We start from the raw sequence: 51,122 nt of genomic DNA on the forward strand, positions 1-51,122 counted from the left end.
CCGGCGGCCTCGTGGCCTCCCGCATGACCGATGTGCCGGGCAGTTCCGACTACTTGTTGGAAGGGGTCGTATCTTATAGCAATGCCGCGAAAATGGCGCGCTTGGAGGTTCCGGCGGGGACGATCGAACGTCACGGCGCGGTCAGCGCGGAAACGGCTGCCGCCATGGCCCGGGGCGTGCGGCGAACCAGCGGAGCCACCTACGGCCTGTCCACGACCGGCGTCGCGGGGCCCGGCGGCGGAACCCCGGAAAAACCCGTCGGCCTGGTCTACCTGGGGCTGGCCGCCGAGGATGGCGTCGAGACGCGGAAGCTCATGCTGGGTCCGGACCGGCACGTCAACAAGACGCGGTCCGCCCTGGCCGCCCTGAACCTGCTTCGGCTGGCGCTCGCCCGCGCCGCCGGGGGGAACTGAAGACCCGTTGGCACCGTAGAAAGGCTATCGATGCGCACGTTCATTGCCGTGGAAGTACCGGATACCATAAAAGACCAGATCGCGGAACTGGAAAATCGACTAAAGGGTACAGGGACCGATATCAAGTGGGTCGAACCGGGTAACATCCACATCACGCTGAAGTTCCTCGGCAATATCGAGACGGACCAGCCGACGGCGATCCGCGGCGGCCTGAGCGAGGCGCTTGATTCGACGGGGCCCTTCGACTTGAAACTGGGGCGCGTCGGCGCTTTCCCGGATCTGAACCGGCCGCGCGTCTTCTGGGTGTCGGTCGAAGAAGGCCGGGATGAACTGATCCTGATGCAGCAGCGCATCGAAACGGAACTGCACGCACGCGGCTTCGTTCGCGAGGAAAGGCCCTTTTCGCCTCACCTGACCATCGGCAGGGTGCGATCGCCGCGGGGCCTGGCCAAGCTCACGGAACTGGTACAGACCGCGGCATTCGAGACCGATTCGTTTACGGTGAATCGCGTGGCGCTGGTGAAGAGTGACCTGAAGCCCGAGGGACCGGTCTACACGGTCGTCGATCACGTCGAACTGGTATGACGATGCCGATCATAACGGACATCAGCGCCCGGGGAAGCGAAGGGCGCCGGGAACGCAAGGTCACGATCGACGGCGAACGCACCCTGATGATCACGGAAGAGACCTTCCTCCGGTTCGGATTGATCGACGGGCAGGCTTTGGACCCGGAAAGGTTGCGGGAAATGGAACTGGCCGACGGCGTTTCCCGGGCCATGACGGAAGCCCATCGGCTCGTCGACCATCGCATGCGCACCCGCCGTGAACTGGCGGTGAGGCTCAGGGCCCGGGGCCGGCCGGAAGACGTCATCACGGCGGTGCTGGACCGCCTCGAGAATGTGGGATTGATTGACGACGGCCGCTTCGCCCGGCTGTGGATCGACGAACGGCTTCGTAAGAGGCCGGTCGGATTGTCCCTGCTACGGCGGGAGTTGAGGCAGAAGGGGATCGACGCCGAAGTCATCGAGTCCGCCCTCGAGGAAAGTGCATCCGGCGAAGGGGAAGCAGGGCGGGCCTACGAGGCGCTTCGCCGACAGACCTATCGATACGCCCGCCTCGACCGCGACGCGGCACATCGCCGCATGGTCGCCTTCCTGGGCCGGCGGGGGTTCGGACAGGATGTCGTTTACAAAGTCGTCCATCGCGTGCTGGACGAAATGGAGGAGTCCGGAAGTTGACCGGAGCCGAACTGCGCAGATCGTTTACGGGCTTTTTCGCCGACCGTGACCACACCGTCGTGCCGAGCGCCAGCGTCGTGCCCTGGGACGATCCCACCCTGCTTTTCACGAACGCGGGGATGAACCAGTTCAAGGACATTTTCCTGGGACGGAGCACCCGCGACTTCGTGCGCGCGGTGGATTACCAGAAGTGCATCCGGGCCGGCGGAAAGCACAACGACCTGGAGGACGTGGGCAGATCGCCCATTCACCAGACTTTCTTCGAAATGCTGGGGAACTGGTCCTTCGGCGACTACTACAAGGAAGACGCCATAACCTGGGCCTGGGAGCTGCTGACCGAAGAATGGAGCCTTACCGCGGACCGGCTCTGGGCAACCGTATTCCGGGAGGACGACGAAGCCGAACTGCTCTGGCAGCGGCACACCGGCGTGCCCGCCGACCGCATACTCCGTTTCGACGAAAAGGACAACTTCTGGGAAATGGGGGAGACCGGTCCCTGCGGCCCCAACTCGGAAATCCACTACGACCTGGGGCCGGGAAGGTGCGATTGGGAATGCGATCCGGACCATGTCTGCGGGGTCAACGGAGACTGCACCCGGTACGTGGAGATCTGGAATCTGGTGTTCATCCAGTACGACCGGGGAACCGACGGTGCGTTGACGCCCCTGCCGTCTCGCCACGTGGACACGGGCATGGGCTTCGAGCGCATGCTCAGCATACTGCAGGGCGTGGATTCGAACTACGAGACCGACGTGTTCCAGCCGCTGATGAATCACATCGGCGAACTGTCGGAACAGCCTTACGCGGAGGGAGATACGGCCGTGGCCTACCGCGTGCTCGCCGATCACGTCCGGGCCCTTGCTTTCGCCATTGCCGACGGCGCCCTGCCCTCCAATGAAGGGCGCGGCTACGTCCTGCGCCGGATCCTGCGCCGCGCGGCGCGGTATGGCCGTACGCTCGGCCTGTCCGATCCCTTCCTCTACCAGCTCGTGCCGACGCTCACCGAAGAGATGGGCGAGGCCTACCCGGAACTCCGCACCGCGCAGGAAAAGGTGGAGAAGGTGGTCAGGTCCGAGGAGGAGGCCTTCGGCCGCACGCTCGACCACGGGCTTGAACTCTTCGCGGGCATGGTGGACCAGGCTGAGACGGAGGGACGGCGGGAGATCCGGGGCGAAGAGGCCTTCAAATTGTACGATACCTACGGCTTTCCCCTGGACCTGACGCAACTTATGGCTGAAGAGAAGGGCATGGCCGTGGCCCTGGCCGGGTTCGAGGCGGAAATGGCGGAGCAGCGGGAGAGGTCGAGGGTTTCAATAAGAGCTGTAGCCGGCAAACCGCGGGCCAGGATTAATCTCAGCGCTGGTACAAAGTTCCTCGGCTACGATACACTAACAGTGGATCGCACATCCATCGTTTCTTTTGCAGACGGGACTGTCGAACTTTCGAAAACGCCATTCTACGGCGAAGCGGGTGGACAGATTGGCGATACCGGCTGGCTGGAACTGGAGTCGGGAGACCGGATCGCCGTGCTAAATACCACCAGGGAAGGAAACAGCATCATCCACCACTGCGATCCAGACCGCGGTTCCGACCTGGCAGGAGGCATGACTGTTACCGCGCATGTCGACGCAGCGCGCAGGCAGTCCATCATGCGGAACCACACGGCGACCCACCTCCTGCACGCCGTGTTGCGGGAGACCCTGGGCGCACACGTGGAACAGCGGGGCTCCGTCGTAGGCCCCGACCGCCTGCGATTCGACTTCTCCCATTTCAGCGCCGTCACGCCCGACGAACTGAACGCCATCGAACGCAAGGTCAACGAACTCATCTGGGAGAATATCGGCGTCGAACCGTTCGAAACCGACCTGGAAGACGCCAGGAGCCAGGGCGCCATGGCGCTGTTTACGGAGAAATACGAGGACAGGGTGCGCGTGGTTCGCATCGGCGACGTGAGCCTGGAGCTGTGCGGCGGCACCCACCTCGGCGCCACCGGAGAGATCGGGTTGTTCCGGCTGGTCCGGGAGTCGGGCATCGCGACCGGCGTGCGGCGGGTGGAGGCCCTGACCGGCGCCGGCGCCTACGAAGCCGTCAAGCGAGACGAAGTACTCGTAGCGCGGACCGCGGAAGCCCTCAAGAGCGAGCCGGAGGACCTGTTGAAAAGGGCCGGCGACCTGACCGCGCGGATTCGCGACTTGGAACGGCACATCCGCGATCTGAGTACGGATTCCGCGCGGAATTGGATCGACGACCTGGTAAACGGGGCCGTGGATGCAGGCGGCGTCTCCGTGGCGGCGGGCCGCGTGGACAGTCCGGACATGGACACGCTGCGCGCCATGGGAGACACCTTGCGCGAACGCCTTTCCGGGGCCGCGGTGGGCGTACTCTTCGCCAGCTTCGATGACCGGCCCGTCTGCATTGTCGTGGTCACAGACGAAGCGATCTCGGGCAACAACCTCCACGCGGGCAAGCTTGCGCGGGACGTGGCCGCGGTCATTGGCGGCGGCGGAGGCGGGAAGGCCCACATGGCGCAGGCGGGTGGGAAGGACGCGTCCCGGATCGACGAGGCCGTGGCGCAGGCGCCCGGGATCATCGGGAAGCACCTGCAGGACGCCGGGCAATGATCGGCAAGGATTCATGCGCATTCTCATAACCGGGGTCCGCGGACAACTGGGTACGGATTTGCAACGTTCCCTTCCAGGACATGAACTCGTTCCCTGTACCCGCGACGAACTCGACGTCACCGAAAAACACCGGGTATACGGCCTGTTGAAGGACTGCCGACCCGACGCGGTGATCAATACCGCCGCGTACCACAGGGTTGACGAGTGCGAGTCCCATCCCGACGAGACCTTTGCCGTCAATGCCATCGGACCCTGGCACCTGGCCATGGCCTGCCGCATGTACGATGCGAAACTGGTGCATATCAGCACGAATTTCGTCTTCGACGGCAAGGCGGTTCGGCCGTACACGGAAGATGACCTGCCCCTGCCCTTGAACGTTTACGGCACGGCCAAACTGTCCGGCGAACACCTGGTGCGGTCGACTTGGGACCGCCATTTCATCATCCGGACCACGGGGCTGTTCGGCCGTTCCGGCGGGGGTGGAAAAGGGTACAATTTCGTCGAGGCCATGATCCGGGCGGGCATGGAACGGCGGGAGGTGGCCGTGGTAAGCGACCAGGTGATGGCGCCCACGGCGACGGCGGACCTGGCCCGGGTCCTGGCGGAACTCGTTACAACCGATGCCTACGGCACGTACCATGTAACCAGCAGCGGCGCGTGCTCCTACTTCGAGTTTGCCCGGACCATCTACCGGAAGACGGGGATCGACGCGGCGGTGAAACCCACGTCCACCGAGGCGTACGGCGCACCGGCTTCCCGGCCCCTGTACACGGTGCTCGACAACGGCCGGATCCGGTCCCTGGGCATCGCGGAGATGCCCGCCTGGGAGGACGCCCTGGACGGCTACCTGGCGCAACGGGCCGGCGGCGGTCCGGCAAGCGGCGCCGGCGGAACGGCTGGCATGAACCCATGATCATAACCCAGACTCCTTTGCGTATCAGTTTTGCCGGCGGGCTCACGGATTTCGCCGATTTCTACGACCGGGAAGACGGCCTGGTCGTCAGCGCGGCCATCGACAAGTACATCTTCGTCATCATAAACGAACGATTCGACGACCGGATCTACATCAACTATTCGAAGCGGGAGGCCGTCGATCATCCCGACGAGATCGAACACGATCTGATCCGGGAGGCCCTGCGGCTCACCGGCGTGACCAGGGGCGTGGAGATCACCACGCTGACGGACATCCCCTCCGAGGGATCGGGCCTGGGGTCCTCGAGCAGCATTACGGTGGGCCTGCTGAACGCCCTGCATACCTACTGCGGCAATCCGCAGCCCCCGGAGAAACTGGCGCGGGACGCCTGCGAGATCGAGATTGACCGATGCGGCCGGCCCATCGGGAGACAGGACCAGTACATCGCGGCATACGGCGGCCTGCGCGGGTTCACTTTCAGACCCGGCGGCGTGGAGGTGGAACGCCTCGGTCTCGCGGACGGCCACACGGAACGGCTGAGTGACAGCCTGATGCTGTTCTACACCAACAAGACGCGCAAGGCGGAAACGGTACTGCGCGAGCAGAAGGCGAACATGACCACCAAGTTCGCGCTGCTGAAAGAGATCAAGTCCGTGGCGCAAAGCGCGCGGGAAGCCCTCACCGCCGGCCGTATCGACCGCATGGGCGAGCTGCTGGACCAGGGGTGGACTTGGAAGAACCGGATGTCGGGACTCGTGAGCAACGCCGAGATCGACGCCATGTACCGGAAGGCCAGGGACGCCGGCGCCGCGGGCGGCAAGGTATGCGGCGCGGGCGGCGGCGGCTTCCTGCTCCTGTTCTGCCCTCCGCCGTCCCGGTCCCGGGTCCGCGAAGCGCTTTCCGATTACAGGGAACTGCCATTCAACCTGGAGCGGGACGGCACCAGGGTAATCTTCAACATGCGGAGGTAGGCATCGAATGATCCGCGAATACCTCGACTGGACGCGGGAGGTCTGATGATCCGCGAATACCTCGACTGGACGCGGGAGGTCTGCGGTCTTATCGAACCCCGCGAAGTGCAGGAACTCATCGACCTCCTGATGGACGCGCGGAAGAACGGGCGGGGGATCTTCGTCTTCGGAAACGGCGGCAGCGCGGCGACGGCCTCCCACTTCGCCGTAGACCTGGGCAAGGGCACGCTGCGCGGCACGAAGGACCAGCCCCGGTTCCGGGTCAACAGCCTGACGGACAACCTGCCCTACGTCACGGCGTGGGCCAACGACTTCGACTTCGACCTGGTCTTCGAGCAGCAACTGCGCAATCTCGGCGCACCCGGCGACGTGGTCATCGGCATCAGCGCGTCGGGAAACAGCCCCAACGTGGTTCAAGCCTTCAAATACGCCCGTTCGGCCGGGATGGTCACGGCCGCGATGACGGGATTCTCCGGCGGGAAGCTCAAGGACATGGCCGATCATTCGGTCCACGTCCCCGTGGACGACTACGGCATGGCGGAAAACATGCACATGATCATCGTCCACATCATCATCACGCAGACCACGGCCCGCGTAGCGAACGGCGAATGATCCTTCGTTCCTTTGCCAAGATCAACCTGAGTATCCACCTGCTCGGCAAGCGGCCCGACGGCTACCACGAGATCGTCACGCTGATGGAGACCGTGGACCTGGCCGATGACGTGGAGGTAACCGGGCAGGAAACCGGGACAGCCATCACGTGCTCCGACCCGGCCGTGCCGACGGACGGACGCAACCTGGCGCACAGGGCGGCCGATCTCGTGCGGGACCGGTACGGACTCGGTGACCGGGGGGTGCGCATTCACATCGAGAAGCGCATCCCGGTGGCGGCCGGTCTCGCCGGCGGAAGCGGCAATGCGGCCATGACGCTGCACGGGCTCAACGCGCTCTGGTCGCTGGATTTGCGGGAAGAAGAGTTGATGGACCTCGCCGCGGAGCTGGGATCCGATGTGCCGTTCTGTCTCTACGGCGGCATGGCGGTGGCGTCCGGGCGGGGGGAAAAGGTCGACTGGTTGGATGCGGCCGGATCGCGCCACTACGTACTGGTCTGCCCGCCCCTCGAGGTCACCGCCGGATGGGCCTATGGCCGTTCGAAATTGGAATTGACAAAAGACGGGTCCTGTATTAATTTAGTTTCTTCTGTCGTGCGGGCCGGGGATGTGGACAGACTGGCGCCCTGCCTGCATAACGACCTGGAACCGGCGGTCCGGGCGGCCTTCCCCGAAATCAACGGGGCAAGGGGCCTGCTGGCGGATGCCGGACTGAAGGGAATCTTGATGTCCGGCAGCGGCCCGGCGGTCTTCGGACTGACCCCCGGCCGGGCAGTGGCGGAACGGATAGCGGACGATCTGCGGGAACGGGTCGAACCGTCCTGGCGGGTCTTCGCGGTCTCCTCGAAATCCCGGCGGGAAGCCGGGGTCTGATCGAGCGGCAGGAGGGAGGACGGCGCATGGCGGTCGGTTTGAAGATTCTGAGTGGAAATTCAAACGCACCGCTTGCACAAGACATCTGCGAATATCTCGGCGTATCCCTGGGCAAGGCCGCCGTTTCGCGTTTCAGCGACGAAGAGATCCGGATACACATCAACGAGGACATCCGCGGGACCGACGTGTTCGTGGTCCAGTCGACCAATTCGCCGGCGGAGAACCTCCTCGAGTTGCTGTTGCTCCTGGACGCGGCAAAACGGGCTTCGGCGCGCAGGGCCACCGCGGTGATCCCTTATTACGGCTATGCCCGCCAGGACCGCAAGGCGGGCCCCCGGGTGCCCATTTCAGCCAAGGTCGTCGCGAACCTGATCGCCGCGGCCGGGGCGGACCGCGTACTGACGATGGACCTGCACGCGCCCCAGATCCAGGGATTCTTCGACATCCCCCTGGACCATCTGTATTCCGCGCCCGTGTTCACGCGCCGGCTCAGGGAACTCGGGACGTCGGAAGATCTGGTGATCGCTTCCCCGGACGCGGGGGGCATGGCCATGGCCCGGTCCTACGGCCGGCGGCTGAACTGCCCGCTGGCCCTGGTGGACAAGCGGCGGCCGAGGCCCAACGTGTCCGAGGTCGTCAACGTGATCGGCGAGGTGGAAGGCAAGAACGTGATCATCCGCGACGACATGATCGACACCGGGGGGAGCCTGACCGGAGCGGCGGAGGCCTTGAAAAAGAACGGCGCCGAGACGATTTACGCGGCGTGCACCCACGCGTTGCTTTCCGGGGACGCCGTGCAGAAGGTGGAGGATTCCGTGCTGGACTGCCTGATCGTCTCGGACACGATACGCCTGAGCGAGGACAGGCAGAGCGACAAACTGGAACAGCTTTCTGTCGCCTCCCTGTTCGGCGAGGCGATCAAGCGTATACACGAAGAGAAATCCGTCAGTTCGCTCTTCGAATCGTCGGATCAGACCTGAAACGGATCATCGGGCATTATTCCAACACGCGGGAACGGAACGAAACCGGCGCCGGACAGCCACTGAACACCGGGAATCGCACAGGAGAAGGTAATGAATCAAGTATCATTAAAGGCCCGTCAACGGACGGATACCGGAAAGCAGGTCGCCAAGACGCTTCGGCGCGACGGCAGTCTGCCCGCCGTGGTCTACGGCAGCGGAGAAGCTTCGACGCCGCTGGTCCTCGACTACCGCGAGTTCGAGGGATTCCTGAGGAAAACCAGGGGTGAAAGCGTCGTCATCAACCTGGAAATCGAGGGCATGGAGGACAAGAAGGCCCTCTTGCGGGATATACAGCGGGACTACCTCAGAAACCAGTTGCTGCACGCCGATTTCCAGCAGATCAGGATGAGCGACCGGATCACCACGGAGGTTTCGCTCGTGATGATCGGCGAACCGGTCGGCGTGACGCGGGACGGCGGGGTACTGGATCAGTCCCTGCGGGTGATCGAAATCAGTTGCGTCGCTTCCGAGATTCCCGAACACCTGGAAGTGGACATCGCCAACCTGAGCATGGGCGAAACGATCCACGTCAGCGATCTTTCCTTCGAAAATGTCGAAATCGAGACCGATGGAGAGGTCGCCGTGGTGTCCGTGCTCACGCCGATGGCCGAGGAGCCGGAGGAAGAGGAAGTCGACTTGGAGCAGGAGGAGCCGGAAATCATCGGCCAGGCCCGGGAAGACGGCGAGGAAGAGGACGGGAGCGAAGACGGGGCCGAAGACTAAGGCAGCCTGGATATGTGTCTGCATGCCGATGCCGGTCCCTTGCCGCCTGAAGAGCGGCCTGAAGGTTCATCCATGCATGCCTTCATCGGGCTCGGCAACCCGGGCGTGCGGTACGCGGGCACACGCCACAACACCGGTTTCGACGTGATCGACACCTGGCTGCGGCGTCTCGACCTCGAGCTTGCCCCGGCAGGCGAAGGGTTCCACGGCGCCGTCGCAACGGTCTCCGGCCTGCCCGTGGCACTGGTAAAGCCGGTGACCTTCATGAACCGCAGCGGTTACGCGGTCCGGGAGGCGGTGGGACATTACGAACTCGACGTCGATCGCGTCGTGGTCGTCTGCGATGACGTCAACCTGCCCTTCGGTACGCTGCGTCTCAGGGCGAAGGGCAGTCATGGCGGCCACCGGGGACTGGAATCCATCATCGACGCGCTGGGAACGGAGGGATTCGCCCGTCAGCGCATCGGAGTCGACCTCCCCCGGGACGCGGATACGCTCGTCGATTACGTGCTGGAGGAGTTCACCGAAGAAGAGACAACGGATCTGCCTATCGTCCTCGACCGGGCCTGCGACCAGCTGGAGTTGTTCGTAAGCGACGGCTGCGATGAGGCCGCGAGCAGGTATAACGGTCCGTCGTTCACGGAATGAAGGCAGTCCGGCCGAAAGTATCCGTATACAACCAGGAGGAATGCACGTGCGGTCCTATGAAACAGTAGTGATTCTCAATTCCAAGCTCGAAGAAGCGCCGCTCGAAGAGGAGATCTCCGCTATCGAGGGGCTCATTACGTCGAACCAGGGGGAGGTCGTCGACACGGAACGCTGGGGAAGCCGTAAACTCAGCTACGAGATCAACGATGCCCACCAGGGATTCTACACGTTGATCCGTTTCGACGGCGAACCGGACCTGGTCGACGTGCTGGACCGGTCGTTCAAGTTGAACGAACGCGTACTCCGCCACATGACGAAACGGGTCAAGAAGCATCCGGCCCACGTATACGAAAAGGCGGAACAGGCCGAAAAGGACACAGGAGCGGAAGCATGAATCAATCGAGAATGACCAGGGGGAGAAAGCAGAAGCGCATACCGGGCCGTATCAAGAACATCGACTACAAGGACCCGAAGCAGCTCCGGCGTTTCGTCACCGAACGGGGCAAGATCGTGCCCAGCCGCATCTCCGGGGCCAGCGCGTTATGCCAGCGGCGCCTGGCAAAGGCCGTCAAGCGGGCCCGCCATGTCGGCCTGCTGCCCTTCATCGAAGAAACCTACAAGTAGCCGAGGAGTCGGACGTGAAGCTCATATTGACCGAATCTGTGCAGAACCTCGGAAACATCGGTGAAATCGTCGACGTTTCCAACGGGTACGGCAGAAACTACCTGATGCTGACGAAAAAGGCCGTTCCGGCGACGCCCGGAAACCTGAAAATGCTTCAGGGCAAATTGAAGCAGCAACTGGCTCTGGAAGCCAAGACGATGGAACAGGCGTCCGAGCTCGCCAAGCTGCTTGAGGAAGTCTCCCTGACCGCCGTCGTGCAGGTCGGGGAAGAAGACCGCATGTTCGGCTCCGTCACCCAGCAGCATATCGCCGACCTGCTGAAGGAAAAAGGCTACGACATCGACCGGCGCAAGATCCACCTCGACGAGCCCATCAAGGCGCTGGGCATATACACCGTTCCCATTGCGCTGCATGCCCGGGTCGAGGCCGCCGTGAAGCTCTGGGTGGTCAAGGAATAGGGACGGACAGCACCCTGGATAGGCCTTGACGCGAAAGGCTTGACGCCAGCCGCCGGAATTCGTATATTGGACGCCCGTGGAGGTGGATGACGAATGGCGAAAAGAACGCAGTCGGAGCCCGGTTCATCCCGGTCGTCAGGACGGCGTCGCGCTACGGGAACCCAGACCCATGTTCCGCCGTTCAGGGGTTCCCATTATCGCCTCCTCGGTTTGGCACTCGGCGCAATCCTGCTGGGTTTTATCGCGCTGGCGTACGAATCGATCACACTGGCGCCGTTGTTGATGGTTTCCGGTTACTGTGTGGGCATACCCCTGGTGCTGACCTGGAGAGGCAGGACCGCAAGAACGGGTTCGGCCAACAGCCGGGAATCACGTCAACTGTAGTGTGGACATACGTACGGGCGATTAGCTCAGTTGGTTCAGAGCGCATGCCTTACAAGCATGAGGTCACTGGTTCGAATCCAGTATCGCCCATGCAGTATATCGGGGGCGTAGTTCAATCTGGTTAGAGCACTGCCCTGTCACGGCAGAAGTTGCGGGTTCGAGTCCCGTCGTCCCCGTTCTAAATTGACCGATAGCCCGCCTGACGCGCATGGTTCCGGCGGGCTATCTTGATTGTGCCGGAGTGGTGGAATTGGTAGACGCGAGGGACTCAAAATCCCTTGACCGCAAGGTCGTGTCGGTTCGAGTCCGACCTCCGGCATCCTCCCAAAAAAAGAAAGCAGGTTGAAACGATGTTCGATCCCGTCCAGGTAACCAGGGAACTGATCGCATTCAATTCGATCAGCGCCAACAGCAACGCCGCCGTTTCCGATTACCTTCAGGACCAACTCGACCGGTCGGGTTTCGAGGTCGAGCGCATCACGTACCAGGACGACAACGGCGTGGAGAAGGTCAACCTCGTCGGCCGCAAGGGCGAGGGGAAGGGCGGACTCGCGCTGCTGGGGCATTCGGATACCGTCCCGGTGGACGGTTGGGAAACGGACCCTTTTGCGGCGGAGATCCGGGATAACCGGATTTATGGCCGCGGAAGCTGCGACATGAAGGGCGCCCTGTCCACCATGCTGGCGGCGGGGGCGGCCTTTGATGCGTCGGAACTCTCCGCCCCGATCTATCTCGTGTTCACCGCCGACGAGGAAGTCGGGTGCTGGGGCGCGGCCGAAGTCAGCGAACGATCCGAACTCCTGGCCGGCAGCGGGCTGCGCTACGGGATCATCTGTGAGCCGACACGCATGGAGGTCGTACGGGCACACAAGGGCGCGGTTTTCATGCGGGCCAAGACGAAGGGCCGGGCGGCCCACAGCAGCACCGGCAGAGGCGTCAACGCCCATCATGCCATGATCCCCTTTCTCGTGGAGATGAAGGCCATCCATGACGAACTTCGATCGGATCCCAGGCATCTGAACGACGAGTTCGATCCGCCTTTCTCCGACTGGAACATCGGGGTCAACGACGGCGGCGTCGCCCTGAACATGACGGCGCCCAGCAGCGTATGCACGGTCTACTACCGGCCGATGCCCGGGCAGGACCAGGAAGCCCTCCTGGACCGCACTCGAAAAGCGGCCGAACGGAACGGCGTGGAATTGACGATCCAGAAGATCGGGGACCCCTTCAGCACGCCAGCGGACTCGGAGCTGGTCCGGACCGCGCTGCGGATCACCGGAACGGACAAGGCCCACACGGTTCCATACGGTACCGACGGACTGGTCTTCGGCAGGAAGATGGAACTGATCCTGCTCGGTCCCGGGGACATCCGCCAGGCCCACACGGTGGACGAATGGATGGACCTGGACCAGTTCGACCTGGCGATCGACGCGTACAAGGCGATGATCCGCGCGTTTTGTGTGTGATGGGAGGACACCAATTTGCAGATCGGCCTCGTCGGGCTGCCCGGTTCCGGGAAGACCACGTTGTTCAACGCGCTGGTCAGGGCCAATGCGGAGACCGGCGGTTACGCGGGGCAGAACACGGCAAACCGGGGGACGATCCGGGTCCCAGACCCGCGTTTGGAACGCCTCTCTAACCTGTTCAATCCACGCAAGACCACTTTCGCCACCGTTGAATACCTCGATATAGGCGGCATTACGGCCGGATCGGGACGGCAGGAGGAACAGCAAGGCGCCGGAGGACTCGCCGACCTGCGGACCATGGACGTGCTCGTGCACGTTCTGCGCTGTTTTCCGGACCTGGCCGGTACCTCCGGTACACCGGGCAAGGATTTCGAGACGGTGGAACTGGAGCTCGCCATCGCCGATCTCGAGGTCATCGAACGCCGGCTGACCCGCCTTTCCAAGGAGGCCCGGTCCACGAAGCAACCCGACCTGGTGCGGGAATGGGAACTGCTCGAACAGTGCAGGGAGGAGATCGAGGGCGGCGGGGTCATCCGGAATCTCGAGTTTTCGCCTGAGGACGAGAAGAGATTGCGCGGCTACCGGTTCCTCTCGCAGAAGCCGGTGCTTCTCGTGCTGAATATCCCCGAGGAAGAAATCGGCTCGGAAGCGGGCAGACTGGAAGAGTTGGGGAAATTCGCAGAAGAGCTGGATACGCTGGCGCTTTGTGCGAAGGTCGAAATGGAAATCGCCCAGCTCGACGATGAGGACGCCCGCGGCTTCCTGGACGAACTGGACATCGAGGAATCGGCCCTGAGCCGCATGATCGCCGCCTCGTACCGGTTGCTTAACCTGATCTCCTTCTTTACCGTGGGCCAAAACGAGGTGAAGGCCTGGACCGTCACACGGGGCGTTACGGCGCCCGTGGCGGCCGGGACGGTGCACTCCGACATGGAACGGGGATTCATCCGGGCCGAGACGCTGGACTGGCAGGCGATGCTCGATCTCGGCGGATGGCAGGCCGCGAAAGAGCAAGGCGCGTTGCGCGTGGAAGGCAAGCAATACGTCGTCATGGACGGAGACGTGATCAACGTGCGCTTCAGCGTCTGACCGCGCCATCCTGGTCTGACAGCGCGGACCTAAGCGCCGTCCAAGTTTTTCAAAGCTGTCCGAAAGGTTTACGATTTCACTTGTCAATCCGTACGCAAGGTCGATATCATAGATAACCCGACCGGCCCGGGACGACCGGGGCTTTAGTCCACCACCTGAAAATGGATCGAAGATGATGAAAACCCACAACCGCCTCATGACCGCGCTGATCCTGACCGGAGCCCTGTCGTGGGCTTCGCAGGCCGGCGCTCAGCTCAGCACCAACGCCGGCTTCAATCCGGAACCGCTCAGCCTCGTGGATTTCAAGAAGGCGTTCAACGGCGATACGGGAAAGGTCCGCCTCGTCGTGATGTTCTCTCCTACCTGAGGCCACTGCATAAGCGGCGCCGGGGCGGTGCAGCAAGAGATACTGAAGAAGTTTCCCTCCGATGACCTCCGGGTCTACGTGGTCTGGCAGCGGATACTCAGGAACGATGCGGTCAATGCGGCTCAGGCCGCGGCGGAGCAGGTGTTCAGCGACAAGCGGGTAAGCCAGATGTGGGACCCCGCGAACGCGCTGGGGTTCTGGTACAAGCAGTCGGGGGACCTGGAACACAAGGACCCCATGGTCTGGGACGCCTATTTCCTCTACGGCGCGGATGCCGAGTGGAAGGACGCGCCTACCGGGCTGATCGACGCCGGTTACACGGTGTGGAATATGAAAGACAGGCTCCTGAAGTCGGTGGCATCGACGATGGAGACCGTAGACTGATCTCCCGGTAGCGGGAATCAGGGTACAACTACAGCACGAAGGAAGATCAATTTGACGGGGCGGTTCGTCGGCATGGACCGCCCCTCTTTTTTATCAGGATGCGGTCCGCCAGCTGCTAGAACCGGCAGGTCCGAAAGCTGCGGTCCGGTCCAGAAGGCCCGATCATCCCTCCAGGCTGAGGAGGAAGGGTTCCTCGAAGGCCTGTACCAGCCACTGCATGAAGCGGGCGCCGTCTGCGCCGTCAATGAGCCGGTGATCGTAGGAGATCATCAGCGGCAACATGAGACGCGGCTGGAACGTCCCGTCTACGTAAACCTGTTCCATGCGGCTGCGGGCGAGGCCCAGGATGGCCACGTCCGGCGCGTTCACGATCGGCGCGAAGAAGGTTCCGCCGAACCCGCCCAGGTTCGAGATCGTGAAGGTACCCCCCTGCATATCGTCCGGTGAGAGCTTCCTGTCCCGCGCCTTTGCGGCGACCTCGGACAGTTCTATCGAAAGCTCGATCATGTTCTTCCGGTCCACGTCCCGGATGACCGGCACGACCAGGCCGCGGTCCGTATCCACCGCCACGCCCACGTGGTAGTACTTCTTGTGGATGATCTCGTGCCGGGCCATGTCGACGCTGGCGTTGAACAGGGGAAAACGCTTGAGCGCAGCGGCCACGATCTTCAGGGCGATGGCCGTCATGGTCAGCTTGCCGCCGGCGGCTTCGGCCGCGGGACCGAACTGCTTGCGCAGGGCCTCCATGTCGGTGACGTCGGCCTTGTCGCCGTAAGTGACGTGGGGGATGTTCGTCCAGGCGGCGGACAGGTGCTCCGCGGCGGCCCGGCGCAGGCTACTCATCGGCTCGGTTTCCACCGGGCCCCATTTTGAGAAGTCCGGCAGCGAAGCCGGAGCGGATGGCCTGGGACCGGCAGCGGCGCCCTGGCCGGCGCTCAACTGCCTGGAATGGGCCTTGACATCTTCGACGGAAATCCGTCCTCCGAGACCTCTTCCGGGCACCTGGGCGATATCGAGCCCGATCTCCCGGGCGAAGCGGCGTACGGAAGGCGCGGCAGGCACGGGCGCCCCTGAAGTGGCCGCTGGAACGACCGGGGCAGTCGGCGGAGGCGGCGCAGCGGTTTCCTCCGCGGGACCAGTGGCCGCGGCAGGTGGCGCGCTCGTCGCAGGCGGCGCCTGTGGGGCTGAATCCGTGGCCCCGCCAGCGTCCGCCTCGGCGGCAGGCTTCTCGTCCTTCGACTCCGAAACTTCGGCAGGCGCCTCGGTCTCCGCCTCTCCGTCCGCTTCGGCAGGGGTCTCGCCGGCTTCCGCGCCCTCCCCCACCCCTTCTTCATACATCAGGACAGGAGCGCCTACCTCGGCCGTCGCACCGTTCTCCACGAGGATTTCCGTCACCACCCCGCTGAATCCCGACGGCACCTCGAGGTTGGCCTTGTCGGTCTCGATCTCCAGGACGGGCTGGTTTTCTTCGACTTGATCCCCGACGGCCACCAGGATACCCACCACGGTGCCCGCGTCGACGTTCTCACCCAGCGCCGGAAGATTGAAAGGCGTCGCCATAGGTCTTGCGTCTCCCTGTCATTAGCATGAGCGGATTCGGCTTGTCGGCGTCGATTTCCAGTTCGTCCATCGCCTGCTTCAGCGTGTCACAGCATGAGCGGATTCGGCTTGTCGGCGTCGATTTCCAGTTCGTCCATCGCCTGCTTCAGCGTGTCACAGCATGAGCGGATTCGGCTTGTCGGCGTCGATTTCCAGTTCGTCCATCGCCTGCTTCAGCCTTGCGGCGGGTAGTTTGCCGTCCCGCATCAGGCCGTAGAGCGCGGACAGCGCGATGTAACGGGCATCCACTTCGAAGAAATCCCGCAGAGCGGCACGGCCGTCGCTGCGTCCGAATCCATCGGCGCCCAGGGTGATCAAATGACCCGGGAACCAGGCGGATACCGTGTCCGGCAGCGCTTTCACGTAGTCGCAGGCCGCCACGTAAGGACCCGGAATATCGGCCACGCACGAAGTCACATAAGGTACGCGGGGCGTTTCTTCGGGATGCAGTATGTTCCACCGCTCCACGTCCACCGCCTCGTTGTGCAGCGCCTTGTAGCTGGTGATGCTCCAGACGTCCGCGGTGACACCGTACTGTTCTTCCAGGATCCGGCCGGCTTTGAGCACCTCGTTCAGGATGGCGCCGCTGCCGAAGAGCTGGACCCGGAGCTCGCCGTTTTTCTTCTCCGATTCGCGGAACCGGTACATCCCCTTGAGGATGCCCTCCCGGGTTGCCTCTGGATCGCCGGGCATGGGGGGCATGGCGTAGTTCTCGTTGTGCACGGTCAGGTAGTAGAACACGTCTTCCTGTTCTTCGTACATGCGCCGGATGCCTTCTTCGATGATCACCGCCAGTTCGTATCCGTAGGCGGGGTCGTAGGCCAGCAGGTTCGGCACCGGGTAGGCCAGCAGGTGGCTGTTGCCGTCCTGGTGCTGGAGTCCTTCGCCCGCCAGCGTGGTGCGTCCCGACGTGGCGCCGACGAGGAAGCCCTTGCAGCGCATGTCGCCCGCGGACCAGACCAGGTCGCCGACGCGCTGCAGGCCGAACATGGAGTAGTAGATGAAGAAGGGGATGGTGTTGATGTCGTAGGTGGCGTAGGCCGTGCCGGCGGCGATAAAGGACGACATGGCGCCCGCTTCCGAAATGCCTTCTTCCAGCAACTGGCCGTCTTTCGACTCGCGGTAGTACAGGAGCGTTTCGCTGTCCACCGGGTCGTAGAGCTGCCCCACCGGGGAATAGATGCCGGACTGCCGGAACAGGGCCTCCATGCCGAAGGTCCGGGCCTCGTCGGGCACGATGGGAACGACGAGGTTGCCGATCTCCTTGTCCCGCATCAGGTCCGACAGGATGTTGACGAAGGCCATGGTCGTCGACACCTGCCTGTCCGTCCCTTCGTAGTACTTGCTGTACTTGTCCTGCTTCGGCGCGTGCAGCGGCGTGAAGGTCGTCCGCCGGGAGGGCACGTAGCCTCCCAATGCCCTGCGCCGCTCGTGGAGGTACTGGATCTCCTCGCTGTCCTCGGGCGGCTTGTAGAAGGGTACTTCGGCCACGTCTTCATCGGAAATCGGGATCCGGAAGCGGTCCCGGAAGGCCAGCAGGTCGCTGTCCTCCATCTTCTTGATCTGGTGGGTGCTGTTGGCGCCCTGCCCGCTGTCGCCCAGTCCGTAACCCTTGATCGTCTTCATCAGGATGACCGTCGGCGAACCCTCGTTCTCCACGGCCGCCTTGTAGGCATGGTAGACCTTGAGCGGATCGTGTCCGCCCCGCCGCAGGTGCTGCAGCTGGGAATCGGACAGGTGTTCCACCATCTTCTTCAGATCGGGATGTACGCCGAAGAACCTGTCCCGGATGTATTCGCCAGTTGCCATGCTGTACTTCTGGTACTGGCCGTCCACCGTCTCGTGCATGCGGTTCACGAGGAGTCCGTCGCCGTCCTTCTCCAGCAGGGGGTCCCAGTCACTGCCCCAGATGCACTTGATCACGTTCCATCCCGCGCCCCGGAAGATGGCTTCCAGTTCCTGGATGATCTTGTGGTTGCCCCGGACCGGGCCGTCGAGGCGCTGCAGGTTGCAGTTGACCACGAAGATGAGGTTGTCGAGCATCTCCACGACCGGCACCGTGATGGCACCGAGGGACTCGGGTTCGTCCATCTCTCCGTCGCCCATCATGACCCATACCTTGGAATCGCTCGGTTTCTTGATCCCCCGGTTCTCCAGGTATTTCATGAAACGAGCCTGGTAGATGCCGGTGATGGCGCCGAGCCCCATCGATACCGTGGGGAATTCCCAGAAATCCGGCATGAGCCAGGGGTGGGGATAGGACGGGAGCCCGGGCGGATTCACCTCGTGGCGGAAGTTCTTCAGCTGCTCTTCGGAGATGCGGCCTTCCAGGTAGGCCCGCGCGTAGATGCCGGGCGCGGCGTGTCCCTGGACGAAGAGGAGGTCGCCCTCGTGGCTTCCGTTGCGGTTGCGGAAGAAGTGGTTGAAGCCCACCTCGTAGAGCGTCGCGGACGACGCGTAGGTGGATATGTGCCCGCCTATGGAGGCGTCGGCCCGGTTGGCGCGGACCACCATGGCGAGCGCATTCCAGCGCACGATGTTCTTGATGCGTCGTTCCAGGTCCCGGTCGCCGGGATAGGGTTCCTGCAGTTCTACGGGTATGGTGTTGACGTAGGGCGTGTTGGCGGAGAAGGGCAGGCGTACGCCGGACTCGGCGGCGCGGGACTCCAGCGCCGCGAGAATGCGGCGGGTCCGCTCGGGGTCGCCCTGCGAGATGACGTACTCAATCGATTCGAGCCATTCGTGAAGTTCCAGCGATGCTACATCGGGTTCCACGTCCGTTGTCATCAAGCTTCCCCGGGGTGTGCTGCGCGTCGGCATTCAGCCCTTGATCCATTCGAAAACATCGACACAAAATAGGGACGTGGCACCCCTTCTGTCAATCATTATATTGATTTGCGAACGCGTCCCGGGCACCTTCAGGAAACGCGTCCGGGACACCCCTGGAGGGGCGCTCGGGACACCCCAGGAGCGACGCCCGGTGACGCCCCTGGAGGGGTCGCCCGGACCCCCTGGAGCAGTGCCCGGGTAGTGATGCGCGACACACGGCGGAAACCGTATCTTCGATCAAGGAGGTTGGCATGAAAAGCGACGGCCGGCATGGCTGGCACGGCATATTCACCATACCCCAGACGCCTTTTACCGACGACGGCGCGCTGGACGAGGAGGGGCTGCGCAGACAGATCGATTTCTGCGTGGACGTGGGCTCCCACGGCATCGTCTATCCCGTCATGGTCAGCGAGTTCTGGCTGCTCTCGGACGACGAGCGAAAACGGGTTGTGGCCGTGGCCGTGGAGCAGGCCGACGGTCGCATTCCGATGATTGCGGGGGTGGCGGGGGTGAGTACCGAGGTCGCCGTGATGTTCAGCCGCCATGCGCGCGAGGCCGGCGCCGACGGAGCGATCGCCCTGCCGCCCTACGTGCTCAAGCCCGGCCTGGGCGGCCTGGTGGACTACTACCGGCGGGTCGCCGAGGCCGTGGGGAACCCCGTGTTCATCCAGAACTTCGATCCACCCCTCGGATCCAGCCTCTCACCGGGGTTCATCCGGGAGTTGCTGCTGGACATTCCGCACGTGAAGTACATCAAGGAGGAGATGATGCCCTGCGGCCATTCGGTGACGGCCCTGATGGATACCTGCGGCGACGAGCTGCACGGCGTGTTCACCGGCTTCGGGGGGCGCTGGTTCATCGACGAACTGAACCGGGGCGTGAGCGGAACCATGCCCGCTGCCGAGTTCACCGACGTGCTGGTCCGTCTCTACGAACGCTACCGGTCGGGTGACGTGGAAGGCGCGCGGGAGATCCACAACCGGCTGCTGCCCCTCATCAACATCGAAAGCCTCCACGGCGTGATCTTCTGCAAGGAGATCCTGAAGCGGCGCGGCCTGATCGGGTCGACGTACACGCGGGCGCCGGGGAAGCTGGACCGGCACGACCTCGCCGAGATCGACCGCCTCATCCGCGACGTGGAAGAGTTGTATATACGGTGAATTGTATATACGGTGAACGGTATCCCGTCGGTCTACGTCCATTCATGAAGGGAATGCCCCTGCCCCGGGAACCAGATCCAGTCCACGAGGAACCCGAGAAAAACCCCCGTACTGTATCCCACGAGCACGCCCCAGGCAAAGGGCTGGGCCCGGCGGTACACGGTCACCCCGCCGATCCGCATCAACAGCATCTTGATCAGCCAGGCCAGGAACAGCGAGAACATGAGCAGACGGGTCACGTCGGCGAAGGCCACGGTGAACCCCACCGGCGCCAGGGGCCAGCCGGGAAACCGGTAGGACAGGGCCGTCATGACGAGCATGGCGACGCCGCCCAGGGCCATGAAGAGGAACTCGGGCGGCTGCAGCTGGTCAGCATTCCGTATCCACCGTACGATGTCGTCGTAGTACGACTCGTTGATTTTGCCGCCGAAGGCGTCGCGTTCGCCGAAGTTGTACGCGCCAACGGTCGTATTCCCGATGTAGATCGTGTACAGGACGGACGTCAGCATGCTGATCACGAAGGTAACGGTCATGAGGGCGAGGATCCCCCGCTTGTCCTGCTGCAGGTCGGACATCACTTTGTCCGACTGGGCGATGGTGCCGATGCCGATGCCCCGCCAGTTCCGGGCGTAGGCGGACCCCAGGCCGAGGGTGGTCAGGCTCTGGGGGTCGATGTTCCCCGATCCCATGGTCAGGATGGTGAAGTGGTGGGCATTGACCGGCAGGTCTAGGAAGGCCAGGCCCGTCTGGGCGATGATCCGCGCGGTACCCAGGTACAGGACGAAGAGGAAGAACAGATATACGGGCACCACTTGCCACGAAAGGCCCGAACCCACAAGCCAGGCCACCAGGTACACCACGCTGCCCGCCAGTCCGAGCACGGCCACGCGGTAGGACATGAGCTCCGTGGGCGGCTGCCCGCCGCCGCGCACGGCTCGCCGGAAGACATCGGCGATCTGCTCGCGGGCCGTCCACAGGTGCCAGATGACGAATACGATGAACCCGCCGAAGAACTGGGCTTTCACCACGGCGTTCACGCCCACCGGGCTGCCGGAATACTGGAGTCCGACGCGATCGAGCAGGCCGCCTTCCAATACGCCGCAAAGGGCGAAGAACCACAGGCTGAAGGTGATCTCCAGCGGTGCCAGGAAGGCGAAGCAAAGGGCATAGATATTCACACTGATCCTGATGGCAGTGAAGCCCTCCAGGAAGTTAAGGTTGGTGTGGTAGAGCGCCCCGATGGGTATGGGCGAAATGGCGCCCCAGAACGCGGCGATGTTCCAGATCATCAGGGCCAGCGTGACGCCGAAGCCCACCTGGAACATGCGGTCGTAGACAAAGCCGGGAAAGGTTCGTTCCGTCCGTTCGTCGTGGCGGATCAGGTCGACGGCCATCCGGACGAGCGGAAAGGTCAGTCTTTCGTGGGCAACCCAAGTCCTCCGCATGATAGTGGACATGCAGGCGCCCATGAAGAAGAGCATCACGAAGAAGGTCAGCCACCAGAAGAGGGGCGGGAGCCAGGGTCCCCAGATGACGTCGCCGGCCCCTTCAGGAATCCCTTCGTAGAACCACACCAGCGTGTTGCCCTGGCCGCTCACCAGCAGCCAGTCGGGCAGGTACTGGAAAAAGGTGGTGGCCCACTGGTTCTCCGGCCGGGCGAAGTAGTGTGGTGTCGCGATGACCCCCATGAGGTAGGCGACCATGACCTTGCCGGGCACGAGGGAGGAAACGAACATCATCACGAAGACCAGAGCCAGTTCATTTCCGTTCAGCACCCAGGACGGCCTCCAGGTTCGCAGGGCCGGGTTGACGATGAAGAGCAGGAAGAAGAAGGGAATCAGGACCGAGATCGGCAGGTGGCCCACCGTCATGCGGGAGGACTGCAGGATGAAGGAGCCGAAGGGCACCCAGATGTTGATCAGGACGGCGAGCGCCAGGCCCAGGATGACGGCGCGGCGGGATATGCCGGTTGATCGCAGGATGCCGGGCCGTGGTATACCAATTCGTGGTTTGGTTGCCATAGTCTGGTACGCCGAGGCGATAACGATTCCTTGAAAGTCGGGTCTTCATTCAGGAATCAGACTGAAACAAAGATCATCCCAAGCACAAAGTCTGTAATCGTAACATCAGGTGGGAGGGAAGAGCAAATAACGAGGCAGTTCGCTACGGGGGTTCACTGTTTGAAGTTGGACTTCTTACCTTTTGAGAACTGCCGTTCCACCCCTGTCATCCGCATTCGGTAATCCAGCATTTGACGGCTTACTCCATAGTCTGTGCATGCCAATTCCTTAGAATAGCGTCTCTTCCGTATTGATACCAAGGCATCCCTAGGCAGCAACAAAGCACCGGCCAGCCAATTAGCTTCGTCTTCAGCTTCCTTGTTATACCCGCGCAAGGCCAAGTCTTCCTGACCAGCAAAAAACAGGGTGCTTGATTCATGGCCCAGTAGCAGATGTGCCAGTTCGTGCATCACGTCGCTCGAATAACGCCCTCCATGATGGTTTGGATTAACTATGATGGCATCCTTGCCAGCCGACGATACGGTTATTGCGGACCATGACTCTGGATCATGATGCAATAACTGTCTGGTGTCATCAGGTGAAAGACCGAGTTCCGTTACCTGTAAAACACGCACCTCCAAAAAGGATGCGAGTTCTTCAGCTGGCAGAGGTGCACTGGAAGCAATGCCCAGTTCAATACGCAAGGAACGAGACATTTCCTCACATCGTGCCTTAAAACCCCTCTCCATCCGATTCCCTCACCTCTTCTGGGGCGTCATGCAAGATCATCTGTGCCTTCAATATTGCATTTGCCAAGGCCTTCGCAGTCTGTGGATCAATCTCCCGGTGGGCTTTCAGGTGGGCAACCGCTACATGGGTAGGCCCTGATTCTAACTGTTTGGGTCTTACATCCAGCAGATTGGCCGGATCTAGACCGAGCCATCGACACAACTTACCGAACGTTTGCAGATCGGGCATTTTACCTGACTCGATGCGAGAAAGCGTTGGCGCACTGGTTCCGATCTCGCTCGCCACGGTTCGAAGCCCTCGAGAACCTCGCTTTTCACGGACTATGGTTCCCAAGTTCTTTAGCGTTACCTTTGCCAAAACAGCCTCCTGTTTCATCATTGAAACATTATCTTGACAATGTAACAGAGGATGTATTATATAGTCTATAGGTTGTCATAGTCGACCTGTCAGGTTTGGGAACAGTCAAATGATAATAAATCTCAATCCCGGGGTCAATTGCGGTTTCTCAAAAGTCAATCATGTTGTTTGGTGACAAAGATGGATAATCCAACAAGCAAAGCCGACGTCTTCAGTATTCTGAGTGTTGATGGAGGCGGGACCAGGGGAGTGTACGCCGCTCAAATACTCGCCAGAGTTGAAGATTCTCTTGAGTCAGAGATCAGAGATTGCTTCGACCTGCTCGCTGGTACAAGCACAGGATCCATCATCACAGGGGCTGCAGCCGCCGGAATACCGATGAAGCAGGTGGTTAGTTTATTTGAGGAGGAATCTCCATTAATCTTTGGGAAAGCAAAGTTTCCTTCTCGCGTGTCATTTTATTGGCGTAGCAGGTATTCAAGTGAATCCCTCGAAAAATCGCTGGCGAAACACATTCCGGATATTGTCCTCCGAGATGTAAATACTCCTTTGATAATTACCAGTGCTGATATTGCCACTGGTGGGGTACACGTGTTTAAGTCCAGGTATTTGATGGACCTCGGTGAGCCATACGAGAGGGACGGGAACGTGCCGCTCAGGGATGCGATTCTTGCCTCCTGCGCTGCACCAACGTATTTCGACCCCAGATTGATGGGTCCGTATATCCTGGCGGACGGCGGACTTTGGGCCAACAATCCGTCGATTATCGCTTTGTCTGAGGCCCTGTCTAAGTTCAACAAGGGGGTGGAAAATGTATATACGCTTTCTTTAGGAACCGGCTACACAGCAGAAATCTATGCCAGTCAGAAATCTTGGGGACTTCTAACTGGTTGGGGAGCTTCCAAGTTAGTGTCCTACATTCTGTCGCTACAGTCCCAGGCTTCCACCAATATAGCGAAACTGATCTTGAATGAAAGGTACTTGCGGCTAGACACGGAAATCGACACTTGGGAGTTGGACGACACCGTACATCTTGCAAACTTGAAGGCCCTTGCCGATAGGGATTTCACATACCAATCTAAAGCGATTTTGAAACACATAAGGAGAGGCATAAAATGAAACTGGTAGATGAATTCAACGAGTTCCTTTCCAACCACGTGAACATCAATCAGTCTCGGTTGGACGACTTGAATGACCACGTGTCGGCAGTGACAACGCATTTGAGCCGGCACCTAGATCTCTTCGAGAAGGTCGAAAGCCAAGGTTCCTACGCTTTGAGAACTATAATCAAGCCGATAGGAATTAGGGAATACGACGCAGATATCCTGCTCTTTATGAAGTACCAGCCGGACATGAAGCCGCCCGACTACATTGACGGTGTTTACAAATGTCTCCAGCAGCATGGGTTGTACAGAGACATGGTGAAAAGAAAAACTCGGTGTGTAATGGTCGACTATGCCGGGGACTTCCACTTAGACATAGTTCCGTGCATCGAATACAACGGCCAACGCTATATATGCAACAACAAAACCAACCAGTTCGAAGTTACGGACGGAACCGGCTATCGGGACTGGTTCAACGAGAAGACTCAAATCACTAATGGCCATCTCAAGAGGGTCACCAGGTTACTGAAATATATGAGGGACCACAAAGGCAACTTCACGGCCCCGTCGATCCTACTTACTACACTCATCGGGATATCCGTACAGGACAACGAGGGCAGCGACAGTTTCAAGACCGTCCCAGACACTTTGATGATAGTCTGCAACCGCATAAGTGCTTTCTTGCAGGCCAACCCTTCCATGCCGGAGATTCGCAACCCGGTACTGCCCCATGAGACCTTCACACGTCACTGGAACCAGAGCAAGTACCAGAACTTCAGGGAAAAGTTCATGATTTACACCCTACAGGTAAACGACGCATTCGAAGAGAAGGATTTGTGGAAAAGCATAAAAAAGTGGCAAAAGCTGTTTGGTGAAGAATTCGGTAAGTCCAAGACTCCTAACACAATCGTTTCCTCCAAACCTGCAATGACTGCAGCAGTCGTAACACCGAGGAAGCCATATTCGAGATGATCCTACGAGACACCGATATAAAATGGATGGCGTCTAACTTCCCCGAACTTTCTTACCTGCCCGCAGACCGGTGTATAGTCGGCAGTCTTCACTTTTGCGCTGCATTTGACAGGGAGACCGGCGAGTTGAAGTTGGGGGATACCGAGGATCATCGGGCAATCAGCACGTTCCTTTGCGACAAGTTCGAGGTCCGTTACAACCTGGATTGTGCCCAACGAAATGGATGGCCTAAGGTCTATGAGATCGGTGGACGGCGAGTCGATATTGCGGAGCAGAACCATTGCAATTTGATCGACCTGCATTTCTTTGCAGATGGAGCTTGCTGCCTGAGCCTCAGATTTTCGGGTGAGAGGAATCTGACCCTGAAACGGTTTACAAACGAACTGGTGGTACCTTTCTTCTACCGATTGGCTTACACTGATCGTTATGGATTGACCGCAGCAAGAAACAACTTATGGGGAGAGTACTCCCATGGAGACGCAGGTATTCGTGAGTACGTAGAAGAACTACGAAGTATAGCAAGCAAAGAACCTCATAGGAACGACCCCTGCCCATGCGGGAGTGGATCAAAATACAAACAATGTCATCTTGACGAGGTGGAGGAACTAAAAAGGAACTATACGGATAACTAACAACCCCTAATGACACAATACGGGCTTAGTAGTTTTGGATCCTCCACACCGCGATGGCCCGCTGTGTCTGTTTATTTCGCGCTGAATGTGCGCGAACTCGCGAGCAAGTATCCATCCACATCTCGCTCCCACTTCAATCCTCCAGTTTGTCCTCTAACTCCCTGAGCTTAGTGTTCTGAAAGGTGATCCATCACGGCGACCAGGGATCGCAGTGAACCTAGATGGCATTTAGCAAGCGATGCAATCTGGCTAGAGTACAACTACCAGTGGGTTCGGTCGATGACTGCTAAGAAACCGTCCTGTTCGAGAGCTTTTATAAACCATTCTGGAATGCAAACTGTTTGATCGAAGGTGTTTTGCCACGAAGGTCGAGGCTCTCCCTGTTCTAACACATCGCGGGTTTCGGCGATATCCAGCGGTGTCACTCTTCCCTCGGACACCTCTCAACCATAAACTACGACAATAGTTAAAGAGCAGTCTGAATCAGAAACTGTCCACAAAGCGGGTAATATCAATCATTAGCAGGTGTTTTTTTATGCTATGATTTCGCTTGTTTTTAGTCAGTTATAATCATAGTATTTTGATTGGTAATCCAAACGTTTAGGAGGAGTTGAAGTGCACGAATTTAATGAGGAACAACCACTCAGAGTCGCTACCGTGCGTGATCTGGTCGCAAGGTGGGTCAAATCACGTTCAGTTGCGGTAAATTTAGGATTGCCGGAATGGGATGACCGCCTAAACCGATGGCGTGTCCCGTTGGTCTCGGAACAAAGTGGATCCGAACCCATTGGTGAGGTGCAAGTCAGTTCTAGCGGGGATATCGCAGGAAGTACCGATCTTAATCTTTGTTTGCAGAGAGAGCGTCTATCTACATCAACAAAGCCCCAGACATATTCGAGATACAAGGGTGTATCGTTCACACCGGTTCCTTCAAAGATTGTATTGGGCGACGCTCGTACAGTCTTAGTTGATTTTCCGCCAAACACCGCACAACTGGTGTTTACTTCGCCTCCCTACTTTAATGCAAAACCTGAATCACACGAAAGTTTAAACTACGAACATTACCTTGATTTTCTCAGAGATGTCTTTAAAAAATGCCACGCCATCTTGTCTGAAGGAAGGTTCTTGGTCGTAAACACCAGTCCCGTGCTTATGAGACGAACGTCAAGGGCGTCTTCAAGCAAACGGCTTCCAATCCCTTATGATCTCCATCCAATCTTAAAAAAAATCGGTTTTGATTTTATCGATGATATTATCTGGGAGAAACCTGAAGGGGCAGGTTGGAACTTGGGACGGGGGCGTCGATTTGCAGCAGACAGACAACCTCTTCAATATAAGGCAGTTAGTGTTACGGAAAACGTAATGGTCTACAGGAAGAAGACAGACAAGCTGATTGACTGGAACATAAGAAACCACCCGTTTCCAGAGGCCGTAAAATCTTCAAGGATTGAGGATGGATATGAACGGACAAATGTTTGGAAATTGCATCCCGCGTCTCATAAACAACATCCTGCCGTGTTTCCAGATGCACTGGCGGAACGAGTTATACGGTATTATTCTTTCAAAGGAGATTTGATCTTGGATCCCTTTGCTGGAACAGGTACAACGGGGCGCGTTGCTGGAGAATTAGGGCGCCGTTTCCTGATGATCGAAAACTCGTCTAAGTATTTTGAAATTCAGGCCAGTGATTCCACTCTGATGCGATTTAAGCCTGATGTATATGACTTTCAATATGACGGTGTGTCGCCTGAATGAATAACAAACTCCCGGCCAATCAAATCCAGATATTCGACCCATTTGCGCCAGAAGGTATCAGGGAAGCAGTCGCAAGGATTCTTGAGGGTCATAACTATCGGTTGTTTTTTGAGGATGTTACTAAGCGTCGTCTGATAGCCGCATATCGAGAGTTAGCTAAGTTTAAAATGGACGACCAGAATGATGATGAAAAATGGAAGGAAGCTATAATCGAAGAGATTACACGCGGGGATGACAAAAACTCGGACAAAAATCTGAAATTCTGGTTATTGGGGTTGACAAAAAAAACTGCTCAGAATCTTGGTGTGAAAAAAGCGGAATATCCACAGTTATTCGATAGAATGATTCATGAAATCCAGTCTCAAAGCTCATATTTGGGAGTCAGAGACAGCGCCTTGCTAGTCTGGGCGGGAGCTGCTACCCTGACAGTGCGGGGTTCACAGAAGGCGAGAGTGGGAAAACTACTAGAAAAAGGTGTCGTTAGAGCAGCCTTGACCATAGTTGGACTAAGCGAGTCCAACGGGGATTTTGTTTTAAACATAATGCCTGACCAAGAAGTAGACAGAGAAACCGATGCGGAGGTAAGGACTAGACGAGGTACCGTTCGAATTGACGTTGCGATGATTGGCGAGGGAAATCCCGAAGTTATCGATGATAAGATATCCAGAGTTGGCCGAAACGGTGTTGTTCTTTTTGACAAACTTTCTCCGAATAGCAACGCTTGGGCAAACGGAGAACGGCAGAATGTTAAGATGATTCAAATGCGCAATTCAGATCCAGTTGAAGAACTTCGATCTCATTTAGGCAAGCTTGGTGTCGGAGTAGTGCCAGATGAGATACCTATAAACGATATAGCTAATAAGGTTTTGGCAATAGATCCCAGTCAGTTCGACTTTTAGTAATCCGCTAGATACGTACTATTGATATGCATGGACATCATCCTCGATATCATAGGTCCGAACCCTCCTGATATTTCACCCCTCTTGTCCCCTATCCTCTGTGTATTACCATGTCCTATCGCCTAGGCCGGTTTTTGCTTGAACCGGCTTTTCAACTTTTTTATATTGCTATGTTCAAGTATGCTACAACTCACTACGCTCGGAATGAATGCGAAATCGACGGCCTCGCGGCGGTTCTGGGCATTCCCATGTTCCCCAGCAAAGACTGACGCGGAGGCGGCGGTTCCGCGCTACTTCCAGCGTACGAAACCGCCGGTTCCGGAATCGGACAGGTGCAGAGGCGGCGGAGTTACGCGACCTCTTATCAGGGATAGACGCTTATGTGGTCGAAGATAAAAACGGGAATCGGGATCGCCATCGCGGTGTTGATGCTGTCCTCGGTCACCATCTTCCATCCCAGGGATATTACCGAGAATATCCTGATGAAGCTGATCTCCCTGCCGGAACCCCAGGAGATTCAGCCCTTCCTGGGCCATGACCGCGACCTCGAGGAGGCCCTGGAGTCGGTCAGCGCGGAGTCGGTCGCGCAGACGGTGCGGACTCTCTCTTCCTATCCTTCCCGGGTGGTGGGCTACGCCGGCGCCGATTCGGCCTACGAATACATCAGGGATCAGTTCGAAGAGATCGGCCTGCAGGACATCCGCACCGAGACCTTCCCCGTCACGGTACCCATCGACAAGGGATCGAAGCTTACGGTTCTGGAAACGGGCGAAGAGATCCCGCTGCACGCCCTCTGGCCCAATCTCGTACGCACGCCCACCACGCCCCGCGAAGGACTTTCCGGTCCGATCGTCTACGGCGGCAAAGGGGAATTCGGCGACTTCAACGGGTACGACATGCAGGGCAGCATCGTACTCATGGACTTCGATTCGCAGGACCGTTTCGTCAACGCCCGGATGCTCGGCGCCGACGCCATCATCTTCTTCGACAACGGACGGGTGACCCGGAGCGAGGCGGAGCTCAAATTCATGGGTCTTCCGCTCAACGTGCCCCGCTACTGGGTCGATAAGGATCACGTGCCCGGCCTCCTGGCCCTGGCTGAATCCGGGACGAGCCGGGTGAACGTTCAGGCCCGGATGGAATGGGAGGTCGTGGAAGGGAAGAACATCTTCGGATGGATACCCGGCCTCGACGAGGAAATGCCGAATGTCAGAGACGAGACCCGCACGAAGTGGAAGGACTACACGATCGTCATCGAGTCCTTCTACGACGCCATGTCGGTGGTCCCGGGCCTGGCGCCGGGCGCCGAAAGCGCCACGGGGGTCGCCGCGCTGCTCGAGGTCGCCCGGGCGGTCAAGCGTTACAACCCGAAGTACTCCGTGGTCATCCTGGCCACTTCCGCCCACTTCATGGGACTGGAAGGCGCGCACAACTGGCTGTACCGGCACGGCAGGGCCAGCGGCCACTTCATGTCGAAGATCCCCGAGGAGGATAAGATCGATTTCGACATGTTCTTCGGCCTCGATCTCTCCAGTCACGAATCACGCGTGGGCAGTTTCGCCTTCGGCACCTTCGACAACGCCGCCTGGGCGACCAACCATTACATCAAGAACATCTTCGCGCCCTATTCCAGGAAGTTCGCGGGCTACATCCAGGAAGCCTTCGGGGCCGGCGCCGATTCGGCCCGGTACGTCAACGCCATCGTGCCGCCGCAGCGGACCTGGAAGGACTTCATGCCCGTCAAGCTGGGCCTGGACAGCGAAGCCGTCACCTACTTCGGCAAGAAGGGCATGTCCTTCGTTACGCCCAACGGGACGCGGGGACTGGTGGACACGCCCAACGACGTGTTCGAATCGGTCGACATCGCCAATATCACCGAGCAGGCGCGGTCGCTCGCGGTCATGCTGGCCCGGGCCACCACGGACGGCGAACTCTTCGAAGAGACCAAGCTCAAGATTCAGGACACGGCCCATGACATGACGGGAACGGTCTACGAATTCGACCGGGACGTCAACTTCTTCGTGCCCAAGAAGCCCATCCCCGGCGCGCTGGTCACCTATTACAAGAGCTTGACCAACACGGGCGTGCGCGGCATCCTGATCAACAAGGCCGATTCCCTCGGACGCTTCGCCTTCCGTCCGCTGAAACAGCAGAAAGGGCCGATAAAGCTGCGGTCGTACGCCCTGGACGAGGACGGTGAAATCATCTACGCGCCGGACCTGGGACAGGAGGGGGACAAGACCTTCCCCCTGGACGCGGCCAGCGGTGCAAACGAAAACACCACGCTGCAGATCGTGTTCCGGGCCCGGGCCCTCGACGTGTACGAGATCATCGACTCCCGGTACCTCACCGCGCTGGATAAGCTGACTGTCCTGGCGCAGAATGACGCCGAACCCCAGTGGTACGGCCACAGCTACGTCGAGAAGCAAAGCGGTGCGGAAGGCCGCACCGTACCCGCGGCCGTCGTCTTCGCCAAGCCGGGCCAGCGCCTCAAGCTGCTCATGAGCACCAGCCTCTTCGGCGTCAAATACCTGCTGACCAACGCGCCGGACACCTTCCTGAAAAACCCCGTCGAGCCGGGCGAAGTGACCCTGGAACTCCTGGAGGAGGCCCAGGGCCAGGGGTACCTGGTCGACCAGGGGCTCATCGTCAATCCGTCCTACCAAGGTACCCGGGACATGTGGGTCGTCGACGACGTCCGGCTCAAGCAGCTCGCGCGCTTCGGCGTGGAGAACCAGCGCATCGAGCAACTCCACGAACAGGCGCGCGTCACCCTCCTCGAGGCGGAAGAGCACCTGGCGAACCGGGAATACGACGCCTTCATCTCCAAGTCGCGGGAGGCCTGGGGCCTGGAAGCGCGGGGTTACCCGGAAGTCAAGTCCACGGCGGACGACACCGTCAAGGGCGTGATCTTCTACTTCATCCTGCTCATCCCCTTCTCCTTCTTCATGGAACGACTGGTCTTCGGGTTTCCGACGATCAACAAGCGGATCTTCGGATTCGCCGCTTTCTTCATCGCGATTTTCCTCGTGCTGCAGCAGGTCCACCCCGCCTTCAAGCTCAGCACGTCGCCCTACGTCATCTTCCTGGCCTTCGTCATCTTCGCGCTGGGGACGACCGTGCTCATCATCGTCCTGTCCAAGTTCAACCAGGAAGTGCAGAAGATCAAGCGGGCGCAGACCGGCATGCACGAGGCCGACATCGGCCGGCTGAGCGCCACGGCCGTCGCCCTGTCGCTGGGCGTTTCCAACCTGCGCAAGCGGAAGATCCGCACGGCCCTCACGGCGGCGACCATCACGCTGCTGACCTTTACCGTGCTGTCCTTTACGTCCATCACGACGTCGCTCCGGTACTACAAGCTGGAGCGGTACAACGAACCAACCTACGAAGGGACGCTGGTCCGCGATCGCAACTGGAAAGGACTGCAGCCCTCCGTCTACGACTATCTCAAGAGCACCTTCCAGGACAAGGCCACGCTGATTCCCCGGGCCTGGTACATGTCCCAGGTCAAGGGCGAAAAGGGGTTCTTCTCCTTCTCGTCGCCCCGGTCGTCCCATGAAAGCTACGTGAACAGCATCCTGGGCCTGACGCCGGACGAGCCCAGGGCGACGCGCCTCGATGAATATCTCCTGGGCGGGAGATGGTTCCTGCCCGGCGAAAGGAACGCGGCCATACTGCCCGACGACGTAGCCGCGGTGGTGGGCATCAAACCGGAAGACGCCGGTTCCGCCTACATCAACATGTTCGGCATGAAGCTGCAGGTCGTGGGCGTGGTCGATTCCCGCCGGTTCAACCAGCTCAAGGACCTGGACGACGAGAAGCTCACACCGGTCGACCTGGTCCAGGAAAAGGGCAAGATCGCGCAGCGTATCGGCGAGGACCCGCGCCTGCAGGCCGAATCGCCGCCCGAAGCCTTCATACACCTCGAATCCAATAATGTCATGATCCTGCCGTTCGAGACGGTCATGGACCTCGACGGGAAGATGTATTCGGTCGCCATCACGGACTTCGTGGACGGGGCCGGGCAGCCGAACCCCGACTTCGACCGCGATATCGAGGACTTCCTGTCGCGGGTCGCCATGACCATGTTCGTGGGGAAAGACGGTACCGTCAACGTCTACAGTTCCATCGGTTCCACCTCCATCGGCGGGATAGGCAACTTCCTCATCCCCATTCTCGTCGCCGCCATGATCGTGCTGAATACCATGATGGGAGCGGTGCACGAACGCTTCCGGGAGATCGGCGTCTACAGTTCGGTCGGTCTGGCGCCGAGCCACATCGCGGCCTTGTTCCTGGCGGAATCTTCGGTCTTCGCCACCGTGGGCGCCGTGCTGGGTTACCTGGGAGGGCAGACCATCACCCTGGTGCTTTCGAATTATGACGTGCTCGCGGGCCTGTCGCTGAACTATTCCTCCCTTTCGGCCGTCTGGTCGGTCGTCGTGGTCATGGCCACGGTGTTCCTTTCGACGGCCTATCCCGCCAAGAAGGCGGCGGACATGGCCGTGCCGGACGTGGGGCGGGAGTGGAAATTCCCCGAACCCGACGGGGACGACTGGAGTTTCGACTTCCCCTTCACCATCGGCAGCGTCGAGGTGCTGGGCATGTATGCCTATCTCACCCGGGTCTTCGAATCCTACGAGGAGGGTTCCCTGGGCGCCTTCGTCACGGAGAACGTCCAGTTGTCCGCCCAGGAGACCCCGTCGGGCCATCCCATGTATCACATTTCGATGATGACCTGGCTCGCCCCGTACGACCTGGGCATCAGCCAACGGGTCTCCCTCAGCGCCGCGCCGGCCGAAAATGAAAGAGACCTCTACGCCGTGTGGGTGGACATCCACCGCGAGAGCGGCGACGTGGCGTCCTGGCAGCGCATCAACCGGCGGTTCCTGAGCGTGCTGCGCAAACGCTTCCTGGTCTGGCGCACCCTCCCGCAGGATCTCAAGAACGAATACGCCGCGACCGGCCGGGAAACGACGGAAAGGATGCAAGAAGCGGGACAACCCGTATGAAGTTCGCCTTCTGCAACGAGATGTTCCGGGACGTGCCTCTCCGGCATATCTTTCGCACCGCCGCGGAAATCGGATACGACGGCGTGGAGATCGCCCCGTTTACGGTAGCGCGGTCGGTGAACGAGGTCGGTCCCGACGCCAGGAAGGCGATCCGCGACGACGCGGCGGAAGCCGGTATCGAAATCACCGGGCTGCACTGGCTCCTGCTCAGCCCGGAAGGTCTCTACCTGAACCACCCCGACGACGGCATCCGGTACTGCACCAGGCTCTATCTCTGCGACCTGATCAGATTCTGCGGCGACATCGGGGGCCGGTTCATGGTGGCCGGGTCTCCGAAGCAGCGCAACGTGCTGCCGGACCAGTCCTACGAGGCGACCTGGGACCGGACCCGCCAGGCATACGTGGATTGTCTGCCCGCGGCAGAGGAACACGGCGTCACGATCTGCCTCGAGCCCCTGGACAGCGCCCAGACCAATTTCATCTTAACCCCCGCCGAAGCCGCGCGGATGGTCCGGGAGATCGATCATCCCAATTTTCGCCTGATCATCGACGTGCGGGCGACCCTCTGCCAGGGCCTGGACGTGGCGGAGGCCATCCACGCGCACAGGGATATTACGGCCTACATCCATTTCAACAACGCCGACGGCGACGGGCCTGGGTTCGGAGATACCGATTTCACGCCCATTCTGCGGGCGCTGCGGGATTCGGGATACGAAGGATACGGTTCGGTGGAGGTTTTCGACTATGCCGCAGGCGCGGAGCACATCGCCAGAAAGAGCCTGGAAACGCTCCGGACGGCCTGGGCGGCTGTGAGTGCGCCGGGCGGCGAGGCGGCGATGACAGGCGCGTCGGATGACGGTGCGGCCGGAGCGTCACGGGACAAGGCGAAAGAGGAGGCGGCCGGGTGAAGCAGCAGGTCCTCGACAGGGAAGGCATCGCCAGGGCGGTGTCCCGCATCGCCCACCAGATCCTGGAGCGCAACAAGGGCGCGTCCGGGATCGTCATCGTCGGCATCCAGCGGCGGGGCGACTGGCTGGCGCGCCGGTTGGCCGAGGCCTTGCGGGAGGCGGAGGACACCGCCGTGCCCGTGGGCGTGCTGGACATCAACCTGTACCGCGACGACCTCCAGGGCCGCGCGGAGTACCCCGTCGTCCGTACCACCGACATACCCTTCGACATCGAGGGACGTACCGTCATCCTGGTCGACGACGTCCTGTACACGGGCCGCACCATCCGGGCCGCGCTGGACGAGTTGAAGGATTTCGGCCGGGCCAGGCGGATCGAGCTCGCCGTGCTGATCAACCGGGAGGGACGGGAACTGCCGATCCAGGCGGATTATGTCGGGGAGCACATCGAAGTCGGCCCCGGCAGGACGGTGGTCGTCCACGTGCGTGAACTCGACCGGACGGATGACGTTTCGGTAGAGGAGGTGGTGTGATGGGTGAAGCCCGCCTCCACGCGCTGCGCCACCGGCACCTGATCGGTCTCGAGGACTTCTCGCGCGAGGAAATCCGACTGATCCTGGATACGGCGGACTCCTTCAAGGAAGTGATCCGGCGCCCCATACGGAAGGTCCCCGCATTACGTGGAAAGAATGTCGTCAACCTCTTCTTCGAATCGAGCACCCGCACGCGGCTGTCCTTCGAACTGGCCGAGAAGCAGCTCTCCGCGGATACGCTGAATTTCGCATCCACCGGCAGCAGTGTGTCCAAGGGAGAGACCCTCGGCGATACGGCCCGCAACATCGAGGCCATGCAGGTGGACTGCGTGGTGGTGCGTCATTCGGCGGCGGGCGTTCCCCTGTTCCTTTCCCAGTGCCTGTCGAATGCCGTCGTCATCAACGCCGGCGACGGCGCCCACGAACATCCGACCCAGGGCCTGCTCGACCTGCTGACCATGCGGGACGCGCTGGGCGATCTGGAGGGCCTTAAGGTCGCGCTCATCGGCGACATCGCCCACAGCCGGGTGGCGCGCTCCAACATATGGGGACTTCAGAAAATGGGCGCGAACGTGGCCGTCTGCGGCCCGCCCACGCTGATCCCCGTCTACGTCGAAGAGATGGGCGTGGAGGTCTGCTACCGGGTCGAGGACGCCCTCCGCGACGCCGACGTGGTCTACGCCCTGAGGATACAGCTGGAAAGACAACGGGAAGCCTTCTTCCCTTCCCTGCGCGAATACACGCGGCTCTTCGGAATCGATCCGGAACGCCTCGAACTCGCCCGGCCCGGCGCCATCGTGATGCATCCCGGTCCCATCAACCGCGGCGTGGAACTCGACTCCCGCGTGGCGGACAGCGGACGGTCCGTCATTCTCGACCAGGTAACCAACGGGGTGGCCGTTCGCATGGCGGTCCTCTATCTCCTCAACGGCGGGGGTGAGCGCGATGCGGCCTGACGGACGGGTTACATCGGGCGGCGCGACCGGAGGCGCCGGGCTCGTGGTGATCCGCAACGGACACATCGTCGATCCCGCCTCCGGCCGTGAAGAGACCGGCGATCTCTGGTTTCGTGACGGCAGGATCATCGATCGCCCCTCCGATGACGAGGCGAAAGGGGCCACCGTCATCGATGCGGCCGGTCTGTTTGTTCTGCCGGGCCTGGTCGATATGCACGCCCACCTCTGCGAGCCTGGCTACGAGTACAGGGAGACCCTGGAAAGCGGGGCGGCGGCGGCGGCGGCCGGCGGTGTCACCGGCGTGGCGTGCATGCCGGATACCGAACCGGACATGGACGATGCCCCCACGGTGAGATTCGTACGGGCGCGGGCGGCGGATGCCCCGGTACATATCTACCCCATCGCCGCGGTCACGGCCGCTCGCGGGGGCGAGCGCCTGACCGAGATAGGCGAGCTTGCCGAGGCCGGCGCCGTCGCGCTTTCCGACGCCGACCGGACCATCAGGAATCCGGCCATCCTGCGGCGGGCCCTCGAATACAGCCGCATGTTCGACCTGCCCGTCATCGTGCACTGTGAAGATCCGTCGCTCTCCGCCGGCGGCCTCATGCACGAGGGGCGCCACGCGACCCGGTTGGGTCTGAAGGGCATCCCGTCCATCGCGGAGGAAACCATCGCCGCGCGGGACATCATGCTGGCGGAATGGACGGAGGGACGGTTGCATATTACCCACGTGAGCACGGCCGTGTCTGTGGAACTCATCCGGGCGGCCAAGCAGCGGGGCGTCCGCGTGACCGCCGATGTCAGCCCCCCTCACCTGGCGCTGACCGCCGAAGCGCTCTCTTCGTACGATACCCATCTCAAACTCAATCCGCCCCTGAGAAGCCGGGCTGACGTGGAGGCGCTTCGGGAGGGCCTCGCGGACGGAACCATCGACGCCATCGCATCGGATCACACGCCGCGGTCCGTGGACGAGAAGAACACGGAGTTTCAGGAAGCGCTGCCCGGCGCCGCCGGTCTCGAGACCATGCTGTCCGTCGTGTACACCGAGTTGATCGCGCCGGGCCTGCTGACCCTGAGCGACGCGGTGCGGAACATGTCGACGGCCCCCGGCGGGATACTGGGCACGGAAGGCGGCAGCCTGGCGGCCGGCAGTCCGGCGGACCTTACCATCTTTGATCCGGATGGAACCTGGACCGTGGATCCCGCGTCCTTCAAGTCAAAGTCCGGTAACACGCCCTTCGCCGGCCGTGCGCTAAAGGGAAACGTAACCATGACCGTCGTTGGCGGCCGGATAGTCCACCAGCGCGACGCCGCCGAATGATCTTGACCCGGTGGGCCAAATCATGTATTTTTCGAAGACTGTCTGTTCTGGATACACCGGACATTACCATTAGAAACGCATACCCGTGACGGGCCTTGACGATGTGCCGTCGGCGCATCTGTCGAAAGGAGTTTGTGATGTTTTTAAGGAAGGTTTCCTTCTGCTTGTTGCTCGCCCTGGGCTTCGCCGTGCTGATACCCATCGCGGCCGACGCGCAGAAAATCGAGCTTCGTTCCGCGAAGATTTACATCCGGGAAACACCGCCGCAGTGGGACAAGGCCCTGGTTCTGCTCGAGACCGCCCTCGAAAAGGATCCGGGCAACAACGACGCCCACTATCTGCTCGGGCTCATTCATTACTACAAGGGTGATTTCGACCTGATGTTCAAGAACTGGGAATCTCTGACCATCGACGATCTGGACAGGAAGGACAAGGACCAGTACCAAAAGACCCTGAACTCCATGATCCGCACGAACTACCAGGTGGGCCAGCAGAGCTATGAAAAAGGCGAATACACGGAAGCCGCCGATTTCTACAGCCGTTCGGTGAACGCAACCTCGATGTTGCAGGTTGCGTTGCGTTCCACGGGCAAGAAAAACGATGCCAAGACCGCCGATGAACTGGAACCTGCCAAACAGCAGGGTTACCTTTACTGGGGTTATGCCCATCTGGGCGCCGAGGATTACGAAGGCGCGAGGGTCCCCCTGGAATCGCTCCTCGAAATCGATCCGGACAAGTTCGAAGCCTGGGACGGCCTGATCAGCGTGTACTATACCAGTGAAGACTGGGACAAACTGATCGCGGCCTGCAACAAGGTCATCGAATTGTCGGAAGAGGTCGATCTCAACACCTACCTCATTCTTCGCAATGCCTATTTCGGCATGGCCGACACGGTCAGTGTCATCGCGACATACGAGAGGGCGATGGAAGCGTATCCGGAAGAAAAGTCGCTGTACCGGGACGTAATGTCCATCCACGACGGCAAGGGGAACTACGACAAAGCGATCGACGTGCTCGAAAGAGGACACTCCGCGCTTCCCGAAGATATCGACCTGCTGCGGTATCTTGGAACCACTTACTACAACAAGGGGTTGTCCCATCGGGACGCCGAGGAAGTCGAAGCCGCCTCGACGGCGTTTCAAGGTGCCGTGGACAGCATGAACAAGCTGCTGGCGCTGCAACCGAACAGTATCGATGGCCACGACATACTCAGCGACGCCTATTTCGGACTGGACAGCATCGAAACGGACGAGGCCAAGAAGGCAGAATACGCCGCCAAAGGGCAGGAACACCAGCGGAAGAAACTGGACCTGATCATGGGAGCAGGAATGTAATTCCGGCGTTGGCCGCCGGTAGTGATAAAGCCGGTTGAACACCGGGTTTTAAGAGGATTCCGCGCTTACCGGGGATCCTCTTTTGCTTTGTCCTAATTGATTGACACCCCAGGGGCTACCTTCTATACTACCGTTGCCTTTTTGCACCTGTCCTTTATCTAATAGCCCACCGGATCTTCATGCAATTCACCTTTCGAGTACGGGTGCCTGTCATGCGGTCCAATTCGCTGGCTTTATTAGAGCAATTCCAAGCCGCGATGTCGATGCTCTGCCAGGGATTCAGGCCCTATGGCGGACGACGGACAGAATCCGAGGAGGCTACGCACCGAAGGGAACTCCCCCAATGACCGCATCTCCCGGTTCATTCTCGCCCCTTGACCCGGGTCGGCGCATCCTTATGGGACCCGGCCCGAGCGATATGCACCCGAGGGTCTACCAGGCCATGGGCGCTCCGCTTACGGGGCACCTCGATCCCTATTTCATCGGGGTCATGGATGATACCAAGGCCCTGCTTCGATACGTATTCCAGACTGAAAACGATCTGACGCTGGCGATCTCCGCCACCGGTTCCGCCGGCATGGAGACCTGTATCTGCAATCTCGTCGAGCCGGGTGACGAAGTGCTCGTATGCGTGGGCGGGGTATTCGGGGACCGCATGGCCCAGATGGTCGAACGGCACGGCGGCAGGCTGATCCGCCTGGAGGGCAATCCGGGAAGGCCCTTCACGCCGGATCAGGTACGGCAGGCACTGACCGGTTGCCGACCCAAGCTCGTGGGCCTGGTACACGCCGAGACGTCCACGGGCGTGCTGCAACCCCTCGAGGAGATCATCCGGGTCGTCCATGAACACGAGACCCTCGTCCTGGTCGACACCGTGGCGTCCCTGGGTGGAACGCCCGTCAAAGTCGACGAATGGGGCATCGACGTCTGCTATACCGGCAGCCAGAAATGCCTGAGCGCCCCGCCGGGCCTGGCGCCCGTCACGCTGAACGAACGGGCGTGCGCGGCCATTTCCGCGCGTAAGACGCCGGTTGACAGCTGGTACCTCGACCTTGCCCTGATCAACGCGTACTGGGATGGGGACCGGGTCTATCACCATACCGCGCCTGTGAGCCTGATCTATGCGTTGCGGGAAGCGCTCGTCCTCATTCACGAGGAGGGCCTCGCGGACGGCCACGCGCGGCACGCTCTCAACTACGAGGCGTTCAGGGCCGGCATCGACGCCATGGGGCTCGGGTTCTTCGTCGACGCGCCGCACCGCGCCCCGACCATCAACCCCGTCCTGGCCCCGGAGGGTGTCGACGAAGCCGGCGTACGCCGGCGCCTCCTCGAAGACTACGGAATCGAACTCGGAGGCGGTCTCGGCCCATTGAAAGGCAAAGCCTGGCGCGTGGGTCTCATGGGACAGTCCTCGCAGAAAGATCATGTCATCTTATGCCTGGGCGCCCTTGAACAGACGCTGCGGGCGGAAGGACACGAAGTCGCGCAAAGCGGCGTGGCGGCGGCGAGTGCCGTATACGCCGGTTCGTCATAGGGCGGATCGCTTCGTCATAGCGCGCATCGCGTGGCAGCAATTCATCATCACCGGGCATCCTGCCGCATAGCTGGAGGAGCATATGTATTTCGTCGAAGAAGACAACATGTCGAGAAAATCGATCGCACCCGGCGTAAGCATCGCCGTGGCGGGGGGCGACCGGGCCCAGATGTCTTTCGTGACGCTCACGCCGGGATCGCAGGTGCCCATGCACGACCATCCCCACGAACAGATGGGTGTCGTCCTGGAAGGTGAATTCGTCATGGTCATCGGGGAAGAGAGCAGGACCATTAAAACGGGCGACAAGTACGTTATTCCCGGCGGGGTTCGACACGGCGTGACCGAGGTCATGGTCAAGTCCGTCGCCCTGGACATATTCAGTCCGCCCCGCGAGGATTACGCTTAAACGGGAAAGACCGCATCCGCGCCGATCGACCAGCGAGACCCGGCGCGGTCGACAGCCAACCAGTCAGGAGTGATTCATGTCCGATGCCCTACCCCACGATCGTCCCGTACAGCTCTGGAAAATGACCCGCAGGCAGTTCCGCGAGGGGATCTACGCCGGCAACCTCAAGGGCGCGATCATCCCCACGGGCAGTACGGAACAGCATAACGAGCACCTGGAGATGTCCCACGACACCGCCAGCGCCGTGCACGTGTCCGAACGCGCCGCGCAGGCGCTCTATCCCGAGGTCGTGGTCACCACGCCGCTGGCCATCGGCGTGTCGGAGCACTGGATGGACCACAGAGGGACGCTGACGACCCGGCCCGAGATCTTCACGGAGCTTCTCTACGACGTGGCCGACAGCATGAAAAGGGGCGGGATCAACCATATCCTGGCCGTCAACGGCCATGCCGGGAACGCCGGTCCCGTCAACGCCGTGCTGGAGGATATCCAGTCCCGCCTGGGCGTCGATTTCGCCTTCTGCAGCTACTGGGAAGCGTATACTCCGGAAGTCGTGCGGAAATATATGGAATCGAATAACTGCCCCGGCCACGCCAGCGAGTTCGAGACGTCTTTCGCCTACGCGGCCTTCCCCGGGCACGTCCACTGGGAAGGCGTCGACTATGATTCGGCGAGGCTGACCATATCCGAGGCCGACCGGGCCGCCCAGGACCGGGAATTCCACCACGAGGCCAAACTCGCCGACGCCGTGAAGGGGCAGGGCATGATCGAGGTGGCGGTCGACTGGGTCGCGGCCAGGATGAAGGCGATGATCGAGGGCACCTGATCCGTGTCTGGCGATACCCAATCCATTATCGCGTTTGAAAACGTAAGCAAGTGGTTCGGTACGTTCCAGGTGCTGAGAGCGGTCGATCTGAGCATCCGGGAAGGCGAGTGCATCGTAATCTGCGGTCCGTCCGGATCGGGCAAGTCCACGCTGATACGCTGCATCAACCGGCTGGAAACCCACGACCAGGGCGCGGTTCGGGTCCACGGTGTCTCGCTGGGACCGGGCGAGCGGCTCCCCCGCGAACTGCGCGGCAGGATCGGCATGGTCTTCCAGAGCTTCAACCTGTTCCCCCACATGACGGTCCTGCGCAACCTCGCCCTCGCCCCCATGCGCAATCTCGGGATGGATAAGGAAAAGGCGGAAGAAACCGCCCTCGCCTATCTCGAGCGCGTGCACATCGGGGACCAGGCCGAAAAGTACCCCGACCAGCTCTCCGGCGGCCAGCAGCAGCGCGTGGCGATCGCCCGGGCGCTGTGCATGCAGCCGGATATCCTGCTCTTCGACGAGCCCACGTCCTCCCTCGACCCGGAGATGATCCGGGAGGTCCTCGACGTGATCTACGAGCTCACGGACGACGGCATCACCATGGTCTGCGTGACCCACGAAATGGGTTTCGCCCGCAAGGTATCCGACCGGGTCGTCTTCATGGATCACGGCGAGATCGTCGAAAGCGCCGCGCCGGACGCGTTCTTCGACGCGCCACGGGAAGAGCGAACGCGGGCCTTCCTCAACCAGATCCTCCACTACGAGGCTTCGGCGTGATCAGCCTATTCCGCAGGCCGTGGGTCAGGCGTGTCCTGTCGAACTGGATCCAGCCGGCGGCCATTGCCGGCATCCTCGTCTTCGCGGTCATGCGCGGCGCCGAAAACATCAACTACCGGTGGCAGTGGTACCGCGTGGACGACTTCCTGTTCACGACCGAAAACGGCGCCTGGTCCGCAGGGCCCCTGGTCCAGGGCCTCTTCGTCACCCTCGAAATATCCGCCCTGAGCCTCTTCCTGACCCTCGTCATCGGACTCTCGACCGCGCTCCTGCGGCTTTCTTCTTCCGTGATCGGACGCGGACTCGCCCGCGGGTACCTGGAGCTGATTCGCAACACCCCCCTGTTGATCCAGCTCTACGTGATGTACTTCGTCCTCGGTCCCATTCTCGGCTGGGGACAGACCACGACGGCGATCGCGTGCCTGGCCGTGTTCCAGGGCGCCTACACGTCGGAGATCTTCCGGGCCGGCCTTGCCGCCATCCCCCGGGGGCAGGTCGAAGCGGGCGAGAGCCTGGGATTGTCGCGCGTCGACAACTACCGGTACGTCATCCTGCCCCAGGTGCTCCGCAACATGCTGCCGCCGCTAACCAACGAGGCGGTATCGCTCGTGAAGAACTCCTCCATCGTCAGCGTCATCGCCATCTTCGACTTGACCACGCAGGGCCGGAACCTCATCGCGGACACCTTTCTGACTTTCGAGATCTGGCTCACCGTGGCCGCGGTCTATCTGGCCGTGACCCTGGTCCTTTCCACCGCCGCGGCCATGGCCGAACGGAGCAGGGCGGGCACGTAATGTCAATACCCGATCGCGGGAAGAGAAGATTCCGGCCGACCCGGCTGGACGGGATACTGCTGGTTGGATTGGTTCTGGCGGCCGGCTGGCTGTGGTACCGCTCGGCCATTGGCGTGGCGTACCGCTGGGACTGGCCCCAGGCGCTTTCGACCGTATTCGCGTCCGGGGAAGCCGGCGAGACGCCCTTTTTCCTGACGGGGATATACGCGACCCTGCGGCTGAGCGCCTGGGGAGCGGTGCTGGCTACCATCCTGGGCGTCTTGATCGGCGTGGGAAGATACTCCGGCGTGCGCACCCTGCGGATGTTCTGCGGGACCTACATCCAGATCCTCCGCAACATCCCGCCCCTGGTGTTCATCTTCATCTTCTACTTCTTCATCAGCAGCCAGCTTATGCCCCTGCTCGGACTGGACGCCCTGTTCAACCGGCCCGCGGAAGAAGCGTCGGGATGGCAGCGTTTCCTCTTCGGTCCGCCGGCGCTCTGGGAGAATCTGATCTCCGGCGTGCTGTGCATATCCTTCATCAGCGCGGCGTACATCGCGGAAGTCGTCCGAGCCGGCCTGGCCGCCATCCCCCGGGGACAGTGGGAAGCCGGGGAAAGCCTGGGCATACCGGTCCTGGACCGTTACCGCTACGTCATCTTTCCCCAGGCGCTGGCGCGCATCGCCTCGCCACTGGCGGGCCAGTACATTTCCCTGGTGAAGGACTCTTCCATCGTCTCGCTCATCTCCGTCCAGGAACTGACCTTCGTCGGCTCGGAGATCGCCAATTCGAGCGGGCTGCTTTTCGAGGTGTGGCTGCTGGTGGCCTTCGTGTACTTCCTCCTCTGCCTGTCCCTGTCCGTCCTGCTGAGGCGGGTGGAACGGCGCGTGACCCGGCACTTTCACCAGTTTGCGTAGGATGGCTCAGCGGCGCCGGTTCTCCGCGTCGATTCCGCCGCGGAGCGGGTCGAAGACCTTCTTCACCGTTTCAAACTGGTGCTCCACGCTTGAAGGCCTTCCCAGCAACCGGTCGCTGACTATACGCGCCGCCACCGTGGCGTAAGCATTGCCCCGGCCCGTGAAACCGGCGACGATGTGGACGCCGGGCGTTTCCGTCTCGCCGACGAAGGGGCTGCTGTCGTAGGAGAATCCCATGACGCCGCCCCAGCGGTGGGTGCGGCCGAGACCGGCAAGGTAGGGGAAGATGCCGTTGAACGCCCGGTCGTTCGACCTCTGGACCGCCCGCGTAGGCTGTTCCTTGTATCCCCTGTACGTCCTGATCGGCCGGCCCCTGCGCCGGATAAAGTGAAACCCCCTTTCGGCGCGGACGTGGTGATTCCGCCCGCCGCCGAAGAGCAGCCGGCCGCCTTCGCCGGGTCCGTCGTGCAACTGCCGCCAGAAATCCCAGCCATCGTTGGCGTAGAAGACCCCGTTGAACAGGCGCTCTGTGGCGGGCTCCGTCGTGAAAACCTGTCCCCGGTGGGGGATGATGCGTCTTTCATATCGGGCATCGAGCTGGGGCGTGTAGGCGTTCATGCCCAGCAGCACGTGCTGCGTCCTGATCCGTCCGCCTGGGGTGTGGACCAGGAGACCTCCGGGCTTTGAAACCACCGCGCCGCGGCCATTCCGGATCGATCCACCACCGAACCGCTCGACTCCGTTAACCGGCGTATACTCGAAGAACCGGACGCCCAGTCCGCTTGCGGCGCTGGCGAGACCGCGCACGTACTTGACCGGGTGGAGTTCCCCGTCGAACCGGTTCCACAGGGCGCCGGCGAGCAGGGGGCTGCGCTTGAGGTCGTAGAGTCTGTCCTCGTCCAGATACTCCACCTCGAAACCATCCTCCCGGAGGAGGTTGTACGATTGGATGATCCGTTCCAGGGGGTCCGCGTGAGAACCGCGGTCCGGCCGCTTCATCGCCACCACGTAGCTGCCGTGCCGGTAGTAGTCGCACTGTATGTCGTACTTCTTCATGAGACCGGCCATGAGATCATGGTTCTCAAGGGCGATCGTCCACGCCTCCCGCGCCATGTCCCTGCCGTCCGTTCCGTACAGATCCGTCAATTCCTCCACGGCCTCGACATAGTACTCGTGGGTCCCCGCCAGCATGAACCCCCCGTTGCGGCCCGTCGCGCCCGAAGCGATCTCGCGGCGTTCAAGCACCGCCACGCGCGCGCCGCCTTCGGCCAGGAACAGGGCGCCGGTCACCCCCGTCACGCCGCCGCCGATAACGACGACGTCCACGTCCAGGTCCCCGGACAGGGGATCCGAGGGCGTGTAGGGCATGTCCAGCCAGTAGGAATCACGGATCATGGGCTGCTTTCTGAGTCACGAATATCGCTTCAGCGAATGATCATTGTAGGATAAACCAGACAGATTATTGACGAGGTTTTCAGAGCGTTCTCCGACTGTTAAAGGATACGAATGCGAAGTCCTCTGCGTCAAGGAACACGTACACTCCCGGCCAATTCATTCTGACAGGATCGGCATTGACATAGTACATCTAACCCAACTACGTTCTGGTGATTCGATCTTTTCGGCACCGTGGTCTCAAACGGATATATGATTCTGGACTTGCAAGAGGAGTCCGTGCTGACTTTGTGAGAAAGATTACACTTATCCTGTCGGACCTAGATGCTGCCATTAAACCGTCCGATCTCGATCTACCAGGGTATCGACTTCATCCACTGAAGGCAGTTTGAGGGAGTTCTGGAGCGTATCTGTTTCTGCAAACTGGAGGATCATTTTTCGATTTGAAAAGGAAAACGTCCATGATGTCGATCTGGTCGACTACCACTAGAAAGGGGCAGATGATATGGCCATGAACAATCCGTCGCATCCCGGTCACAGCATAAGCCAGAACTGCCTGAACCCATTTGGCCTGAACGTCACCGAGGCGGCACGGATTCTTGATGTCTCTCGTCACACGCTTTCACGTCTGCTGAATGGCCTTCAGCTGTCTCAGCCGAAATGGCGATTCGGCTGGAGAAGGCAGGATGGTCCAATGCCGAATTCTGGCTTCGTCGCCAGGCCAACTTTAATCTGGCACAGGCACGCAGGAACGAAGACCAGATCAGGGTCGAACGTTATATGCCCGGATAGGACTTCTCTCAATTCACGACTAAGCAACCGATTGTTGTGGACGAACTAATCGCCGTAGTCTGAGACGCTCTCTCGCGTTCCGAAGAAGACAAGACTTCCAATCTGTCCGGATGGTTAGAAGTTGACACAACCAAGGAGTCGCTCAAATGACCAGGAGCGCGAAGTACATCAAAATCGTCGAGTGGTCGGATGAAGACGGATGCTTCATCGGCTACTGTCCAGGTATCATTGGACCGTGTTGTCACGGTGACGAAGAAACCGAAGTTTACCGCGAGCTTTGCCAGATTGTCGACGAGTGGCTTGAGATCGCACAGAAAGAAAACAAGGAATTGCCTCCCCCGACTACAGGGCGAGATCTGATCCGTACTGGTTGACCGGGGAAAGGCGTCAATCCTGTATCACACCTCCAGGACGGCCGCCAGGGTTTCCCCTTCGTGCACGCGGTTGAAGGTCCGCAGGACCAGCACGTGGCCGGACTGCGTGGACACGATTTCCTCTCTGCGCTCGCCCAGCAGGTCGGTAACCACCCCGAAGACTTCTCCCGGCTCGATGCGGTCCATCAGTTCCACCCAGGGCTCGAAGAACCCGGAAAACGGTGAAGGGTAGTTCAACTGGATATGGCCGGCGCCCTCCCGGTCGTCCTCCACCGTATGCCGGATCCGCGACGGCGGCTGGGCGCGCTCGATCATGCCCAGCACGCCCAGGACGTTCAGGCAGCCTTCGTAGTACTGATCTACACCTTCGGGATCGCAGTCTCCGGCTCCCATCCATTCCGAGTAGATCGCGGGGATGCGGGCGTCGCGGGCTATGGACAGCGTGCGACCGTCGTGACCCGCGTACGTACCCCAGACGACCGGCATGTTGAAGGCCCGCGCCATCTCCCGCTGTTTCTCCAGCACCCCGGTTTCGGGATGCAGCATGTATCCCACGGTCGGGTAGAACCGGGAAACCAGGCCCCCGCTGTGCAGGTCGATCAGGTAGTCGGCCTCCCGGATAAGGGCGCTTGCCGCGAATGCGACGCGCTCGGTGACGGTGCCGTCTTCCCTCCCCGGACAGGTCCGCGCGAGGTCCAGGCCGTCCTCCGCGGTCCGCTGGCCGCGCCAGTACGCCGCCTCGTTCACGACGGGCACCAGGGTGACGCTTCCCGACAGATCATCGGAATCCAGGGCCTCCTTCAGGCGCCGGATAGCCCACATGGATTCGAATTCGTCCCCGTGTATCCCTCCGAGTATGAGCAGGTTCGGGCCGGGCGCTTTCCCTTTTATTGTTACGGACTTCAGCGTGACGGGGCCTGACATGGGATTCTCCTTGACGTATATTCCCTGATAGCCGGTTTCCTGCCGACAACAGCGTTCCCGGAGCGGTCTGTAGCAGGACCGATGAATAGCAGACCGATGAAGATCCGAACTCGGCGCCATGGGCATTGGGTGGAAACTCGCCCGCAACTGCGCGCAGGAATATACCGGCTCGGTTGGTTCGGATCAAGCAATGCAAACCGTACGAAGCAGATGAAAGAAAGATGTCATGATCTCGATACCCGTCGAGTTTGTTCATGATGCCTCGCGGAGACCGATGCGATGGCCCGTGACCCGGGGCGTCCCCATACCCGAAGGCCTGCTTCTCGCCACGGATGGGCTTGGCATCGTGCGTCCCGACGGCGCCCGTATTCCCACCCAGTGCCGGGTTCTCGGTCGCTGGCCGGACGGATCGGTGAAGTGGGCGCTCGTGGATTTCCAGGCGGATCCCGTTTCGTCGGGCAGGGCGGTCTATACCCTTACGGGTAAAACGACCGGGGAGGCGAGCAACCTTCCAGCGCCGCCGCCCGTCAGGACCGTTCGTATCGAAGAAACGGACCAGGACCTTCACGTGGACACGGGTGCCCTGTGTTTCAGGATAAGCCGCCGCCGGTACGGACTCTTCCATTCCGTGTCGCTCGTCCACGCGACGCATGGAACGACCGCCCGGGCGCATCCGTCTCCCGGCCAGGACGGCGATGCCTGGGCACGGATAAGGGAGGGCGCTTCCGACGGGGAGCTGAAACGCCGGTTGTACGGTCCGGGCGGCATGTGCCGGGCATCGCTGGCCGAAGACTCCTATACCGTGACTGTCGAAGAGCAGGGCCCGTTGCGCGTCGTCATCCGGATGGAGAGCGCCCTGGAAGCCGACATTCCCATGCACCATTACGCCGGGTACAGGCCCGTGCGTTGCATCACGCGGATCCACGCCTACGCCGGCCACGCCTTTGTCCGGATTCTGCAGACCCACGTTTTTACCTGCAATCCGCGGGAAGCGGAAATCGAAGACCTTGCCCTGAACGTCCCTGCCATTTGCGTTGCTCCCGAAGCTGGCTCCGGATCCGGCCTTGGCTACGCCTTCGGACTGAATGGAGTCGAGGCCGGAACGCTCGAAGTGGATGAGCTGCTGAAAATCGCCCAGAAGAGAGACAACGCGGTGCAGATATCCCGCGTTGGGCCGGGGGTTGAAACAGGGGTCGCGGCGGGCGAAGCCTGCGAAGGGTGGGCGACACTCGAGGATGGGATATCCGGGGTAGGCGTCGCCTGCCGGAACATGGCCGAGGAGCACCCACGGGCCATCGAAGTTGCCGGTGACGGCCGGATAACGGTGTACGCGCGGCACGACCCGGACGGCAGCCGCCTTTCCCTGGCACGGTACGCCGAAGAGGTCGCCTGGCACGAGGGTGAAGGGGCGTATGCCGACGGGACGGGCATCGCGAAGACCACCGAGTTCTTCGTGCATTACTTCGAGGGAGAGCAGCGCGACAATGCGATTGAATCGCTCCGATGCGCCCTGTCCCAACCCCATCTATCGGTTTCACCCGAGTGGATGGCCCGATGCGAGGTCGCGGGGGGATTCGCGGTCCCGACCTGCCTGGAAGCTGGCGATCAGGATGGTCCAGCGGCCGCGGACGCAGGCGGCCAGGCGGACACGGTAACCGAAAAGAACCAGGAAGTGGCGGCTTCTCTGGAGATCCTGCCGGCCGCGGACCGCATGCTGACGGGATTCGCGGACTGGATCGCACGCAACATCCGGATCGGACGCTGGTACGGGTTCCTGGACTACGGCGACGTCCTCGTAGACTGGGACGACGAGGAGAACGACTGGAAACACCGCGGGCGGTGGGGCTGGTGCAACAGCGAATGGGATCCCCGCCACGCCGTCTGGATACAGTACCTGCGCACGGGCGATCCGCGGTACTACGTGCTGGCCGAGGCCATGACCCGGCACTCCATGGACGTGGACACGTGCCACTGGCATCCCTTCCGGCCCTACATGGCCGGCGGCTGCTACCGCCACGGAGTCGACCATTTCAGCGACGAGCCCTGTGCTTCCCATACCTTCATCGACAACTGGATGGACTACTATTACCTGACCGGTGACGGCAGGGCCCTGGAAGTCCTGCGCGAAGCGGGCGCGTTCTTCCTGAGGTACAGGTGGACCGAAGACCCGGCATTCAGCTTCAGCCTGCGATCCATCGCCAATGTGTTGCGCGGACTGCTCTACGTCTACGAGGCCACCGGCGAGGACCGCTTCCTGCGTCGCGCGGAGGAGGTATACACCGTTGTCGCCCGGGGCCAGAACGAGGACGGGAGCTGGCACAAGCGGTTCCAGGTCTCGACACCGGACAGGCTTCCGGAGCAGCTTCCATACGGCATGGCGACGGAAGGCACTACGCTGGCGGTCGAAACGGGAACGGCCGCGCCGTTCACCGACGACGAGTTCAATACGCTCGGCGGATCTTTTTCAAGGATGATCCGCGACCTGCCGTACGAGGAGCAGAAGGGCTACCAGACTCACTACCTGATGATCGGACTGGAATTGATGCACCGGATGACCGGCCGGAGCGACGTGGCCGAGACTTACCGCCGGGGCGTGGACTGGTTCTGCGGCTTTCCGGACACCTTTTCGTCCGACCGTCCTCTGCAGGAGCACTACGGCGGCATCCTCTGCCGGCACCTGGGCTACGCGCACCGCCTGACCGGCGACGACTGCTACATTAAAACGGGCCTGAAGATCCTGGAACTGCTCATCGACTCGCAGGACTGGAGCGACGATCCCCGGAAGCGCGGCTCCATCGGCATGAGCCCCATGCACCTGAGCCTGTTGCTCTTCGGAGTGCCGAGCTTCCTTGCGGTGCTGCGGACCGATTAAAGGCGCTGGCGTCATTATGGGCCGAATGGACTCGCATTGCCGGTACTCTCCTTGACGCCTGCGATTCAACGGCACTTCTTGGGTAAAGCCCCGTCCTGCCCGGTATACATTTATACCCTGTATTTCGATTGTCGATCATCCGGCCGATCTTATTCAGAGATCATATCTCGGGATGGCATTGGTTGAAATCGCTTATCTACCGATACCTGATACTGAGTACGCTGATCATGTTGTTGTGCCTGCACATCGGCATGGTTACCTGGTCGACGATTCGACTGGCCAAGATCGACCGCTGGTCGTCCGGCATCCAGCTTCGGGGGAGTGAGACGATATCTACGGGAGGATCGTCGAAAGGTGCGGTCAGCCGTCTTCACGAAGGCACCTGGTTACAACTCTTTTTTATACAGTGGGCAGGAGGTTTTATCGTCGAACGCGTCACGCCCGACAGCCCCGCCGATCAAGCGGGTCTGCGGGCAGGCGACAAACTCTTATCTATCAACGGCATGGATCTGGAATTGAATCCTTCCTCCTACTTTCAGGCGCACTCGGAGAACAGACCCCGGGCCCGCCTCCACCGCACACGCACTCGGGAGGGCCGGCTACCCCCCAGCATCCACACGCTCGC

The 51,122-nt window shown here is 60.8% G+C and carries 46 protein-coding genes, 3 tRNA genes and 2 pseudogenes; 44 read left to right on the forward strand and 7 right to left on the reverse strand.

Translation table 11 applies throughout. The annotated features are described in order from the left end of the window. From OXG98_09710 to OXG98_09815, 22 genes are all read left to right on the forward strand, one after another. Window positions 1–413: nicotinamide-nucleotide amidohydrolase family protein (locus tag OXG98_09710; GenBank protein ID MCY3772282.1), on the forward strand; the 413-nt coding region annotated here is incomplete at its 5' end. A 30-nt stretch (window positions 414–443) separates the two neighbouring features. Beyond that, window positions 444–998, forward strand: coding sequence for an RNA 2',3'-cyclic phosphodiesterase (thpR, locus tag OXG98_09715; protein MCY3772283.1), 555 nt, complete (start codon window positions 444–446; stop codon window positions 996–998). 2 nt (window positions 999–1,000) lie between these two features. Then, window positions 1,001–1,651 (forward strand): regulatory protein RecX, encoded by a 651-nt coding sequence (locus OXG98_09720; protein MCY3772284.1) that lies wholly within the window; start codon window positions 1,001–1,003, stop codon window positions 1,649–1,651. Then, complete coding sequence (gene alaS / locus OXG98_09725; protein MCY3772285.1) at window positions 1,648–4,272, forward strand: alanine--tRNA ligase; 2,625 nt, start codon at window positions 1,648–1,650, stop codon at window positions 4,270–4,272. The genes OXG98_09720 and alaS overlap by 4 nt, the downstream gene beginning before the upstream one ends. Window positions 4,273–4,285: 13 nt before the next feature. After that, window positions 4,286–5,185, forward strand: a complete 900-nt coding sequence (gene rfbD, locus OXG98_09730; protein ID MCY3772286.1) for a dTDP-4-dehydrorhamnose reductase — start codon at window positions 4,286–4,288, stop codon at window positions 5,183–5,185. Then, window positions 5,182–6,156 (forward strand): GHMP kinase, encoded by a 975-nt coding sequence (locus OXG98_09735; GenBank protein ID MCY3772287.1) that lies wholly within the window; start codon window positions 5,182–5,184, stop codon window positions 6,154–6,156. Before rfbD ends, OXG98_09735 begins: the two co-directional genes overlap by 4 nt. A gap of 45 nt (window positions 6,157–6,201) precedes the next feature. Continuing rightward, a complete protein-coding gene (locus OXG98_09740) occupies window positions 6,202–6,768 on the forward strand; it encodes an SIS domain-containing protein (protein MCY3772288.1) in 567 nt (188 codons plus the stop codon). Then, window positions 6,765–7,640, forward strand: a complete 876-nt coding sequence (ispE, locus tag OXG98_09745) for a 4-(cytidine 5'-diphospho)-2-C-methyl-D-erythritol kinase (protein ID MCY3772289.1) — start codon at window positions 6,765–6,767, stop codon at window positions 7,638–7,640. The genes OXG98_09740 and ispE overlap by 4 nt, the downstream gene beginning before the upstream one ends. Before the next feature lie 26 nt (window positions 7,641–7,666). Further along, entirely contained in the window at window positions 7,667–8,620 is a 954-nt protein-coding gene (locus tag OXG98_09750) for a ribose-phosphate pyrophosphokinase (GenBank protein MCY3772290.1), read from the forward strand. 93 nt (window positions 8,621–8,713) lie between these two features. Continuing rightward, window positions 8,714–9,385, forward strand: coding sequence for a 50S ribosomal protein L25 (locus OXG98_09755; protein ID MCY3772291.1), 672 nt, complete (start codon window positions 8,714–8,716; stop codon window positions 9,383–9,385). A 72-nt stretch (window positions 9,386–9,457) separates the two neighbouring features. Next, window positions 9,458–10,033, forward strand: coding sequence for an aminoacyl-tRNA hydrolase (pth, locus tag OXG98_09760; protein MCY3772292.1), 576 nt, complete (start codon window positions 9,458–9,460; stop codon window positions 10,031–10,033). 46 nt (window positions 10,034–10,079) lie between these two features. Then, window positions 10,080–10,427, forward strand: a complete 348-nt coding sequence (rpsF, locus tag OXG98_09765; GenBank protein ID MCY3772293.1) for a 30S ribosomal protein S6 — start codon at window positions 10,080–10,082, stop codon at window positions 10,425–10,427. Window positions 10,428–10,438: 11 nt separating this feature from the next. Then, window positions 10,439–10,657 carry a 30S ribosomal protein S18 gene (gene rpsR / locus OXG98_09770; protein MCY3772294.1) on the forward strand — a complete coding sequence of 73 codons (219 nt, stop codon included), beginning with the start codon at window positions 10,439–10,441 and terminating at the stop codon, window positions 10,655–10,657. Window positions 10,658–10,671: 14 nt separating this feature from the next. Beyond that, window positions 10,672–11,115 (forward strand): 50S ribosomal protein L9, encoded by a 444-nt coding sequence (rplI, locus tag OXG98_09775; protein ID MCY3772295.1) that lies wholly within the window; start codon window positions 10,672–10,674, stop codon window positions 11,113–11,115. A gap of 93 nt (window positions 11,116–11,208) precedes the next feature. Continuing rightward, entirely contained in the window at window positions 11,209–11,499 is a 291-nt protein-coding gene (locus OXG98_09780) for a hypothetical protein (protein MCY3772296.1), read from the forward strand. Window positions 11,500–11,514: 15 nt separating this feature from the next. Then, window positions 11,515–11,589 (forward strand) — tRNA-Val (locus OXG98_09785). An 11-nt stretch (window positions 11,590–11,600) separates the two neighbouring features. Continuing rightward, a tRNA-Asp gene (locus OXG98_09790) sits at window positions 11,601–11,675 on the forward strand. 59 nt (window positions 11,676–11,734) lie between these two features. Beyond that, window positions 11,735–11,818 (forward strand) — tRNA-Leu (locus OXG98_09795). Window positions 11,819–11,849: 31 nt separating this feature from the next. After that, the gene (locus OXG98_09800; protein ID MCY3772297.1) at window positions 11,850–12,965 is read left to right on the forward strand and encodes a M20 family metallopeptidase; all 1,116 of its coding nucleotides are present in this window, start codon (window positions 11,850–11,852) and stop codon (window positions 12,963–12,965) included. Window positions 12,966–12,980: 15 nt separating this feature from the next. After that, entirely contained in the window at window positions 12,981–14,054 is a 1,074-nt protein-coding gene (ychF, locus tag OXG98_09805; GenBank protein ID MCY3772298.1) for a redox-regulated ATPase YchF, read from the forward strand. Between the two features lie 172 nt (window positions 14,055–14,226). Further along, a complete protein-coding gene (locus OXG98_09810) occupies window positions 14,227–14,421 on the forward strand; it encodes a hypothetical protein (protein MCY3772299.1) in 195 nt (64 codons plus the stop codon). A 27-nt stretch (window positions 14,422–14,448) separates the two neighbouring features. Then, window positions 14,449–14,805 (forward strand): hypothetical protein, encoded by a 357-nt coding sequence (locus OXG98_09815; GenBank protein ID MCY3772300.1) that lies wholly within the window; start codon window positions 14,449–14,451, stop codon window positions 14,803–14,805. 162 nt (window positions 14,806–14,967) lie between these two features. Here OXG98_09815 and OXG98_09820 read toward each other — a convergent pair whose 3' ends face one another. Next, window positions 14,968–16,365 carry a 2-oxo acid dehydrogenase subunit E2 gene (locus OXG98_09820; GenBank protein ID MCY3772301.1) on the reverse strand — a complete coding sequence of 466 codons (1,398 nt, stop codon included), beginning with the start codon at window positions 16,363–16,365 and terminating at the stop codon, window positions 14,968–14,970. Window positions 16,366–16,518: 153 nt separating this feature from the next. Then, entirely contained in the window at window positions 16,519–19,191 is a 2,673-nt protein-coding gene (aceE, locus tag OXG98_09825; protein MCY3772302.1) for a pyruvate dehydrogenase (acetyl-transferring), homodimeric type, read from the reverse strand. 293 nt (window positions 19,192–19,484) lie between these two features. Between aceE and OXG98_09830 the strand changes: the two genes are divergently transcribed. Beyond that, the gene (locus tag OXG98_09830) at window positions 19,485–20,393 is read left to right on the forward strand and encodes a dihydrodipicolinate synthase family protein (GenBank protein MCY3772303.1); all 909 of its coding nucleotides are present in this window, start codon (window positions 19,485–19,487) and stop codon (window positions 20,391–20,393) included. A 32-nt stretch (window positions 20,394–20,425) separates the two neighbouring features. On the opposite strand, the gene OXG98_09835 is transcribed toward OXG98_09830, so the two are convergent. The 3 genes from OXG98_09835 to OXG98_09845 form a co-directional block, all read right to left on the reverse strand. Beyond that, a complete protein-coding gene (locus OXG98_09835) occupies window positions 20,426–22,414 on the reverse strand; it encodes a hypothetical protein (GenBank protein ID MCY3772304.1) in 1,989 nt (662 codons plus the stop codon). A 152-nt stretch (window positions 22,415–22,566) separates the two neighbouring features. Continuing rightward, entirely contained in the window at window positions 22,567–23,097 is a 531-nt protein-coding gene (locus tag OXG98_09840) for an ImmA/IrrE family metallo-endopeptidase (GenBank protein MCY3772305.1), read from the reverse strand. Window positions 23,098–23,125: 28 nt separating this feature from the next. Further along, complete coding sequence (locus OXG98_09845) at window positions 23,126–23,521, reverse strand: helix-turn-helix transcriptional regulator (GenBank protein ID MCY3772306.1); 396 nt, start codon at window positions 23,519–23,521, stop codon at window positions 23,126–23,128. 159 nt (window positions 23,522–23,680) lie between these two features. Between OXG98_09845 and OXG98_09850 the strand changes: the two genes are divergently transcribed. From OXG98_09850 to OXG98_09925, 16 genes are all read left to right on the forward strand, one after another. Beyond that, window positions 23,681–24,619 carry a CBASS cGAMP-activated phospholipase gene (locus OXG98_09850; GenBank protein MCY3772307.1) on the forward strand — a complete coding sequence of 313 codons (939 nt, stop codon included), beginning with the start codon at window positions 23,681–23,683 and terminating at the stop codon, window positions 24,617–24,619. Beyond that, complete coding sequence (locus tag OXG98_09855) at window positions 24,616–25,575, forward strand: hypothetical protein (protein ID MCY3772308.1); 960 nt, start codon at window positions 24,616–24,618, stop codon at window positions 25,573–25,575. Before OXG98_09850 ends, OXG98_09855 begins: the two co-directional genes overlap by 4 nt. A gap of 1,247 nt (window positions 25,576–26,822) precedes the next feature. After that, complete coding sequence (locus tag OXG98_09860; GenBank protein ID MCY3772309.1) at window positions 26,823–27,962, forward strand: site-specific DNA-methyltransferase; 1,140 nt, start codon at window positions 26,823–26,825, stop codon at window positions 27,960–27,962. Continuing rightward, the gene (locus OXG98_09865; protein ID MCY3772310.1) at window positions 27,959–28,861 is read left to right on the forward strand and encodes a CfrBI family restriction endonuclease; all 903 of its coding nucleotides are present in this window, start codon (window positions 27,959–27,961) and stop codon (window positions 28,859–28,861) included. Before OXG98_09860 ends, OXG98_09865 begins: the two co-directional genes overlap by 4 nt. A gap of 380 nt (window positions 28,862–29,241) precedes the next feature. Next, window positions 29,242–33,870, forward strand: a complete 4,629-nt coding sequence (locus OXG98_09870) for a M28 family peptidase (protein MCY3772311.1) — start codon at window positions 29,242–29,244, stop codon at window positions 33,868–33,870. Then, window positions 33,867–34,778 (forward strand): sugar phosphate isomerase/epimerase, encoded by a 912-nt coding sequence (locus tag OXG98_09875; protein ID MCY3772312.1) that lies wholly within the window; start codon window positions 33,867–33,869, stop codon window positions 34,776–34,778. Before OXG98_09870 ends, OXG98_09875 begins: the two co-directional genes overlap by 4 nt. Next, on the forward strand, window positions 34,775–35,308 hold the full coding sequence (gene pyrR, locus OXG98_09880; GenBank protein ID MCY3772313.1) for a bifunctional pyr operon transcriptional regulator/uracil phosphoribosyltransferase PyrR: 534 nt from the start codon (window positions 34,775–34,777) through the stop codon (window positions 35,306–35,308). The genes OXG98_09875 and pyrR overlap by 4 nt, the downstream gene beginning before the upstream one ends. Further along, window positions 35,308–36,264 carry an aspartate carbamoyltransferase catalytic subunit gene (locus tag OXG98_09885; protein MCY3772314.1) on the forward strand — a complete coding sequence of 319 codons (957 nt, stop codon included), beginning with the start codon at window positions 35,308–35,310 and terminating at the stop codon, window positions 36,262–36,264. Before pyrR ends, OXG98_09885 begins: the two co-directional genes overlap by 1 nt. After that, entirely contained in the window at window positions 36,254–37,585 is a 1,332-nt protein-coding gene (locus OXG98_09890; GenBank protein ID MCY3772315.1) for a dihydroorotase, read from the forward strand. Before OXG98_09885 ends, OXG98_09890 begins: the two co-directional genes overlap by 11 nt. A gap of 137 nt (window positions 37,586–37,722) precedes the next feature. Then, complete coding sequence (locus OXG98_09895; GenBank protein ID MCY3772316.1) at window positions 37,723–38,919, forward strand: tetratricopeptide repeat protein; 1,197 nt, start codon at window positions 37,723–37,725, stop codon at window positions 38,917–38,919. A gap of 343 nt (window positions 38,920–39,262) precedes the next feature. After that, the gene (locus tag OXG98_09900; GenBank protein MCY3772317.1) at window positions 39,263–40,453 is read left to right on the forward strand and encodes an alanine--glyoxylate aminotransferase family protein; all 1,191 of its coding nucleotides are present in this window, start codon (window positions 39,263–39,265) and stop codon (window positions 40,451–40,453) included. 82 nt (window positions 40,454–40,535) lie between these two features. Then, window positions 40,536–40,859 carry a cupin domain-containing protein gene (locus OXG98_09905; protein MCY3772318.1) on the forward strand — a complete coding sequence of 108 codons (324 nt, stop codon included), beginning with the start codon at window positions 40,536–40,538 and terminating at the stop codon, window positions 40,857–40,859. A 76-nt stretch (window positions 40,860–40,935) separates the two neighbouring features. Continuing rightward, the gene (locus OXG98_09910) at window positions 40,936–41,685 is read left to right on the forward strand and encodes a creatininase family protein (GenBank protein MCY3772319.1); all 750 of its coding nucleotides are present in this window, start codon (window positions 40,936–40,938) and stop codon (window positions 41,683–41,685) included. Window positions 41,686–41,709: 24 nt separating this feature from the next. Beyond that, the gene (locus tag OXG98_09915; GenBank protein MCY3772320.1) at window positions 41,710–42,450 is read left to right on the forward strand and encodes an amino acid ABC transporter ATP-binding protein; all 741 of its coding nucleotides are present in this window, start codon (window positions 41,710–41,712) and stop codon (window positions 42,448–42,450) included. After that, window positions 42,447–43,244: an amino acid ABC transporter permease gene (locus tag OXG98_09920; protein ID MCY3772321.1), complete on the forward strand. Its 798-nt coding sequence runs from the start codon at window positions 42,447–42,449 to the stop codon at window positions 43,242–43,244. The genes OXG98_09915 and OXG98_09920 overlap by 4 nt, the downstream gene beginning before the upstream one ends. Next, complete coding sequence (locus OXG98_09925; protein MCY3772322.1) at window positions 43,244–44,143, forward strand: amino acid ABC transporter permease; 900 nt, start codon at window positions 43,244–43,246, stop codon at window positions 44,141–44,143. The genes OXG98_09920 and OXG98_09925 overlap by 1 nt, the downstream gene beginning before the upstream one ends. A gap of 6 nt (window positions 44,144–44,149) precedes the next feature. On the opposite strand, the gene OXG98_09930 is transcribed toward OXG98_09925, so the two are convergent. Next, window positions 44,150–45,538: an FAD-dependent oxidoreductase gene (locus OXG98_09930; GenBank protein ID MCY3772323.1), complete on the reverse strand. Its 1,389-nt coding sequence runs from the start codon at window positions 45,536–45,538 to the stop codon at window positions 44,150–44,152. Between the two features lie 209 nt (window positions 45,539–45,747). Here OXG98_09930 and OXG98_09935 point away from each other — a divergent pair. The 3 genes and pseudogenes from OXG98_09935 (at window position 45,748) to OXG98_09945 (ending at window position 46,701) form a co-directional block, all read left to right on the forward strand. Then, window positions 45,748–46,025: pseudogene (locus OXG98_09935) on the forward strand (type II toxin-antitoxin system RelE/ParE family toxin). 15 nt (window positions 46,026–46,040) lie between these two features. Then, window positions 46,041–46,327: pseudogene (locus OXG98_09940) on the forward strand (HigA family addiction module antitoxin). Window positions 46,328–46,473: 146 nt separating this feature from the next. After that, window positions 46,474–46,701 (forward strand): type II toxin-antitoxin system HicB family antitoxin, encoded by a 228-nt coding sequence (locus OXG98_09945; GenBank protein MCY3772324.1) that lies wholly within the window; start codon window positions 46,474–46,476, stop codon window positions 46,699–46,701. Window positions 46,702–46,725: 24 nt separating this feature from the next. Here the strand turns inward: OXG98_09945 and OXG98_09950 are convergent, their stop codons facing one another. Next, the gene (locus tag OXG98_09950; GenBank protein ID MCY3772325.1) at window positions 46,726–47,625 is read right to left on the reverse strand and encodes a succinylglutamate desuccinylase/aspartoacylase family protein; all 900 of its coding nucleotides are present in this window, start codon (window positions 47,623–47,625) and stop codon (window positions 46,726–46,728) included. A 226-nt stretch (window positions 47,626–47,851) separates the two neighbouring features. On the opposite strand from OXG98_09950, the gene OXG98_09955 reads away from it, so the two are divergent. Both OXG98_09955 and OXG98_09960 read left to right on the forward strand, forming a co-directional pair. Further along, window positions 47,852–50,497 (forward strand): hypothetical protein, encoded by a 2,646-nt coding sequence (locus OXG98_09955; GenBank protein MCY3772326.1) that lies wholly within the window; start codon window positions 47,852–47,854, stop codon window positions 50,495–50,497. A 182-nt stretch (window positions 50,498–50,679) separates the two neighbouring features. After that, window positions 50,680–51,122 (forward strand): PDZ domain-containing protein (locus tag OXG98_09960; GenBank protein MCY3772327.1); only part of this gene is annotated, 443 nt, incomplete at its 3' end.

The sequence above is a fragment of the Gemmatimonadota bacterium genome (assembly GCA_026706345.1).
Lineage (GTDB): Bacteria > JAAXHH01 > JAAXHH01 > JAAXHH01 > JAAXHH01 > JAAXHH01.

Bases quoted from the DNA above. Each gene is read 5' to 3' on its own strand.
- OXG98_09830 (MCY3772303.1), top strand. From the start codon at position 19,485: ATGAAAAGCGACGGCCGGCATGGCTGGCACGGCATATTCACCATACCC.
- OXG98_09875 (MCY3772312.1), top strand. From the start codon at position 33,867: ATGAAGTTCGCCTTCTGCAACGAGATGTTCCGGGACGTGCCTCTCCGG.
- OXG98_09925 (MCY3772322.1), top strand. From the start codon at position 43,244: ATGTCAATACCCGATCGCGGGAAGAGAAGATTCCGGCCGACCCGGCTG.
- OXG98_09895 (MCY3772316.1), top strand. From the start codon at position 37,723: ATGTTTTTAAGGAAGGTTTCCTTCTGCTTGTTGCTCGCCCTGGGCTTC.
- OXG98_09740 (MCY3772288.1), top strand. From the start codon at position 6,202: ATGATCCGCGAATACCTCGACTGGACGCGGGAGGTCTGCGGTCTTATC.
- OXG98_09885 (MCY3772314.1), top strand. From the start codon at position 35,308: ATGGGTGAAGCCCGCCTCCACGCGCTGCGCCACCGGCACCTGATCGGT.
- OXG98_09905 (MCY3772318.1), top strand. From the start codon at position 40,536: ATGTATTTCGTCGAAGAAGACAACATGTCGAGAAAATCGATCGCACCC.
- thpR (MCY3772283.1), top strand. From the start codon at position 444: ATGCGCACGTTCATTGCCGTGGAAGTACCGGATACCATAAAAGACCAG.
- OXG98_09890 (MCY3772315.1), top strand. From the start codon at position 36,254: ATGCGGCCTGACGGACGGGTTACATCGGGCGGCGCGACCGGAGGCGCC.
- OXG98_09735 (MCY3772287.1), top strand. From the start codon at position 5,182: ATGATCATAACCCAGACTCCTTTGCGTATCAGTTTTGCCGGCGGGCTC.
- OXG98_09755 (MCY3772291.1), top strand. From the start codon at position 8,714: ATGAATCAAGTATCATTAAAGGCCCGTCAACGGACGGATACCGGAAAG.
- OXG98_09820 (MCY3772301.1), bottom strand. From the start codon at position 16,365: ATGGCGACGCCTTTCAATCTTCCGGCGCTGGGTGAGAACGTCGACGCG.
- OXG98_09835 (MCY3772304.1), bottom strand. From the start codon at position 22,414: ATGGCAACCAAACCACGAATTGGTATACCACGGCCCGGCATCCTGCGA.
- OXG98_09855 (MCY3772308.1), top strand. From the start codon at position 24,616: ATGAAACTGGTAGATGAATTCAACGAGTTCCTTTCCAACCACGTGAAC.
- OXG98_09850 (MCY3772307.1), top strand. From the start codon at position 23,681: ATGGATAATCCAACAAGCAAAGCCGACGTCTTCAGTATTCTGAGTGTT.
- OXG98_09950 (MCY3772325.1), bottom strand. From the start codon at position 47,625: ATGTCAGGCCCCGTCACGCTGAAGTCCGTAACAATAAAAGGGAAAGCG.
- OXG98_09780 (MCY3772296.1), top strand. From the start codon at position 11,209: ATGGCGAAAAGAACGCAGTCGGAGCCCGGTTCATCCCGGTCGTCAGGA.
- rfbD (MCY3772286.1), top strand. From the start codon at position 4,286: ATGCGCATTCTCATAACCGGGGTCCGCGGACAACTGGGTACGGATTTG.
- OXG98_09910 (MCY3772319.1), top strand. From the start codon at position 40,936: ATGTCCGATGCCCTACCCCACGATCGTCCCGTACAGCTCTGGAAAATG.
- rpsR (MCY3772294.1), top strand. From the start codon at position 10,439: ATGACCAGGGGGAGAAAGCAGAAGCGCATACCGGGCCGTATCAAGAAC.
- OXG98_09750 (MCY3772290.1), top strand. From the start codon at position 7,667: ATGGCGGTCGGTTTGAAGATTCTGAGTGGAAATTCAAACGCACCGCTT.
- OXG98_09845 (MCY3772306.1), bottom strand. From the start codon at position 23,521: ATGATGAAACAGGAGGCTGTTTTGGCAAAGGTAACGCTAAAGAACTTG.
- OXG98_09955 (MCY3772326.1), top strand. From the start codon at position 47,852: ATGATCTCGATACCCGTCGAGTTTGTTCATGATGCCTCGCGGAGACCG.
- OXG98_09810 (MCY3772299.1), top strand. From the start codon at position 14,227: ATGATGAAAACCCACAACCGCCTCATGACCGCGCTGATCCTGACCGGA.
- OXG98_09720 (MCY3772284.1), top strand. From the start codon at position 1,001: ATGCCGATCATAACGGACATCAGCGCCCGGGGAAGCGAAGGGCGCCGG.
- ispE (MCY3772289.1), top strand. From the start codon at position 6,765: ATGATCCTTCGTTCCTTTGCCAAGATCAACCTGAGTATCCACCTGCTC.
- OXG98_09870 (MCY3772311.1), top strand. From the start codon at position 29,242: ATGTGGTCGAAGATAAAAACGGGAATCGGGATCGCCATCGCGGTGTTG.
- OXG98_09900 (MCY3772317.1), top strand. From the start codon at position 39,263: ATGACCGCATCTCCCGGTTCATTCTCGCCCCTTGACCCGGGTCGGCGC.
- OXG98_09945 (MCY3772324.1), top strand. From the start codon at position 46,474: ATGACCAGGAGCGCGAAGTACATCAAAATCGTCGAGTGGTCGGATGAA.
- pth (MCY3772292.1), top strand. From the start codon at position 9,458: ATGCATGCCTTCATCGGGCTCGGCAACCCGGGCGTGCGGTACGCGGGC.
- OXG98_09930 (MCY3772323.1), bottom strand. From the start codon at position 45,538: ATGATCCGTGATTCCTACTGGCTGGACATGCCCTACACGCCCTCGGAT.
- aceE (MCY3772302.1), bottom strand. From the start codon at position 19,191: ATGACAACGGACGTGGAACCCGATGTAGCATCGCTGGAACTTCACGAA.
- OXG98_09800 (MCY3772297.1), top strand. From the start codon at position 11,850: ATGTTCGATCCCGTCCAGGTAACCAGGGAACTGATCGCATTCAATTCG.
- OXG98_09865 (MCY3772310.1), top strand. From the start codon at position 27,959: ATGAATAACAAACTCCCGGCCAATCAAATCCAGATATTCGACCCATTT.